The sequence below is a fragment of the Methylobacterium sp. WSM2598 genome, from assembly GCF_000379105.1.
GTDB lineage: Bacteria > Pseudomonadota > Alphaproteobacteria > Rhizobiales > Beijerinckiaceae > Methylobacterium.
In genome coordinates this window covers 4,419,874-4,474,811 of record NZ_KB900609.1, presented here as the reverse complement: position 1 = coordinate 4,474,811, position 54,938 = coordinate 4,419,874, and the positions used below count along the sequence as shown (strand labels likewise).

General features: G+C 67.7%; 55 protein-coding genes and 3 pseudogenes (2 of these 58 only partly in view). 35 read left to right on the top strand and 23 right to left on the bottom strand.

Annotated elements, in window-relative coordinates; all coding sequences use genetic code 11:
• Positions 1-500, top strand: the end of a protein-coding gene (locus MET2598_RS0121230) for an efflux RND transporter permease subunit (RefSeq protein WP_012331283.1). Its footprint begins 2,692 nt before the window's first position; the window shows 500 of its 3,192 coding nt (coding positions 2,693-3,192); the start codon falls outside the window, past its left edge; the stop codon is at positions 498-500.
• Positions 501-2,262: 1,762 nt separating this feature from the next.
• Here the strand turns inward: MET2598_RS0121230 and MET2598_RS0121210 are convergent.
• The 4 genes from MET2598_RS0121210 to MET2598_RS0121195 form a co-directional block, all read right to left on the bottom strand.
• Positions 2,263-4,479 carry a hypothetical protein gene (locus tag MET2598_RS0121210; RefSeq protein WP_018262266.1) on the bottom strand — a complete coding sequence of 739 codons (2,217 nt, stop codon included), beginning with the start codon at positions 4,477-4,479 and terminating at the stop codon, positions 2,263-2,265.
• Positions 4,476-5,264 (bottom strand): RNA polymerase sigma factor, encoded by a 789-nt coding sequence (locus MET2598_RS0121205; protein WP_018262265.1) that lies wholly within the window; start codon positions 5,262-5,264, stop codon positions 4,476-4,478. The genes MET2598_RS0121210 and MET2598_RS0121205 overlap by 4 nt, the downstream gene beginning before the upstream one ends.
• Before the next feature lie 7 nt (positions 5,265-5,271).
• The gene (locus MET2598_RS0121200) at positions 5,272-6,432 is read right to left on the bottom strand and encodes a patatin-like phospholipase family protein (RefSeq protein WP_018262264.1); all 1,161 of its coding nucleotides are present in this window, start codon (positions 6,430-6,432) and stop codon (positions 5,272-5,274) included.
• A gap of 156 nt (positions 6,433-6,588) precedes the next feature.
• Entirely contained in the window at positions 6,589-6,894 is a 306-nt protein-coding gene (locus MET2598_RS0121195; RefSeq protein ID WP_012331288.1) for a hypothetical protein, read from the bottom strand.
• Positions 6,895-7,320: 426 nt separating this feature from the next.
• Here MET2598_RS0121195 and MET2598_RS0121190 point away from each other — a divergent pair, with 426 nt between their 5' ends.
• Complete coding sequence (locus MET2598_RS0121190; protein ID WP_236728773.1) at positions 7,321-8,235, top strand: LysR family transcriptional regulator; 915 nt, start codon at positions 7,321-7,323, stop codon at positions 8,233-8,235.
• A 213-nt stretch (positions 8,236-8,448) separates the two neighbouring features.
• Here the strand turns inward: MET2598_RS0121190 and MET2598_RS0121185 are convergent, their stop codons facing one another.
• Complete coding sequence (locus MET2598_RS0121185; protein ID WP_012331290.1) at positions 8,449-9,108, bottom strand: peroxiredoxin-like family protein; 660 nt, start codon at positions 9,106-9,108, stop codon at positions 8,449-8,451.
• Positions 9,109-9,388: 280 nt separating this feature from the next.
• On the opposite strand from MET2598_RS0121185, the gene MET2598_RS0121180 reads away from it, so the two are divergent.
• Positions 9,389-9,928, top strand: a complete 540-nt coding sequence (locus tag MET2598_RS0121180; RefSeq protein WP_018262262.1) for a cupin domain-containing protein — start codon at positions 9,389-9,391, stop codon at positions 9,926-9,928.
• 60 nt (positions 9,929-9,988) lie between these two features.
• Positions 9,989-11,191, top strand: coding sequence for an MFS transporter (locus MET2598_RS0121175; protein ID WP_018262261.1), 1,203 nt, complete (start codon positions 9,989-9,991; stop codon positions 11,189-11,191).
• A gap of 352 nt (positions 11,192-11,543) precedes the next feature.
• On the opposite strand, the gene MET2598_RS42270 is transcribed toward MET2598_RS0121175, so the two are convergent.
• Complete coding sequence (locus tag MET2598_RS42270) at positions 11,544-11,717, bottom strand: hypothetical protein (RefSeq protein WP_012331293.1); 174 nt, start codon at positions 11,715-11,717, stop codon at positions 11,544-11,546.
• Between the two features lie 626 nt (positions 11,718-12,343).
• On the opposite strand from MET2598_RS42270, the gene MET2598_RS0121165 reads away from it, so the two are divergent.
• From MET2598_RS0121165 to MET2598_RS0121135, 8 genes and pseudogenes are all read left to right on the top strand, one after another.
• Positions 12,344-12,763, top strand: a complete 420-nt coding sequence (locus MET2598_RS0121165) for a hypothetical protein (protein ID WP_018262260.1) — start codon at positions 12,344-12,346, stop codon at positions 12,761-12,763.
• Between the two features lie 232 nt (positions 12,764-12,995).
• Positions 12,996-13,445 (top strand): hypothetical protein, encoded by a 450-nt coding sequence (locus MET2598_RS43845; RefSeq protein WP_063824142.1) that lies wholly within the window; start codon positions 12,996-12,998, stop codon positions 13,443-13,445.
• Positions 13,446-13,491: 46 nt separating this feature from the next.
• Positions 13,492-13,719: pseudogene (locus tag MET2598_RS43840) on the top strand (VOC family protein); the annotation flags it as partial.
• Between the two features lie 93 nt (positions 13,720-13,812).
• Positions 13,813-14,403, top strand: a complete 591-nt coding sequence (locus tag MET2598_RS0121155; protein WP_018262259.1) for an NADPH-dependent FMN reductase — start codon at positions 13,813-13,815, stop codon at positions 14,401-14,403.
• A 65-nt stretch (positions 14,404-14,468) separates the two neighbouring features.
• Positions 14,469-14,729 carry a hypothetical protein gene (locus MET2598_RS0121150; RefSeq protein ID WP_012331297.1) on the top strand — a complete coding sequence of 87 codons (261 nt, stop codon included), beginning with the start codon at positions 14,469-14,471 and terminating at the stop codon, positions 14,727-14,729.
• A 423-nt stretch (positions 14,730-15,152) separates the two neighbouring features.
• A complete protein-coding gene (locus tag MET2598_RS0121145) occupies positions 15,153-16,106 on the top strand; it encodes an AraC family transcriptional regulator (protein WP_051086593.1) in 954 nt (317 codons plus the stop codon).
• A 94-nt stretch (positions 16,107-16,200) separates the two neighbouring features.
• Positions 16,201-17,121: a LysR substrate-binding domain-containing protein gene (locus MET2598_RS0121140; protein WP_012331299.1), complete on the top strand. Its 921-nt coding sequence runs from the start codon at positions 16,201-16,203 to the stop codon at positions 17,119-17,121.
• A 483-nt stretch (positions 17,122-17,604) separates the two neighbouring features.
• Complete coding sequence (locus MET2598_RS0121135) at positions 17,605-18,183, top strand: cytochrome P460 family protein (RefSeq protein WP_018262257.1); 579 nt, start codon at positions 17,605-17,607, stop codon at positions 18,181-18,183.
• Positions 18,184-18,542: 359 nt separating this feature from the next.
• On the opposite strand, the gene MET2598_RS0121130 is transcribed toward MET2598_RS0121135, so the two are convergent.
• The 3 genes from MET2598_RS0121130 to MET2598_RS0121120 are packed head-to-tail and all read right to left on the bottom strand — an operon-like array spanning position 18,543 to position 21,482.
• Positions 18,543-19,871 (bottom strand): Npt1/Npt2 family nucleotide transporter, encoded by a 1,329-nt coding sequence (locus MET2598_RS0121130; protein WP_018262256.1) that lies wholly within the window; start codon positions 19,869-19,871, stop codon positions 18,543-18,545.
• Positions 19,868-20,587, bottom strand: coding sequence for an NADPH-dependent F420 reductase (locus MET2598_RS0121125; protein WP_018262255.1), 720 nt, complete (start codon positions 20,585-20,587; stop codon positions 19,868-19,870). Before MET2598_RS0121125 ends, MET2598_RS0121130 begins: the two co-directional genes overlap by 4 nt.
• Positions 20,577-21,482, bottom strand: coding sequence for an aldo/keto reductase (locus MET2598_RS0121120; protein WP_026190852.1), 906 nt, complete (start codon positions 21,480-21,482; stop codon positions 20,577-20,579). The genes MET2598_RS0121125 and MET2598_RS0121120 overlap by 11 nt, the downstream gene beginning before the upstream one ends.
• Before the next feature lie 651 nt (positions 21,483-22,133).
• Between MET2598_RS0121120 and MET2598_RS0121115 the strand changes: the two genes are divergently transcribed.
• From MET2598_RS0121115 to MET2598_RS41405, 9 genes are all read left to right on the top strand, one after another.
• Positions 22,134-23,309, top strand: coding sequence for a tyrosine-type recombinase/integrase (locus tag MET2598_RS0121115; protein ID WP_036270466.1), 1,176 nt, complete (start codon positions 22,134-22,136; stop codon positions 23,307-23,309).
• 1 nt (position 23,310) lies between these two features.
• The gene (locus tag MET2598_RS41415; RefSeq protein WP_157182231.1) at positions 23,311-23,841 is read left to right on the top strand and encodes a hypothetical protein; all 531 of its coding nucleotides are present in this window, start codon (positions 23,311-23,313) and stop codon (positions 23,839-23,841) included.
• A 90-nt stretch (positions 23,842-23,931) separates the two neighbouring features.
• On the top strand, positions 23,932-24,123 hold the full coding sequence (locus MET2598_RS0121110; protein WP_018262253.1) for a helix-turn-helix domain-containing protein: 192 nt from the start codon (positions 23,932-23,934) through the stop codon (positions 24,121-24,123).
• A 6-nt stretch (positions 24,124-24,129) separates the two neighbouring features.
• On the top strand, positions 24,130-24,330 hold the full coding sequence (locus MET2598_RS41410) for a hypothetical protein (RefSeq protein WP_157182230.1): 201 nt from the start codon (positions 24,130-24,132) through the stop codon (positions 24,328-24,330).
• Positions 24,327-24,635 (top strand): hypothetical protein, encoded by a 309-nt coding sequence (locus MET2598_RS0121105; protein WP_018262252.1) that lies wholly within the window; start codon positions 24,327-24,329, stop codon positions 24,633-24,635. The genes MET2598_RS41410 and MET2598_RS0121105 overlap by 4 nt, the downstream gene beginning before the upstream one ends.
• Positions 24,635-27,136 carry a DUF927 domain-containing protein gene (locus tag MET2598_RS0121100; RefSeq protein ID WP_018262251.1) on the top strand — a complete coding sequence of 834 codons (2,502 nt, stop codon included), beginning with the start codon at positions 24,635-24,637 and terminating at the stop codon, positions 27,134-27,136. Before MET2598_RS0121105 ends, MET2598_RS0121100 begins: the two co-directional genes overlap by 1 nt.
• Positions 27,126-27,941, top strand: coding sequence for a hypothetical protein (locus MET2598_RS38210; protein WP_157182229.1), 816 nt, complete (start codon positions 27,126-27,128; stop codon positions 27,939-27,941). The genes MET2598_RS0121100 and MET2598_RS38210 overlap by 11 nt, the downstream gene beginning before the upstream one ends.
• A 253-nt stretch (positions 27,942-28,194) precedes the next feature.
• Positions 28,195-28,491 carry a hypothetical protein gene (locus MET2598_RS0121090; RefSeq protein WP_018262249.1) on the top strand — a complete coding sequence of 99 codons (297 nt, stop codon included), beginning with the start codon at positions 28,195-28,197 and terminating at the stop codon, positions 28,489-28,491.
• Between the two features lie 239 nt (positions 28,492-28,730).
• A complete protein-coding gene (locus MET2598_RS41405; protein ID WP_157182228.1) occupies positions 28,731-29,216 on the top strand; it encodes a hypothetical protein in 486 nt (161 codons plus the stop codon).
• A 66-nt stretch (positions 29,217-29,282) separates the two neighbouring features.
• Here MET2598_RS41405 and MET2598_RS42260 read toward each other — a convergent pair whose 3' ends face one another.
• From MET2598_RS42260 to MET2598_RS39615, 3 genes are all read right to left on the bottom strand, one after another.
• Positions 29,283-29,456 carry a hypothetical protein gene (locus tag MET2598_RS42260; RefSeq protein WP_018262248.1) on the bottom strand — a complete coding sequence of 58 codons (174 nt, stop codon included), beginning with the start codon at positions 29,454-29,456 and terminating at the stop codon, positions 29,283-29,285.
• Between the two features lie 204 nt (positions 29,457-29,660).
• Positions 29,661-29,972 (bottom strand): PilZ domain-containing protein, encoded by a 312-nt coding sequence (locus MET2598_RS0121080; protein ID WP_018262247.1) that lies wholly within the window; start codon positions 29,970-29,972, stop codon positions 29,661-29,663.
• Between the two features lie 337 nt (positions 29,973-30,309).
• Positions 30,310-30,573 (bottom strand): recombinase family protein, encoded by a 264-nt coding sequence (locus MET2598_RS39615; protein ID WP_084673898.1) that lies wholly within the window; start codon positions 30,571-30,573, stop codon positions 30,310-30,312.
• A 1,076-nt stretch (positions 30,574-31,649) separates the two neighbouring features.
• On the opposite strand from MET2598_RS39615, the gene MET2598_RS41400 reads away from it, so the two are divergent.
• Entirely contained in the window at positions 31,650-32,060 is a 411-nt protein-coding gene (locus tag MET2598_RS41400; protein ID WP_157182227.1) for a DUF6894 family protein, read from the top strand.
• Positions 32,061-32,136: 76 nt separating this feature from the next.
• On the opposite strand, the gene MET2598_RS42955 is transcribed toward MET2598_RS41400, so the two are convergent.
• Positions 32,137-33,072 carry an HGGxSTG domain-containing protein gene (locus MET2598_RS42955; RefSeq protein WP_236728771.1) on the bottom strand — a complete coding sequence of 312 codons (936 nt, stop codon included), beginning with the start codon at positions 33,070-33,072 and terminating at the stop codon, positions 32,137-32,139.
• An 843-nt stretch (positions 33,073-33,915) separates the two neighbouring features.
• Between MET2598_RS42955 and MET2598_RS39605 the strand changes: the two genes are divergently transcribed.
• The 4 genes from MET2598_RS39605 (at position 33,916) to MET2598_RS0121060 (ending at position 37,476) form a co-directional block, all read left to right on the top strand.
• Positions 33,916-34,647, top strand: coding sequence for a sulfite exporter TauE/SafE family protein (locus MET2598_RS39605; protein ID WP_157182226.1), 732 nt, complete (start codon positions 33,916-33,918; stop codon positions 34,645-34,647).
• Between the two features lie 142 nt (positions 34,648-34,789).
• Positions 34,790-35,035 carry a hypothetical protein gene (locus MET2598_RS0121070; protein WP_018262246.1) on the top strand — a complete coding sequence of 82 codons (246 nt, stop codon included), beginning with the start codon at positions 34,790-34,792 and terminating at the stop codon, positions 35,033-35,035.
• 883 nt (positions 35,036-35,918) lie between these two features.
• Entirely contained in the window at positions 35,919-36,131 is a 213-nt protein-coding gene (locus MET2598_RS43835) for a hypothetical protein (RefSeq protein WP_018262245.1), read from the top strand.
• A 1,096-nt stretch (positions 36,132-37,227) separates the two neighbouring features.
• A complete protein-coding gene (locus MET2598_RS0121060; RefSeq protein ID WP_018262244.1) occupies positions 37,228-37,476 on the top strand; it encodes a hypothetical protein in 249 nt (82 codons plus the stop codon).
• 520 nt (positions 37,477-37,996) lie between these two features.
• Here MET2598_RS0121060 and MET2598_RS0121055 read toward each other — a convergent pair.
• The gene (locus MET2598_RS0121055) at positions 37,997-38,293 is read right to left on the bottom strand and encodes a hypothetical protein (protein ID WP_018262243.1); all 297 of its coding nucleotides are present in this window, start codon (positions 38,291-38,293) and stop codon (positions 37,997-37,999) included.
• Positions 38,294-38,641: 348 nt separating this feature from the next.
• Positions 38,642-39,622 carry a LysR family transcriptional regulator gene (locus tag MET2598_RS0121045; protein ID WP_018262241.1) on the bottom strand — a complete coding sequence of 327 codons (981 nt, stop codon included), beginning with the start codon at positions 39,620-39,622 and terminating at the stop codon, positions 38,642-38,644.
• A gap of 106 nt (positions 39,623-39,728) precedes the next feature.
• On the opposite strand from MET2598_RS0121045, the gene MET2598_RS0121040 reads away from it, so the two are divergent.
• The 3 genes from MET2598_RS0121040 (at position 39,729) to MET2598_RS0121030 (ending at position 41,701) form a co-directional block, all read left to right on the top strand.
• A complete protein-coding gene (locus MET2598_RS0121040) occupies positions 39,729-40,451 on the top strand; it encodes an SDR family oxidoreductase (RefSeq protein ID WP_018262240.1) in 723 nt (240 codons plus the stop codon).
• A 54-nt stretch (positions 40,452-40,505) separates the two neighbouring features.
• Complete coding sequence (locus tag MET2598_RS0121035) at positions 40,506-41,240, top strand: SDR family oxidoreductase (RefSeq protein ID WP_018262239.1); 735 nt, start codon at positions 40,506-40,508, stop codon at positions 41,238-41,240.
• 65 nt (positions 41,241-41,305) lie between these two features.
• The gene (locus MET2598_RS0121030) at positions 41,306-41,701 is read left to right on the top strand and encodes a nuclear transport factor 2 family protein (RefSeq protein ID WP_018262238.1); all 396 of its coding nucleotides are present in this window, start codon (positions 41,306-41,308) and stop codon (positions 41,699-41,701) included.
• 226 nt (positions 41,702-41,927) lie between these two features.
• Here the strand turns inward: MET2598_RS0121030 and MET2598_RS0121025 are convergent, their stop codons facing one another.
• Entirely contained in the window at positions 41,928-42,818 is an 891-nt protein-coding gene (locus MET2598_RS0121025) for an AraC family transcriptional regulator (protein ID WP_018262237.1), read from the bottom strand.
• 163 nt (positions 42,819-42,981) lie between these two features.
• Here MET2598_RS0121025 and MET2598_RS0121020 point away from each other — a divergent pair, with 163 nt between their 5' ends.
• A complete protein-coding gene (locus tag MET2598_RS0121020; protein ID WP_018262236.1) occupies positions 42,982-43,560 on the top strand; it encodes a DUF308 domain-containing protein in 579 nt (192 codons plus the stop codon).
• A 51-nt stretch (positions 43,561-43,611) separates the two neighbouring features.
• Here MET2598_RS0121020 and MET2598_RS0121015 read toward each other — a convergent pair whose 3' ends face one another.
• Positions 43,612-44,472, bottom strand: coding sequence for a LysR family transcriptional regulator (locus MET2598_RS0121015; protein WP_018262235.1), 861 nt, complete (start codon positions 44,470-44,472; stop codon positions 43,612-43,614).
• A gap of 167 nt (positions 44,473-44,639) precedes the next feature.
• Here MET2598_RS0121015 and MET2598_RS0121010 point away from each other — a divergent pair, with 167 nt between their 5' ends.
• From MET2598_RS0121010 to MET2598_RS39590, 5 genes and pseudogenes are all read left to right on the top strand, one after another.
• Complete coding sequence (locus MET2598_RS0121010) at positions 44,640-45,509, top strand: NAD(P)-dependent oxidoreductase (protein ID WP_018262234.1); 870 nt, start codon at positions 44,640-44,642, stop codon at positions 45,507-45,509.
• A gap of 26 nt (positions 45,510-45,535) precedes the next feature.
• Positions 45,536-46,359 (top strand): annotated as a pseudogene (locus tag MET2598_RS37045) (SDR family NAD(P)-dependent oxidoreductase).
• Between the two features lie 51 nt (positions 46,360-46,410).
• The gene (locus MET2598_RS0121000) at positions 46,411-47,259 is read left to right on the top strand and encodes an alpha/beta fold hydrolase (RefSeq protein ID WP_018262233.1); all 849 of its coding nucleotides are present in this window, start codon (positions 46,411-46,413) and stop codon (positions 47,257-47,259) included.
• 106 nt (positions 47,260-47,365) lie between these two features.
• The gene (locus tag MET2598_RS0120995; protein WP_018262232.1) at positions 47,366-47,896 is read left to right on the top strand and encodes a VOC family protein; all 531 of its coding nucleotides are present in this window, start codon (positions 47,366-47,368) and stop codon (positions 47,894-47,896) included.
• Between the two features lie 406 nt (positions 47,897-48,302).
• Positions 48,303-48,977, top strand: a pseudogene (locus tag MET2598_RS39590) (L,D-transpeptidase).
• Between the two features lie 50 nt (positions 48,978-49,027).
• On the opposite strand, the gene MET2598_RS0120990 reads toward MET2598_RS39590, so the two are convergent.
• From MET2598_RS0120990 to MET2598_RS0120965, 6 genes are all read right to left on the bottom strand, one after another.
• Positions 49,028-49,498, bottom strand: coding sequence for a (2Fe-2S)-binding protein (locus MET2598_RS0120990; RefSeq protein WP_018262231.1), 471 nt, complete (start codon positions 49,496-49,498; stop codon positions 49,028-49,030).
• The gene (locus MET2598_RS0120985; protein WP_018262230.1) at positions 49,498-50,340 is read right to left on the bottom strand and encodes an FAD binding domain-containing protein; all 843 of its coding nucleotides are present in this window, start codon (positions 50,338-50,340) and stop codon (positions 49,498-49,500) included. The genes MET2598_RS0120990 and MET2598_RS0120985 overlap by 1 nt, the downstream gene beginning before the upstream one ends.
• 1 nt (position 50,341) lies before the next feature.
• A complete protein-coding gene (locus tag MET2598_RS0120980; RefSeq protein WP_018262229.1) occupies positions 50,342-52,738 on the bottom strand; it encodes a xanthine dehydrogenase family protein molybdopterin-binding subunit in 2,397 nt (798 codons plus the stop codon).
• A gap of 76 nt (positions 52,739-52,814) precedes the next feature.
• Positions 52,815-53,597: an enoyl-CoA hydratase/isomerase family protein gene (locus tag MET2598_RS0120975; protein WP_018262228.1), complete on the bottom strand. Its 783-nt coding sequence runs from the start codon at positions 53,595-53,597 to the stop codon at positions 52,815-52,817.
• A 25-nt stretch (positions 53,598-53,622) separates the two neighbouring features.
• Positions 53,623-54,396, bottom strand: coding sequence for a cyclase family protein (locus MET2598_RS0120970; protein ID WP_018262227.1), 774 nt, complete (start codon positions 54,394-54,396; stop codon positions 53,623-53,625).
• 129 nt (positions 54,397-54,525) lie between these two features.
• On the bottom strand, positions 54,526-54,938 hold the 3' end of the coding sequence (locus tag MET2598_RS0120965) for an MFS transporter (RefSeq protein ID WP_018262226.1). Its footprint extends 937 nt past the window's final position; 413 of the gene's 1,350 nt are visible here — the last part of the coding sequence; its start codon lies off the right edge, out of view — the gene reads right to left on this strand; its stop codon occupies positions 54,526-54,528.

Here is a 54,938-nt window from a genome sequence, read left to right as displayed (position 1 = left end):
CGCAGTACGAGAGCCTCGCCCTGCCGCTGGCGATCCTCCTGATCGTGCCGATGGGCCTGCTCGCGGCCATGGTCGGCGTGTGGCTCTCGGCGGGGGACAACAACGTCTTCACGCAGATCGGCCTGATCGTGCTGGTCGGCCTCTCGGCCAAGAACGCCATCCTGATCGTGGAATTCGCCCGCGAGCTGGAACTCGCCGGTCGCTCCCCGCGCCGGGCGGCGATCGAGGCGAGCCGCCTGCGGCTGCGCCCGATCCTGATGACCTCGATGGCCTTCATCATGGGCGTCCTGCCCCTCGTCACCGCGACCGGGGCCGGCTCGGAGATGCGCAGCGCCATGGGCGTCGCGGTCTTCTCCGGGATGATCGGCGTGACGGCGTTCGGGCTCTTCCTGACGCCCGTGTTCTACGTGCTGTTGCGCGGCCTCGGCGGCAACAGGCCGCTCAGGCACCATGGCGGCGCGTCCGTCGCGCCGCGCGACGACCTCGTCGAGGCCGCCTGAGCGGAATTGCCCCATGCGATTCTGCTCAGGCTCTTGGTCCCGGATCATTCGCCGCAGCGGTCACCGCTGCGGCGAATGATGGGCAGCCGACGCCCGGCTCCCCGGGCCGGATCCGGCCACGTCACCGTCGGAATCGCGCGCGTCCGTCCCGATGCGCGGCCCTCCGCTCGCCCGGAGGGTGTCCGGGGAGCCCTGCAACGACGGGCCCCCACGATCGCTTCGCAGCATCACCAGGCCCGAATGCTGCGGATTCCTCCCCGGTGCGCCGACACGCCCCGTCCGGAGCGGTCACGCCGAGGTCGATTTCTCCGATTCCCCCCTCAGGCTGTTGAGCCTGCGAAGCATGTTCCTGATATGCTGGCGGATCTTATCGGCCCTCTCGGCCACGGCCCCGCCCTCACTCTGCGTGGCAGACGCGAACGTGCTTGGCATTTGCTTCGTCCTTGAAGAAGAGGAGCACACCCGCCGCGTGGGCACGAAACCGCCAAGCCTCGATGCAGCGCGCCCGCCCGCCGAGGGATCCGCGGCGGCCCGAGGGATCCGCGGCGGCGCGTCGATCCATTGCCGAGTCCGTCCCACCACCCCTCTCGGCCGACCTCCCGCCACCCGCGGGGACCTGTCCAAGCGGAGATCGCGGGACCGAGCCGGCTCCCGGATCCTCCGCGCCGGTGCGTCCGCCTCGGCGCGGCCACCGGGTTTGCCGCCCTTCCCGCCGGGCAGGGCGTCCTGACACTTGGCATGCCCTGACGCTTGGCATGCAGTATTCCTGGCACGCGGTCTTACGGTGTACCGAGTCATCGATCGGGCACATACGTTGGGGTAGTGAACTGATTCAGTTCGATATTTCTAGATCGTGTGTTGGTCGCACGAGAGGCAGTGCCGACTTGCTGACTGCGGACGTTCCATGGGACCCGATCCCGAACCTCCCAGGCAAGTCACAATCGCTTCAGATTGCCCGAATGTGTCGCACCACGACTATACAGCAAACCATATACACCACGAATCCGGGTTGGACAACACCCCATCATGTCGCCCCGCCCAACACACGGCCGTTGCTTTACTGCTTGGCTGTGCCTTGCAGGCGGCGCGACGGACCCGATCGCGAGCGCATCGCGCCGGCAGCGCACCATTCGGCCGATGGCGTCCTGGGGCACGGTGCCGCGGGTGGTGCCGATGGACCGCGGCGACGGCGCATCGCGCCCAGGCTCGGCTTCGCGCACCCGCACCCTCTCACCGCGATCGCGGTAACAGCCGCCGAACCGGTTCGGCGGGCTCCGAGGCGGGCTCGCGCCCGGGCGTGCGCGGCCGCACACGGGCGGGTCTCGCCACCGGCACTCAGGGTCACGGCGCGCGGGACGCGCCGCGACACCGGAGACGATCGATGACCGAGACCCGCCCCCTCGCCGCCCTGGCGCCCGTGATCGGCACGCTGGCGGCCTTCTTCGGCCTCATGGCCGTCGCGTTCGGCGCCTGACCCCCCGACCCGGAGAAGCCCCATGCGCCGCCTCGCCGCCCTCGCCCTCGCCCTGTCCCTCGGGACGCCCGCCCTGGCCGAGATCGACCCGGGCTCCCGGCCGGCCTCACGCCCGCCCGCGCTCAGCCGGCCGGTGGTCCGGCACGTGACCTCGCTCGACACGACCAAGCCGGACGGTGCGGCCCTCGACGCGCGGCGCCGGCACGCGGCCCGATCTCGACCGCCGCAGCCGGGACCTCGCCCGCCTGATCGCCACCGCGATCTGCCGCGGCTGCTGAGCCGCCCGGGTCAGGGCCTCGCGTCGAGAACCTGCCGGTCCGCGGGGCCCGTCCGGTCGATCATGCGCGGGGAGGATTCCGTGATGTCATCCATCACGAGCTGGCTCATCGCGCAGATGAAGGAGGACAGCCGGTAGCCGTCGTGGCGCGACAGGGCGTTGTCGAAGGCGCGCACGTTCCAGAACGGGTCGTTGGCAAGCGTGATCGGCGCGATGCCGGTCAGGGGCAGGCCGTGCAGGAAGCGCGCCGCCGGACGGCCCGCGGCGCGCTCGGGTGCGTCGGGCGGGCCGGGATCCTCGCTGTCCCAGAATGCCCCGTGCCGGTCCCGCCGCCGGGCGCGCGCCCGCGTCAGCCAGCCGTCGCTGCGCGGGCAGTCGATCGCCGCGTCGGCGAGCGTGGCGTAGGGATGGTGGCGCTCGACGCCCGCCTCCTGCAGGCCGAGCAGCTCGTGGGTGGTGCCGAAGGGCGCGGCCGAGGGCTGCGCGTCCGCGAGCACGCCGGCCGCCGGCCGCGGCGGATCGAGGTTGCCGATCGTGTGGGATTCCTCCCTCAGGCTCACCTGGAACGGGAAGGTCTCGGCCAGGACCGAGAGGGCTCGCAGCGGCAGCGTGAGGAGCCGGTCGAGGATCCCGGCGGGCCTGGGCGGGGCGCAGCTCATCCCCCGCGGCGGGCGGCCCTCGAAGCGGGCGGCGAGGCGGTCGAGGAACCCGGCGCCCGGGCGGAAATCGAGCTTGAAGACCGGGAAGAGGTCGTGCGTCGCCCAGTCGTAGTCGACGCCGGACTGGAACATCGTGTCGGTACTCGCCAGCCTCTGGCGGATGCGCCGCCGCGCGGCCTCGAACCCGTCCTCAAGGTCGAGGCCGATCCAGGCGCAGTCCCCCGGCCGCAAGCCGCCCGCCGGGAAGGCGAGGGCGGCGGTGACGGACACCATCACGGGGCGCTGCTCGGGCGGGAAGAAGCCGGTGTCGCGGGCGACCTCGGCCGCCGGCGTGTGCTCGTCGGGGTGGAGCGCGATGCGCTGCCAGACCGCGCGCTGGATCGCCGTCCACTTGCTCGCTTCCGAGGCCGGGTTGATCAGCAGGACGAGGTTGCCGAGGACCGGCGGCATCACCTCGCCGAAGCGGTGCCGCGCCACCGCCTTCAGCACGTCGTCCCGGAGACCGGTCGCCAGCATGTTGCCGCCGAGGCTGTGCCCCGCGACGACGAGGCGGTTGTCGCGCTCGCGGCCGTCCGGGCGCGGCGCGGCGAGCACCGATTCGATCGCGCGCAGGGCCGAGATCGCCGCCGGGGCAATCGCCTCGCTGACGGGCTTGCGGTCGAACAGGGTGGCGCCGGCCGAGAGGCCGCCGAAGGCGCCGCCGAGTGCGTCCCCGAACAGGCGCCGCAGGCCCCGCTCGTCCACGCGCGCGCCGCGCCAGCCGACGTAGATGCCGGTGACCTTGGTCTCGCACGCCCTCGGATCGCTCGGGCAGCGCTGCTGCAGGAAGCGGGCGGCGTGCGCGGCGTAGAGCCGGAGGTCGGCCACGTTCCGGTCGCCGATGCGCGCGTCGTGCCGCCAGCCGTGCACGAAGACCAGGACGTAGTGCGACCCGGTCGAGAGGTGGCGCACGAGCGCGTCGAGCTGGGTGATCACCGGCCGGATGCCGGCGGCGCGCCCGCCGCGCGCGATCATCTGGGCCTCCACGGCCCGGCTGAGCATGGCGGTCGTGCTCTCGACATCGTCGTCGCCGGCGCCCCCCGACACGAGCGCGTAGGGCTCGCCGTCCTCCTGGAATTCCAGGAAGCCCAGCGTGTAGTCGATCGCCGCGGCGCCCGGCCGCTCGGCCGGGATGACGTGGCGCTGCAGGGCGCAGCGGAAGCGGGTGCCCCAGCGCGGGTCGGCGGCGATCGCGGCGTCCTCGTCGTTGCTGGCGTCGCGCCACCCGCCGTCGTCGATGGCGGCCGGCCCGATCAGCCCCCGCCCGGTCTCCGCCAGGATGGTCCAGCCCTGGCCGAGCCCCTCGCGGCACTCGGGGACGGACGGGTCGAGGTTGCGGTAGGCCGCGGCCTTCGGCGTCGAGAGGACGACGTAGTTCACGAAGAACAGGCCGAGGACCAGGAGGATCGCGGTGGCCAGGGCCGCCAGGGCGGCCCGCAGGAGCCGCAGGTAGCCGCGCCAGAGCGGGGCGAGGCGGGAGCGGACCGCCGCGCCCGGTCCCGGCGGAGGGTTCGGCGATCGGCGCGTCACCGCCTGGATCTCCGGTCCGAGGGAGCGCGGGCGGGCGCGGCGAGCGCCGGACGGAGAGCTGCCGGGACGGGCATGTCGTTCCCCCTTCGTGATGGTGCGCCGACGGCCCAGGATGCGGACGCACCGGGCCGGCGATCAATCGCGACGCTTCGGCGCTGCGCCGGCAGGGTCCCGGAGCCCGCGCCCTCCCCCTCTCCCTCCCGCTCCCCCTCCCCGTCCCCCGACAGCATCGCCCGCAGGGTCCGGAGGGCGCGGTGGAGGTTGACCTTCAGCGAGCCCTTGCTGCGCCCCGTCCCGGCCGCCGCCTCGGCGAGGGAGCGCTCCCGCACCACGAGCTGCTCGACCGCCAGCCTCTGCGCGCCGGGCAGCGCCTCGATCGCCCGGGCGAGGCGGGAGTGCCGCTCGCGCCCCGCGAGCCGGTCGAGGGCGAGCGGCGCGGGGTCGGCGGCGCCCTCGAGGGCCAGGGGCGCGTGCACCTCCGCGACCCGGCGGGCGGAGCGTCGCAGGTGGTCGACGCTCCGGCGCTGGGCGAGGGCGCGCAGCCACGGCAGGAACGGGCGGTCCGGGTCGTAGGTGGCGCGGGCCCGGTGCAGCGTGAGGAGCGTCTCCTGCACGATGTCGTCCACCGCGGAGGCAGGGACGCCCTGGGCCCGCGCCACGGCCGCGATGACCGGCACGCAGTCGCGCAGCAGGGTTCGATAGGCGCGGGCGTCGCCGCCCTGCGCGGCGGCCATCGCGGCCGCGAGCCGGGTTTCCTCCGGCAGGGGGGAGGCCGTGCGCGACATGGGCGCCTCACCGGGTCACGGCGGCGTGGCCCGCATCGGCCTCGTGCAGCACGAAGCCTTCGAGGGCGTCGACCTCGCGGGTCCAGGGCGCCTCGGCGAGCACCTGCCGCGCGTGCAGGTAGCCCGCCTCCTCGCGCAGGCGGATCCCGGTCGGGCTGAAGTCGATGTCGCGCAGGTGGTCCTCCGCCTCCAGCCGCGGGGCGAGGAGGCGCACCACGTGCATGCGGGTGAGGCAGCCATGGGCGGCGAGGGCCGCGATCTCCGGATCGGCCGCCAAGTCCCCGGGCAGGCGCCGGGCGAGTTCCGAGATCACGTGGCGGAGCCGGTGCATCTGCTTCTGGCGCGCGATGTGGCTGTGGGCGCGGCTCGCGTATTGCAGGTCCTTCTGGCGGTTGACGACCTCCCAGAGGGTTCGCGGTTCCGGCCCGGACGGGTTCCACATGTGGACCGCGAACACGACCGCGTCGCGCCGCGGGTTGTCGTCGAACACTGCCTCCACGGGCGTGTTCGAGAGGATGCCGCCGTCCCAGTAGAGGTCGTCGCCGATGCGCACCGGCGGGAAGGCCGGCGGCAGCGCCCCGGAGGCCGCGACGTGGCGCAGGTCGAGGGCCTCCTCGCGGCTGTCGAAGTAGCGCATCTGGCCGGTGCGCACGTTCGCCGCCCCGACCGTCAGCCGGCAGGGGCCGCCGTTGAGCTGCGCGAGGTCCACGAGCCCGGCCAGCGTCTCCCGCAGCGGCGCGGTCGTGTAGTAGCCGGCCGCCTCGGGGCCGAGCGGCCAGTGGGGATTGGCGAGCGCGAAGGGGTTGGGCGCGAAGAAGCCCGCCACGCCCCGCATCAGCGTCGCCCAGTGGGCGCTGGCCGGGCCGAGGCCGGGCCAGGCGGAGAGGTGGGCGCGCACGGCATCGTGCGCGACGCGGCGCCAGAAGGCGGAGAGGCGCTCCAGGCGCCGCTCGGGCGGGTTGCCGGCGATGAGGCCGCCGTTGATCGCGCCGATCGAGGTGCCGATCACCCAGTCGGGCTCGATCCCGGCCTCGTGCAGGGCGCGGTAGACGCCGACCTGGTAGGCGCCGAGGGCGCCGCCGCCCTGGAGCACGAGGACGACCTGGCCGAGGTCCCGCGGGATGCGCCGGTCGGCGGCCGGCGCATGGATCGGATTCATCGCGTTCATGACCGGCTCCCTGGGGTGATGGGTCATCCGACATCCTGTTGATGGCGTCGCCATCTCCGATTTCGGCCATGCGGATGTCGGCTTCGCTCAGGCGCCGCGCTCAGGCGCCGCGCGGGCTCGTGATCCGGGATCCGCTTCGATCAAGCGGATCCCGGATCAGCGGTTGAGCGGGCCGCCCGCGCGCGACCCGGAGCCGTCCCGGCGCGGGCCGGGCTGGCGCGCGGCCACCGGGACCGCGCCGCCCGGCCCGGTCGCGGACAGGCGGTTGTTGAGCGGCCCGCCGGCATGGCTGCCGGAGCCGAGCCGCCTCGGGTCGGGCGCGGTCGCGGGCCTCGGCGGGCCGCCGGTCGCGCTGATGCGGTCCCGGGCGGGCCCGCCCGTCTGCTGGCCGCTGCCGGTGTTCCGGGCGAGGGCGGGACCCGCGAGGCAGAGCGCGAGCCCGGCGATGAGGAGGCGGTTCATGGCAATCTCCGGCGCGCCGCCATCCGGCGGCAGCCCCATCAGAGCACCGAGGGCGCCCGGGCAGAATTCGCGAGTGGCTATGATTTCGATACCCGCCGCGGCCCGCGGCCGCCTCGGCGCGCCCGATATCCCGCGCGAGGTGACCGGCCATGGAGTTCGCCGCAAGCTCTCGAAGGGGTCCCTCGCGGCGCCCGCGGCCTCGCGGAAGTTCAGCCCGTGCGCTCGCCTTCCCCGAAGCGATGCATTACGGTCCGCTGGACCGCGCGCGGGGCGACGATATCCGCCGCTCGACTGGCCCACAGCGTCGAGGCCGGCCCGCGACCCATCCGGAGAGCGGTGGAGATCGCGTTCGGCTCCGGCCGACGGCGCTCCTGCCCCCGGCGCCTCGCCGCGGTCGGCGCGGGTCGCACCGGGTGGGGTGAGCGCATGGAAATGCATCAGGTCCGCTACTTCCTCGCGGTGGCCGAGCACCTGAACTTCACCCGCGCGGCCGAGCGCCTGCACGTGGCGCAGCCCTCGCTCACCCGCGCGATCCAGAAGCTGGAGGACGAGCTCGGCGGCCCGCTCTTCCGCCGCGAGCGCGCCCACACGCACCTGACCGAACTCGGCCGCCTGATGCAGCCCCACCTGCGGGCCGCCCTGGAGGCGGCCGAGACCGCCAAGCGGCAGGCGCAGAGCTTCCGCAAGCGCGAGACCGGGCAGCTCACGATCGGGGCCTGCTCCACCATCGCGGCCGAGACGGGCGCGCCCCTGCTCTCGGCCGTCTCGGCGGAGATCGCGGGCCTGACCCTCCAGGTCGAGATCGGCCCGTCCGCCGCCATCGAGGAGCGGCTGATCGCGGGCGAGGTCGACGCCGCCCTGCTCGCGCCCCTCGGCGAGGCCGGGGGCCGCCACGAGCGCTTCGACCTGCGGCCGATCGCCGAGGACATGTTCTGCGTCGCCTTCGCGCCCGGCCACCGGTTCGAGGCGCAGGGCGAGCTGGTGCTGGAGGATCTCGACGGGGAGCCGCTGATCGTGCGGCTCGGCTGCCGCCACGAGGAGGCGATCGCCGCCGCCATGGAGGCGCGGGGCATCAACCGGGTCGCCCGCCACGCCAGCGCGGACGAGCGCTGGCTCGCCGGGCTCGTCCGCGAGGGCCTCGGCTGCATCCTGTGGCCGGAGAGCATCGCCCGCGCCCGGCAGCTTCCCTTCCGCCCGCTCGCCGACCTTCCCCTGTGCCACCGGGTCGTCCTCCCCACGGTGGCGGGCCGGCGCCACTCGCCGGCGCTCGCCGTCCTGGTGCGGCGGGCGGCCGCGCGCGCCTCGCCCGAAAGGCGCCGGGCGACGGACCGGGTCGCCTGATCCGGGATCCGCTTGATCGAAGCGGATCCCGGATCACGAGCCCGCGCGGCGCCTGAGCGCGGCGCCTGAGCGAAGCCGACACCCGCACGGCCGAAATGGGAGATGGCGACGCCATCGACCGGATGTCGGATGAGCGGTCCGGCGGCGACAATGCTCGGCAGTCGACGGTCTCGGCAGCCTTGCCTCGCGCGGGTCCGCTTGGCCGGGCGCGGCTCAGGCGGACAGGGCGCGCAGGGCCGCCAGGATGTCGTCCGGGTCGAGGCGCCGGGTGAAGTCCGGGTCCGTGTGGGCGAGCGCGATGGTCCCGTCCCGGCGGATCAGGTAGGTGGCCGGGATCGGGAGCAGCCACGCATCCGTGCCGTAGACGTGCGAGAGGTCGACCCCGAGCGCGAGCAGGGCCTCGCGCAGGACGTCCGGCATGCGGAAGATCAGCCCGTATTGCAGCCCGACGCCGTTCATCGGGTCCTTCAGCACGGTCAGGCCCGGGACGCCGCGGCTGCGCGCCAGCAGGGTCTCGGAGGAGCCCTGCGGCGAGACCATGACGAGGCTCGCCCCCGCGGCGGTGAAGTCCGGCAGCGCCGCCAGCAGGGCGTCCATCTCGATGCGGCAGAAGGAGCACCACTCGCCGCGGAAGAAGCTGAGGATGACGGGACCCGCCCGCAGCCGCTCGGCGAGGGACAGGGTCGCGCCGTCCGGATCGGGCAGGGCGAAGTCGGGGGCGCGATCCCCGGCCAGCTTGGCGCGGGCCGCCATCCCGCTGCTGCGCAGATGGGCGACGGCCGCCTCCATGCTCGCCCTGTAGGCGCCGTCGAGCTGGTCCAGGCGGGCGCCCAGGCGCGCCCGCAGCGGCGTGACCGTTCCGGTCTCTCCCATTCCGGCCTCCCGATCACCGATGACGGCCCCGCGCGGCGTCCGCTCGCCAGGGTAGAGGAGATCCCGCGGCGACCCGAGCGGATTCGGGCGCGCGGGCCTCCCGCGCCCTCCCGCGGCGCGGCCCGACCCTCCGCGAGACTATGCCCGCGGCCCGCCCGGTTCCCATAGCGTTTGGCTATGGAGACGAGACCGGATCGGCATTTCACCCCGGTCCCGGGCGCGCCCATCGTCGGTCCAAGGCAGCCGGAGCGAACCGGCTGCGGGTCACGCATGGAGATCGATGATGATGCGCGCGCAAAAGTGCCCCCGTCCGTCGCTGCTGGCGCTGCTCGCGGCCGCTTGGGTCGGTTTCGCCTCAGCCGGCCTCACCTTGGCCGGCCTCACCTTGGCCGGCCTTGCCTGGGCCGGTCCCGCCTGGGCCGGCGCCTGCCCCGCCGGTCAGGGCCGGTCCGGCGCCGGCCCGGGCGGCCCGGGCGCGCCGGTGGGCGTCACCGACACGGTGCTCGGCGCCCTCGACCTCGCCAAGGAGAGCGGCGTCGCGGTGCCGGGCCGCAGCTTCCGCATCCGCAGGCTGGTCGTGCAGCCCGGCGGGATCGTGCCGTTCCACAGCCACGAGAACCGGCCCGCCCTGATCTACGTCGTGCAGGGCACGATCGTGGAGCACGCCTCGACCTGCGCGGTGCCTATCGTCCACCGCGCGGGCGACGTCTCGCGAGAGACCCGGGACGTGGCCCATTGGTGGAAGAACGAGTCGAGCAAGCCCGTCACCCTGATCTCGGCCGACCTGTTCCCCGAGAAGGAGGATCCGCACGTGATGTGAGCCCGTCCCGGGCGGGCGGCGGACGCCCCCGCCCGGGCCCCTCCGCGGGAGCCCCGACCCATGACCGCCTCCCCCGCCCTCGGCCCCGCCGAGCGGCCCGCCGGCCTGTCGCCGCAGCGCGTCCGCTCCCTGCTGATCGGCCTCATCGCCTTCCTGACTCTCGCCGACCTCTTCGCCGCCCAGGCGATCCTGCCGGCCCTCGCCCGGGCCTACGCGGTCGCTCCGGCCGCGATGGGCCTCGCGGTGAACGCCTGCACCTGCGGCATGGCCGCGGCGAGCCTCGGCGTCGCCGTGGCGGGGCGCCGCCTCGACCGGCGCCGCGGCATCGTGGCGAGCCTCGTGCTCCTGACCCTGCCGACCGCTCTCCTGTGCGCCGCGCCCGACCTCACCGCCTTCGCGCTCCTGCGCGTCGCCCAGGGCCTGTGCATGGCGAGCGCCTTCACGCTCACCCTGGCCTATCTCGGCGAGCATTGCGGCCCCTCCCTGGCGGCGAGCGCCTTCGCGGCCTACGTCACCGGCAACGTCGCCTCGAATCTGGGCGGGCGCCTCCTCGCGGCGGGCGCGGCCGAGCATCTCGGGCTCGGCCCCACCTTCCTGGTGCTGGCCGGCCTCAACCTCGCGGGGGCCGGGCTGGTCGCGGTCGGGCTCACCCACGCCACCGCCCTGGTGCCGATGCCGCCCGTGCGGCGCGCGGCCCTGGCCACGCTCGCGCGCCACGCCGGCAATCCGAGGCTGCTCGCCGCCTTCGCGGTCGGGTTCTGCATCCTGTTCGCCTTCATCGGGACCTTCACCTTCGTCGCCTTCGTCCTGGCGAGGGCACCTTTCGGCCTCGACCAGATGGCGCTCGGGCTCGTCTGCCTCGTCTTCCTGCCCGCCCTGGCGACGACGCCGCTCGCCGGCCGGGTCGTGCCGCGGCTCGGGCCGCGCCGGGCGCTCCGGCTCGGCCTCGTCGTGGCGGGGGCCGGGCTGCCGCTCCTGCTCGCCTCCCACCTCGTCCCCCTCCTCGCCGGGCTGACCCTGGTGGCGGCCGGCACCTTCTTCGCGCAGGCCGTGGCGACGGGCTCCGTCGGGCAGGCCGCCGAGGGCGACCGGGGCGCCGCGAGCGGGCTCTACCTCGCGGCCTACTTCGCCGGCGGCCTCGTCGGCAGCATCGTGCTCGGGGCGGTCTTCGACCGCTTCGGCTGGCCCGCCTGCGCGGCGGGCATCGGCGCCGCGCTCCTCGCCGCGGGCTGCGTCGGCGCCCGCTTCGACGGGCGCGACTGATCCGGAATCGGGTTGATCCAAGCGGATCCCGGATCCCGGATCACGCGCCCGCGCGGCGCTCGAGCGAAGCCGACATCCGCATGGCGACGCAATCCGTCGGATTCGGGAGATGCGGTTGCGGGCGATCCGTTCGGGCCGGTCGGCGCGGCGCGGGGCTCCCGCGGCGCCCGGCGGCCATCCCGTTCGAGGACGTGCCGGCGTTCCTCGCGGCCCTGGCGCTGGAGCTCTGCATTCCGAACGCGCCGCGGTCGGGCGAGGTGCTCGGCGGGCTGGAGCGAGATCGACCGGACCGCGAATGTCTGGGCCGTTCCTGCGGAGCGGATGAACCCATTCAGGGTTGGAGCAGCGCCGCTCAGCCGATGTACGGCCACGCCCGCAGCGGGCAGGTCATCTCCGCCGCGAACGGCGCGTCAGTCGCCGGCTCGGTCCGCGGGGCAGCGGCATCGGTCGCGGCGAGTGTGGGAGCCGCGTGGCTCCAGACGACGAGAACGGCCGCCGCCGCGATGATCCGGATGATGTCCAGCATGAGCAGGTCCCCCTTGCGCGGTCATCGACGACCGTCCGTGACGTGGACCTCTAAAGCTCAGCCGTTGCGGGGCGATTGCGTCGATTATTGCTCCGCTTGCGACGCTTCAGGATGCGGATCCGGGGCGCAGGCCGTCCTGCGCGCCGTCGCACGCGCCCGAGCGTGGTGACGCCGTCGACTTGCCCCCGCTCGCAACCATCATTATTGACAGTAATAAGCCACGGCGAGAGCCGCATGGCCGTGGCGGCCCGGCCTCAACCCGTTCGCAGAGTCGTCGGGCCGCCACCCTCGACCTCCCGTCGCACGAGCACCCGCTGGACGTCGGCTGCCGTCCATCCCGCCGAGCCACGGGCCTTCGGGACGCCGCGTCCGCTCAAGGCGCGGGCTCGGCAGTTTCGCGAAGCCTGACAGGGCGGCCCAGCCGCGCGGGCCCGACCTCTCAACCCAGACCCGGCCCGCTCTTCGGATCCATCGGCGGCAGCAAGCCACCTCCTCCGCGCAACTTCCCGCGACCAGCCTGCTGTGCCGTATCGCACAGCAGAATGCCGGACCGTGTTGATCTTCTCTCCCCCGCTTCCCGATGCCGACTGACCTCATTCACGGCACGGGTGCGGAGGACCCCCACCATGACGTTTCGCACGGCCGCCATGACAAGCATCGCCCCGCTCCTGCTGGCCATCTGCGGGGTGACGTCGTCTTCCGCCGAGCCAGCGTCCATCGGCGGCCCGAAGATCCTCGTGCACGGCAACTATTGCGGGCCCGGCAACAACGCTCCCCTGCCGCCGATCGATGCCCTCGACGCGGCCTGCGCGCGCCATGACGCGTGCACGCCCAGCAGGGGACTTCCCGCGAAAGCCTGCAACGTTCGGCTTGAGCGGGAAGCGACGGCCATCGCGCGTGATCCGCGCCAGCCCGACAATCTGCGCGCGATGGCCGGCGCGGTCGCCGCATTCGCGGCCGCCAACCCGTCGCAGTCGGCTCCCAACGGGACGCCTGAGCGCGTGGGAGCCGCCGTGGCCAACATCGTCTTGTCGGGCCTGAGATAAGGGTGAGCTCGACGCACGCTCGGAGCCGGGATGCGGGAGAGGCTTGGCTAGGAGGGGATTGGCCTGGAGGGGATTGGCCAGGAGGGGATTGGCCAGGAGGGGCTTGGCCAGGAGGGGTTTGGCCGTTCATTCCGCTCCCGCACGGCGCGATGCCGCCACGGACCCGACATCCTGACGTGGGAGCAGGACTCCGACGACCAAGACCGATCCCGCGCCGATTCGGGCCGCGGACATGCGGCTCGTAGGCGTCGTCATCCCTGTGTCGGATGTCGACCGTGCCCAGCCGTTCTACCCCGGCCTGGGCTGGCGGCCGGATGCAGACTTCGCCTCCGGCGACGGCTGGTACGCGGTCCCGTTCACGCCGCCCGGCTCCGGCGCCTCGGTCATCCTCGGCGCGAACCTCACGGCCGCCGCACCCGGCTCCGCCAGGGGATCGTACCGCGTCGTCTCCGACGTCGAGGCGGCTCGCCAGGATCTGCGCCGTCGCGGTGTCGAGGTCAGCCAGAGGTTTCACGGTGCGGACAACGCGCGCACGGGCACGGACGAGCCCTGCCTGTTCGGGCGCGGCCGGGTCGGCGGCGGACCCCGGGCAACGCAGCGACCGCGCGCACGCCTCGTTCAGTCACACGCTGTCCGGACGATCACGTCCGGACAGCGTGTGACAGGTCCGCGCGGCGCTTGAGCGAAGCCGACATCCGCATTGCGGAGCAATCCGTCGGATGTCGGATGATCCGGACGGCAACGGCCGGCTGCTCCAGGACGTCACCGAGCGACTCCCGGGCCGGGTGGAGGCCGGCACGACCTTCTCCTCGGGCGCCGATCCCGCGGCGGCGCTCCGCCGCGCGGCTGCGGCGCACGGCGCGCACGAGACGCGGACCGGCGCGCACGATGAGGATTGGCCCGACCGGTACGCCCGGTCCATTGCCGGCGGGCAAGCCGGCAGGCCGTTGCCGCACGAGGCGCCGCATGCTGGAGTTTCATCATCAGCGACGGATCGTCGGCGGCCGACGACCCGCACGCTGCCGGAAGCCGGCCGCCGAGTGACTGGGATGAGCAACCGAATTCTTGTCTTCTACGGCTCCTACCGGTCCGACCGGACGGGGATCCGACTGGCGGAGTTCCTGGTCGAGCGGCTGCGCCGCCGCGGGGACGAGGTCGAGCTGATCGACGCCAAGGCCATCAATCTCCCGATGCTCGACCGGATGTACAAGGAGTACCCGAAGGGCGAAGCTCCCGACGGCCTCGAGCAGCTGGCGCAGAAGATTCGCGGCGCCGACGGGTTCGTGTTCGTGACCGGCGAGTACAACTGGGGCGTCCAGCCCGGATTGAAGAACCTGACCGACCACTTCCTGGAGGAGTGGTTCTGGCGTCCTGCAGCGATCGCGAGCTACTCGGCCGGCCGTCTGTCCGGCGCGCGGGCGGCGACCGCCTGGCACGGCACGCTCTCCGAGATGGGGATGATCGTCATATCGAGCACGATCGCGGTCGGTCCCATCGGATCAACCTTGTCGCCCGAGGGCGAACCGACCGGCGAGGGCGGCCGGGCCCTCGACGCTGCGTTCCCGCGCTTCGCCGACGATCTCACGTGGTGGGTCGAAGCGGCCAAGATGCAGCGGCAACGCAAGCAGCCGCCGTACTGAGCACGAAGACGTCGATCCTGGCGGCGGAGACGATCCGGGCGATCTCGGCGCAGAGGAGTTCCGTCATGCGACCCGACATGGTTCCCGGAGCGAGCTTCCCCGACGATGAACCGGCGGACCATACCGGCAAGCGTCGGAAGCTGTCCGACCTGCAAGGGCAGCACCCGATGATCCCGGTTCTCAGCCGCGGCGGTTTCTGCCCCGAGGACCGCCGGCGGCACGAGGGCTTGGTTCAGCGTCGTCGTGAGCGCGAAGTCGGTTACTGCCGCCTCGTTACGTTCAGGGAACGCGCCGGCCCGATCGGGATATCGGTACGCCCGAGCTGAAAGCTGCATGGAAGGAAGGGAGAAAGGAGGGCTTCAATCCTTACGGAATGAGCTATGCGCACACCATCGGCGAACAGGATCAGGATCTGGGTTGTTTCCGCCGCTCCGGCGTCCTCCTTCCGGTGCCGGATGTGACAAGGTGCGCGCCCCCCGGCGGTGCTGGCTGGTGCTCCCGGCCGGGTCCGACCTGCGCCGCTGACCAGGACCAAGCCGCCGACGGGCTGAGAACCGCTCGCACGGAATAGAGTCACCGCTGCCCATCATTCTGGCCCGCGTGCTCGCAAGCGAAAGATCCGTGGCGCTTGCGCAATTGCCGTGTGCGTGTGCATCGAGGCGGCTCCCTGCGCCCCCGCGCACTCCGTTGCCGGGATAGGTGATTCGGGTTACGTTCAGGTAACCTGGGCGTTCTGGGCAGTGCTTGCGATGGAGCTTCAGGGACACACCGCGTTCAAGTACGTGACGGGCAGACGGTTGGGGACGTCGTCCGGTCGCGGCTGGACGAGCGTCCTGGCCGAGCGCTGGGATCATGAGGCTGGTGCCCTGCCCTCGCTGCTTCCCCGGGAAACCGAGGTCGCGGTTCTGCTCAGCGGCCGTTCCCTCGTGTACCGCGAGGGGGCTGGGTTGCGGCAGAGGACTCCCGGTCATTCCGGGACCGTCTGGCTCTGCCCGGCCGGTATCCGGGAAGAACGCATCGACTTCGAGCAGCCGCTCCACGATTGTCTGCACATCTTCCTGCCGCCCGATCCGTTCGCGGAGTGCGTGCTGCAGGATCTCAATATCGATCCTGCTCGTGCGGGGCTTCGCTATGAAGCAATCGCCTACGATCCGTTCATCGAGCAGATTGCATTCGCGATCAACCGCGAGCTGCAGGCAGAAACCTCCGCCGGACGCCTGCTGGTCGAGTCGCTCGCCCGGTCACTTTCGGCATATCTCGTTAACCGCTATTCGGAACTTTCGACGCGGGCGATAGGATTTTCGTCCGAGGCTAAGCCGATCGACAGCCGGCGAATGTCGCGCGTTTTAGAGTTCATCGGAGCCCGCCTTGATCAGAACTTCACCGTAGCGGAATTGTCATCAGTCGCCTGCATGAGTCAGGCCCATTTCGCGCGCGCATTCAAGGCAACGACCGGGCACGCGCCGCACGCGTTCGTAAGCCGGATGCGGCTCGAATCAGCGAAGCGGATGCTGGCCGATGGCCTCCGGCCGATCGGCGAGATCGCCCTGGCTGCCGGCTTCTCTTCGCAATCCAACTTCTCGAGGGCGTTCCGCAGCGCCGTGGGCCTGCCGCCCGGTGACTATCGCCGCAGCCAAGCCCGATCGCGAGCCGCATCGGGAGAGCTCACGCAGGCAGGGCAGCGATCGTCAGTCGCGGAATAGCGACGCGCAGGCCGTGAATAGCGGAGCCGCTTCACGGCTGGCACTCTCTCACGGATGCCGCGACCACGCCGTAGCGGTGGCAGGCCGAACCGCGATGAGAACACCAAATCACCTGAATGCGCTGCGCACCTTCGAGGCTGCCGCCCGGCATCTCAGCTACGTCGCCGCTGGGGACGAGTTGGGTGTGACGCCCGCTGCCGTCAGTCAGCTCGTCCGCGGCCTGGAGGAGACGCTCGGTGTAAAGCTGTTCCGCCGTTCGCGGTCAGGTCCGGCTAGGCTCGAACTCACCGACCTTGCCCAGTCCGCTATTCCGGATCTGCAGGCCGGCTTCTACCACCTGGCAGTCGTCATCGAGCGGCTGAGGACGGGTAGCGCTTCCGCTGCCATTCGCGTCGCCGTGCCGTCAGCGTTCGCAGACAAGTGGCTGCTGCCCCGGGTACAGCGCTTCCGCCACGATCATCCGGACTACGATCTGCACATCGGTACGAACTGCCGGTTCGGGGAACTGGCTGCCGGCAGGCTCGACATCTGCGTCTGGTTCGGCGCAGAGCCCTCGCCCGGGTTCCAGTCGACTCTTCTGCTGCGGGAGGGGTGCTTTCCCGTCTGCAATCCCAATCAGGTTGCCGGTTACCGGCCGCCACGATGTGCCGATGAGTTAAACCGCTTTCCGCTCATCCACGACGTCTCGGCAGCGGCGAGAGGCACGTCCTTGACGTGGCGCGCCTGGCTCCAGCGCGCAGGCATCGGCGGTATCGATACGGGGCGCGGGCTGCATCTCGATGATCCCGGTGCAGCGATCCAGGCCGCCGTCGCGGGCTGCGGCGTCGCGCTCGCCCGGAGCGCCCTTGTCCGAGCCGAGCTTGAGGAGAGGCGCTTGTTTCGCCCGTTCGGCGCGCGCCTCGGATCGGAACTCGGCTACTACGCCCTCCGTCGGCGCGAGGACGCGGACAGGGAGCCCGTCGCGTTATTCCACGACTGGCTAATCGCAGAAGCCCGGCGAGATCGCGAGGCGTGAGCACGCTCAATATTTTCTTTCTCCCGCATGCAGAACATCTTGTTTGCATCTGAGGGCAGCAATCCTCATGGTGAGATCACCGTGGCATGCAGATGCGGACGACGAGCGCGAGGGGTGACTCTCATGGCTGGCGTTGCGTACGGTATGCGTCATACGACATCCGGTTGATTGCTTCGCCATCTCGCATTTCGGCCATGCGGATGTCGGCTTCGCTCGGGCGCCGCGCGGGCTTGGGATACGGGATCCGCTTGGATCAAGCGGATCCCGGATCAGTCAGCAACCCAGCTATTCCGCCACGACGAAGCACGCCTCGTAACCGTTGGCGTGCTTCGTGATCAGCTTGATCCAGCCCGAAATCAAATCAATGATCGCGTGTTTTGGATCACGATTCGTAGCGTGCGGATCTTTGTAAGTCGGTCTACGGTCATTCTTGCCGCGGGCGAGTGATAATCCTGTTTGCGACACCTCTGCGAGGAGGAAGCGATGCTCAAGTGGAATTTGCTTTCTTGCGTCAGCCTTCGATTGGCTTCAATCGTCGTGTTTGGCTCGGCGATCGCTGCCTTGGGCGGCCTGGCCCTTGCCCAGCAGGACAAGTACGGCGTGAGCGTCCCGGGCGGGCTCTCGTTCTCCGAGTTCAGGGGATACGAGGGCTGGCAGGTCGTCTCAACCAGCCACAGCGACAAACTGGTCGCGGTGATCCTCGCCAATCCCGTGATGATCGACGCCTACCGGACCGGCATCCCAGGAAACGGGAAGCCCTTCCCGGACGGTTCCAAGATGGCGAAGGTTCATTGGAACCCAGCGAGGCAGCAGTACTTTCCGGACACGACGGTGCCGGGCACCCAGCACGATGTGGATTTCATGGTGAAGGACAGCAAGCGGTTCGCGGATAGCGGCGGGTGGGGATACGCCGTGTTCGAATACGACGCTGCGAGCGAGACCTTCTCGCCCGGCACCCTGGAGAACCAGCCGCCGCAGGCGAACGACGCCAAGTGCGGGTTCGCGTGCCACACCATCGTGGAGAAGAGAGACTACGTCTTCACGGAATTCGCGAAGAGGTGATGGTGAGCTCCAGCTTGAGGCGAAAGGAACCGGCGTCCTCGTGCCCGGCCGTGCCGAAGCCCGTGATACGAAATCCGAATGATTGCTTCGCAATGCGGATTTCGTATGGGTTCCTCACCGGCTTCGCCGTCCGTCACGGATGAAGCCTGAGCGTGCATGCGGTCAGAGTTTGGCACGCTGGCATAGCGACTTTCTGTTGAGCGGATCACGTCGAAGGCGCGCCGGTATGAATTAGATCGTGTCAATCTCTCACACTTTGCTCCCTTCATGAGTTGGGCTCGGGGGACCTAAGGGCGGAATATGTCATGGCCGGCATCATATGCCGAGACCGCTTCTGGCGAAGAGACCATCCTCCTCCGTCAGCGAGGCTCCACGGCATCCCGCCTGCGCGCCAGCGTCTCCTGCCGCTGCCCGAGCCAGAGTCCGGCACCGAGCCAGATCAGGGAGAGCGGAACCGCGATGAGCGGCAGCGCTGCGGGGCTGAGGCCGGCGAGACCTGTCAGGTCGTACGACCACGCGCCGACCTGGTCGCCGAGCCGGTAGACCACCGTGTCGATGAAGCTCTTGGCCTTGTAGCGGTCCTCCCGGTCGAGGACGGTGAACAGCACCTCGCGCGTGGGCTTGGCGACCGCGAAGTTCGCGGCGCGCCGCAGCACGTTGAAGACCACCACGGCGGCGATCGTGGGGGCCAGCGCCAGCACCGCGAAGCCGATGAGCGTCACGGTCGGCAGGATGGCGAGCGTCGGACCAACCCCGATCCGGCGCACGATGCGCCCGGTGAGGAAGAACTGGATGCCCAGCGTCAGCGCATTCGCCGCCAAGTCGACGCTGGCGAAGAAGGCGGTCTGCGCCCCGCGGTCGGGAAAGCTGCGCTTGGCGATCCCCGCCTGCTCGAAGTACAGGAAGGTCGAGGTGATGGAGTAGAGCAGCAGGATCAGGCTGATCGCCAGGAGGTAGGGCGAGCGCAGCGCGCGGGTCATGCCCGCCGTCACGCTGCCGCCGATGGCCTGCGTGCCGGCGCCCGACCGCCGGTGCAGCGCGTCCGAGAGCCGCGCGAGCCCGCGCATGCTGAACACCGCGACCTCCAGGAGGAGGGCCGCAGCCAGGAGGAGCACGGCGGTCGGCACGTCCCGCGCCAGCACCGCCGTGAACGCCGAGCCCGCGATGGCCCCGAGCGTCGCGCCCGCCGCGATGAAGCCGAACAGCCGCTTGCCCTGCTCGGTGTCGAACACGTCCACGATCGTCGCCCAGAAGATCGAGACGACGAACAGGTTGAAGACCGACAGCCAGACGAAGAAGGCCCGCCCGATCCACACCACCTGCTCGCCCTCCGCGCGCGCGATGGCGCCCGCGAACAGGAGGATGTTGAGGGCGAAGAAGCGGTAGGTGAGGGGCACGAAGCGCGCGCGCGGCAGGGTGCGCACCAGCCACGCGAAGGGCACGTTGAGCGTCAGCATGCCGAGCAGCGTCGCGGTGAACAGCCAGGGCAGGTTCTCCAGCCCGCCTGCGAGGCCCATCTGGTCGCGGATCGGCCGCATCACGTAGTACGAGGACAGGATCGAGAAGATGTAGAGCCAGGACCAGGCCAGGGCCGACGTCTCCCCGGGGCGCACGTCGATCAGCCGCCGCAGCCAGCCCGGCGCCTGCGCGCCGAGGCCGCTCGTCGCGGGTGTCGCGTCCCTCCTCACGGGACGAGTCCGAAGGCCTTGCGCGCCTCGGCGGCGGTGACGTCGAGGCCGAAGCCCGGGCTCCCCATCGCGAAGCGCTTGGCCGCGTCGAGCGGGCCGACCACCACGGGGTCGAAGCCGGCATCGCGCACGAGACCCTCGGCCACCGCCACGGCCTCGGCGTCGTCGCCGGCGAGCGGCACAGCCATGAGTCCGCCGGAGCGGTGGGCGTTCGTTCGAAAGACCTTGGAGTTCGCCGCGTTGAACGCCCGCACGATCCGCGCCCCGGGGAGGTACTTCGCCGAGGTCGCCCCGATGCCCCGCTCCTCGGCCTCCGCCGCGAGATCGCCGTCGCGCGCCCGCGTGGCATCGCCGGCGTCGAGCACGATCTTGCCCGCGAGGGCCCGCGCGTAGTCCCGCCCGAGGTCCGGATAGGCCTTGTAGGGCACGGCGAGCAGCACCGCCCCGCCGAAGGCGAGCGCCTCCGCGACGGTGCCGGCCTTGGCCTGCGGCCCCTGCTCCTTCACGAGATCCGCCAGTTCCTCCGGGTGGCGCGAGGCGAAGAGCACCGGGTGCCCCGCCTTGATCCACAATCCTCCGATGGTGCTGCCGATGTTGCCCGCCCCGATCACCCCGACCGGCATCTTCTGCGGCTGGCCGCGGGCCGGCAGCGCGCCCGCGAGCGCGCCGACCGCGGCAAGCGTGAGCACGGCGCGACGGTTCGGGTCAGAGGCCATCGATGAACTCCTCCATCGTGCGGCGTTGCGCTGCGTCAGGAAGGCGGCCGCGCGCGGCCCCGAGGTTGTCCTCGACGTAGCGGGCCTGCGCCATGCCCGGCACCGGGCAGGTCACCGCCTCGTGCGAGAGGACGTATTTGAGGAAGAACTGCGCCCAGGACGCGCAGTCGCACTCGGCCGCGAAGGCGGGCAGCTCACGGCCGCGCACCAGGGAGAAGAGCCGCTCGCGGCCGAAGGGCACGTTGACCATCACGGCGACGCCCCGGTCGCGCGCGAGCGGCAGGATGCGCTCGGCGGCCTGGCGCGCGTCGATGGCGTAGTTGACCTGGATCACGTCGAGGCGCTCGCGCCGCATCAGGGCCTCCAGGTCGCCGTACTGGCGCTCGACCCAGGTCGTCGCGCCGAGGTAGCGGATGCGCCCGGCGTCCTTGAGCCGCCGCAGCTCCGCGAGCTGCGTGTCCGCGTCGATGAGGTTGTGCACCGCGATCAGATCCATGGTCTCGGTGCGCATCCGCCGGAACGAGCGCGCGATCTGGGCGCGCCCCGCCTCGGTTCCCTCCGCCGCCACCTTGCTGCAGAGGAACACCTTGTCGCGAAGCGTCTCCTCCGAGAGGATGACGCCCAGCACCTCCTCCGCCCGGCCGTAATCCGGCGCGGTGTCGATCACCCGCCCACCGAGATCGACGAAGCGGCTCACGGCCTCGCGCAAGGGGGCCACGGCGTCGGGCAACGGTGCGACGTCGTAGCGGCGCGACGTGCCGATCCCGATCACCGGCACCGCTTCGCCCGTCGCGGGGATCGGCCGCCGCAGCAGCGGCGCGGCCTCGGCGCGGCCCACCGCCGGCGCGAGGCAGGCGGCCGCTCCGGCGAGCACGGCACGGCGGGTCGGCATCATGCGGAGCATTCCTCTCGGCATGGTTGCATGGCGCCGAGCATCTAGAGCGGGAGCGCGCGGCGCCGACCCGGGCGGCCGAACACGCTTCGGTGAACCGACGGCCGACCGGCCGCGGCGGCTCGGCCGCGCGCTTTGGATCTCGGTGCAGCATGGCGGAGGCCGATGCCGCGATCTGTGCGAGGTGGCTTTCTGCCGGCGGGGCACGGGCGCGCCCTGCGGAGGGCTGGGGCGCGGGGCGTTCAGGTCCGGGCCGCTGCGATCAGCGGCCCGGCCCCGAGGGTGTGGAACATCCGCTTCCTTGAGAGGTGGTCAGCGAGCCGCGTCGCCGCGCAGCGGCTTGGTTCGACGGTGGCTATTCCGACGGCGTGCCAGGAGGCCGCGGTCCAGGGCGCTGGCAGGCGGGAGCGTCGGCACCGTGCCGTTGATTCAGGTGACAATTCGGGTCAGCGCACCGAAAAACACCTTCGTTCAAAGCCTTGCGCTTGAGGCTTGGCGGAGACGGAGTCCGCCATACTATGGTTCATCGACGTCCAGCATCGTTCACGAGAGCCTGAAAAATCAGTGGCTTGTCTCCCAGCTTGTCTTCCAACGTCCGCCCCTGTTCGCTACAATCCGTGTCACGCGTTGGGGTGAATGTTGGGGTGAGTTGGGGTGGCCCGTCCAGTGAAAAGGCTGAGCGCCCGCTCAGTCGCAACCATCACCAAGCCCGGCCGCCACGCAGACGGTGACGGGCTCTACCTCATCGTTGACCCCAGCGGCGCCAAGCGCTGGCTCTTCCTGTTTCGCTGGCAAGGCAAGCTGAAGGAGATGGGCCTGGGTGGCGTCTCAACCGTGTCACTCGCCGAGGCGCGTGAAGCTGCATCTGAGGCGCGCCGGCTCGTCAAGTCAGGACGCAACCCGATAGAGCAGCGGCGGGCTGCTAAATCGGATGAGGCGGCCCTCGTCACCTTCGGCGCCTTCGCCGACAAGGTCGTGGCGGACCTGTCGCCTGGCTTCCGGAATGAGAAGCATCGGGCACAGTGGGCCATGACGCTCACCAACTACGCCGCGCCGCTGCGCTCCATGCCGGTCGAGGCGATTGGCACCGACGATTTGCTCGCGGTGCTGGAGCCGATCTGGCAGGCTAAGAGCGAGACTGCCTCGCGGCTGCGGGGACGGATCGAGCGCGTTCTGGACGCCGCCAAGGCGAAGGGCCTGCGCACGGGCGAGAACCCGGCGCGCTGGCGCGGCCACCTCGACAAACTGTTGCCCGCTCGCCGCAAGCTCATGCGCGGGCACCACGCGGCCATGCCGTTCGAGGACGTGCCGGCGTTCCTCGGGGCCCTGCGAGAGCGCGAGGCTGTCGCAGCACTCGCCCTTGAGTTCTGCATCCTGAACGCGTCGCGGTCAGGAGAGGTGCTGGGGGCCTGCTGGGGCGAGATCGATCGCAAAGCGAAGGTCTGGATCGTTCCGGCAGAGCGGATGAAGGCAGGTCGGGAGCACCGGGTTCCCCTCACCTCTCGCGCGCTGGAGATCCTGGACCACGTGGAGGCGGTGCGGACAGGCGAGTACGTCTTCCCCGGCCAGAAGCGGGACCGTCCTCTCTCGGTGATGGCGATGGAGATGCTGCTGCGGCGAATGCAGGTGCCGTACACCGTCCATGGCTTCCGCTCTTCGTTCCGGGACTGGGCGGGTGAGCGCACGTCGTACCCGCGCGAGATCGCCGAAACGGCGCTGGCACACGTGGTTGGGGATGCGACCGAACGAGCCTACAGGCGCGGTGATGCGCTGGAAAAGCGCCGCAAGCTGATGGAGGAGTGGGAGCTCTACTGTGGTGGAGGGGTGTGACATGGGCCATGGCGGCAGAAGAGAGGGCGCGGGTCGCAAAGAGATTTTGGATATTGATCAAAGATTTACGCTTTTTACCCGCTACGAGCGCCGCGTATTTGATCTGAAAAACCAAAAGACAAACGACAAACTGTACGGTGAGGGCGGAGTACTTGAAAAGGTCCACGAATGTTCAGAGACAATCGATAGCTATGTCATGGCAAAAAAGGGCTCCGCTAAATATCAAACTTATCTCAAGAGGAGAATCGAGGGGGTGGGTATTGGCGACGGTGATCATACCATAGATGAGGCTTATCTGGATTTGCAGGACCAAATTCACAATGTGTTTGGAGGCGCAAGAAGGGTTGGGCTCATCCCTAAACGCCCTTATCGCTTTCGGAACGATGTACTTAAGGCCCTTGCTGAGGAGGCATCCAAGGAGTTCGGAGTTCGTGTCACCCCACGGCGGGTTCGCGCGTGTGTGGAAGAGTTTCGTGCTGTTCTGAGAGCCGACGAGCCCGACCACACCAACGAGCTCGACGAGGAAACTTGATTTCTGGGCGCGTCCTCACAGGTGTGCTGAGGCAGTCCACTACCGTGCTCCTGAACGCCGGATTGCCCGGCCACGTTCAGGAGCACTCACATGTCCGAGAAGCGCGCGCACACCATCGCGGAGGTCGTCCAGATCTCTGGGGCCGGCCGCACCACCATCTACGCCGAGATCGCTGCCCAGCGCCTCAAGGCCAAGAAGCTCGGTCGGCGCACCCTCATCACCGCGGATGACCTGCATAACTGGCTCGACCGCCTCCCCGCCCTCGAGCGGCGGGGAGCGTAACTGGCCGTGCCCCAAAACATCGAAACCCCCGCCGAGGCAACGGCGGGGGCTCTGGAAAGTGTCTGTAGATCAGCTGACCTCTCCAACATAAAGCAAGTACCGGCCGAAATCCAGATCCAGGGCAGCGTGCAGCGCCAGAACATCAGCCGGGAGCTCGCCCAAGCTCTTCAGGATCTGGAGTTCCTCATGAACGCGAGACGCGCATGAGTGCGCGTCTCAACTTCAAGTCCATCGCCGCCGCGGCGCTCACCAATGCCGAAGCCATCTGCCGCCGAATCCTGCCCGGCGGCAAGGTGGTCGGCACGGAGTACGTCGTCTTGAACCCGAGGCGGGCCGACACCCGGCCCGGCTCGTTCAAGGTGAACCTGCGCACCGGCCGCTGGGCCGACTTCGCCACCGGGGACCGTGGTGGCGACCTGATCTCGCTCGTCGCGTGGCGCTACGGCGTCCGGCAGATCGATGCCGCCCGGCACCTCGCGACCTTCCTCTCCCTGAACTTGGAGCCACTCTAATGGCCTCCCTCGACGACCTCGCGCGCGATCTCGCGCTCCCGCCGGACCTGGAGCAGAGCGACAGCGACGACAGCAACCGGCAGCACGAAGCCGGTCAGATCGTCATGCCCGTGCCGGGCGGCACCCCAACACCATCGCTCCGGCACCCCAGCTTCGGCGCGCCGTCGAGCACCTGGGCCTACCATGATGCCGGGGGCCGGCTAATCGGCCACGTGCTGCGCTTCGACCGCGAGGGCGGCCGTAAGGAGTTCTGCCCGCTGACACTCTGGCGCGAGAATGGCGGCCCGCGCTGGCGCTGGAAGTCCTGGCCCAAGCCGCGACCGCTCTACGGCTTGGATCTGCTCGCGGCCAAGCCGCACGCCAGCGTGGTCGTGGTCGAGGGCGAGAAGGCCGCCGACGCTGCCCGCAAGGTGTTCGAGCACTCGGTCGTGATCACCTCCAGCGGCGGCGCCATGGCGGCGCGCACGGCCGACTGGCGCCCGCTCGCGGGCCGGCCGGTGCTAGTCTGGCCGGATTGCGACAAGCCGGGTGACGGATACGCCCGCGAGGTCATGGCGGAGCTGGACGCGATTGGCGCCGGCACCATTACGCTCGTGGATGCACGAGCGCTTGCGGCTCGTGTTCCTGCCGGCGGCGCGCGCGAAGTTCCCGAAGGGTGGGATGTGGCAGATGCTCTGGCCGAGGGCTGGGAGCCGCAGCGCTTGCACGAGACAGTCCTCTCCCACGTCGGGCAGATCGAACCGGCGCCGGCCTACATCTCGTTCGACAACTTCCACATGAACTCGGACGGGCTGACCGTCGAAGTCCCAAAAGGCCGGGGTGAGAAACGCACCATCGAGGAGATCTGGTGCGCAGGGTCCTTCGAGGTGATCGGGCGTGCCCGGGACCCGCAGGGACACGGCTGGGCGCGCTGGTTGCGCTGGCGGGATCCGGACGGGCGCCGCCACGAGTACCCCGTCTCCGACGCGGCGCTCCACGCCGAGCCGGGCGCGCTCGCAGCCGAGCTCGCTATCCGCGGTCTGACCGTGGCCCGCAACGGGCGACAGCACCTCGCCGACTATCTCAACCGGGTGAGGGTGGACGCCAGGGTCACCACCGTGACCCGCACGGGTTGGCACACAGTCGCGGACCAGAACGTCTTCGTGCTGCCCGAGCAGGTCATCGGGCAGCCAGCGCGCGAGACGGTGGTGCTGGCCGGCGGCGCCGCCGCGCCGTACTCCTCGCGTGGCACGCTCGATGACTGGCGGGGTGGTGTCGGTCAGCTCTCGGCCGGGCACAGCCGGCTGATGCTGGCGATCTCCACGGCCCTGGCCGGTCCGCTCGTGCACCTCGTTGGCGGCGAAGGCGGCGGCATCAACCTCTATGGCCAGTCGAGCAAGGGTAAGACGACAGCGCTGCGAGCGGCCGCGAGCGTCTGGGGGCGTGGCTCGACCGACCCGGGCTTCGTTCGATCCTGGCGCGCCACGGCGAACGCGCAGGAAGCCACCGCCGCGATCGTGACAGACACCTTGCTGTGCTTGGACGAGATCGGTGTGGCCGAGGGGCGCGACGCGGCAGCCGCCGTGTACCAGCTCGCCTCCGGCGTGGGGAAAGGCCGCTCCGCACGGGACGGCTCGATCCGCAGCCCGATGACGTGGCGGGTGTTGACGCTCTCGACGGGCGAGATCCCGATGCCCGCCAAGATCAGCGAGGACCGCCATCGCCGGGCCTATGCGGGTCAGGCGGTACGCCTCCTCGACATCCCGGCCGATGCGGGACAGGGCTTCGGCACCTTCGATCACGCGGGTGAGGAAGGAGATCCAGCCCGCCTCGCCGACGCAATCAAGGACGCGGCTGTCGGTGCTTATGGCACCGCGGGTCCCGCCTTCGTGCGGGCACTCTTCGCGGAAGGCCACGAGAAGATGGCGCGCGACGTCAGAAAGATCGTCGACCAGTTCGTGGCTGAGCAACTCCCGCCCGATGCCGACGGTCAGGTCAGGCGCGCCGCGTCCCGCCTCGGCCTCATCGCTGCAGCCGGCGAGTTGGCATCAATGTTCGGCATCGTGCCCTGGGAGAAGGGCGAGGCCGCCGCAGCCGCCGCGAAGGCGCTCGCCAACTGGATCGCTGCTCGTGGTGGGTCCGAGCCCGCGGAGGTGCGCGAGGCGATCGCGCAAGTGCGGCGCTGCATGGAGGCGCACGGCGAGAGCCGGTTCGAACCGATGGACGACCACGATGATGACGATGACGATGACGATGACGATAGGCCGGTCTCCAACCGCATGGGCTGGCGGCGCGGAAAGGGCAGCGAACGGGAGTGGCTCGTCCTGCCCGAGTCTTGGAAGGCCGAGGTGTGCGCCGGCCTCGATCCGGTAGCGACTGCTCGGTTTCTGGCGGATCGCGGCATGCTCAAGCGCGATCCGCAGGGCAAGATGCAGCGCTCCGAACGCACGCCCTACAAGGCGGGCCAGCGGGTCTACGTCATCACCGCGGACCTGTTCGAGGGAGGCGATGATGGGCGCTGACCTCCTCGACCTGCTGGGCGAAATCGGCGCTTCCCTCTCAAGCGCTAAATCAGGTGTGGCAGGTGTGGCGGGCGCCGCCACCCTGGCCGGCAACACCGCGCCACACCTTACGCCACACGGTCGGCCAGGGCGAAAAACCCTTACATATCAACGTGCCACACCAGCCACACCTTGCCACACCCAGACTTCTGAAAGTGGAGACTGGCGCCACACCTCGTCGGGTGTGGCGACGCGTGTGGCGGGGGTGCTGCAGGCAGGGAGAGGCGAGCCGACCGCCCCTGCTGACTGGCTTGCGACGTCCAAGGCGGCCGCCGTTATCGCGGATTACAATGGCGATCTCTCCCAAAGGGAGGCGCTGGCCTGGGCCGAGGTCAGGCCGGGAGGTTTTCTGCCAGCTGGTGACGGGCTCGCGCTCTGGCGGGCGGGCTTCGCCCTCCTCAGCCCCGACCACGCGCCCTGTCCGGGCTATGAGCGCGGCGACAGCCAGATTGGATTTGCTCATCGCAAGCCTGACCCCTGCCAAGACTACGGGCTCGGTGACTGGCCACGGGCCTATGACCGTGCTGCCGACTTCCTCGACAGGTTCGGCGAGCAGGCCGAAGAACTGGGCTGGACCACGCCCGAATTGTTCGGCGTGCACCCCCGTGTCGGCATCATCCGCGCCGACCACTGTGGCGGCCTCGTGCTCACGACGGGAGGTCGGGCTGTCGAGCTCACGGCGACGGAGGTCCGCTTCGGGCATTTGATCTATCGCCGCAACCCGCATCGGCCGCGCGGCGTGCCGATCTGGAGCTTCGGACAGTGATCGTGCCCGCCCACGCCCGACAGGCGGCAGGGCGCCCCTCCCGCGCGCCTGAGGCGGCCGAATGACCGTCGCACCTCTCACGGAGCCCCTGCCATGACGCCGCTCGACCTGCGCGCCCGCATTCTCGCAACGCCCGTCTTGCCCCTACATCCCGACGCGCCCTGGCGCGACCCGAACAGGGCCCCATTGATGTCGTCGACGTCGTCAGGCGGGGCGCTGGCCGCAGGAGAAGCTGGCGCGCGAGCGGGAGGCGATGACAGTGTCCTGCCACGTCGACGCGTTCGTCCGCTCGGCCCACTTCTTGAGCTACCTGTGCAGCTATTGCCTCGCCCGGCCCTCGCGCCATCGCAGCAGCTACGAGTGGAAGCACGAGGTCGAGCGCGTATTGGGCGGCTACGTCGGGAACGGCATGTTCATCGCGGCCGCCCTGGCGCTCGGCTTCCCCGTCGCCCGCATCCGCGGCACCCCGAACGCGTGGATCGGGCTCAGTCACCGAGCCTGGGGCGTCGACCGGCAGCGGCTCGGCTCTCGAGGAGACGGACATGGCTGAATCATGAAGCTACGAAGATCAAGCCGACGCCGCCGCGCGACTGTCCTCGCCGCCGTGGCGGCCTCCTTCCGGGGGAGCTTCCCGGGGCAGACAGCGCTTCACTGTGCGACTCGACGGCCGAAGAGACGGTATTTTATGCGAGCCTGAGCCACCACTTGCCCCGCACTCACCGATCAACGATTTTGCATATTCAACAACATGTTTAACCTTGGGCAGAATGTTGGAATTGGAGGGGTGCCATGAAAGAAGAAAGAAAAAAACTTGCTGAGCAGATATTAGATGTATTGCTGGATCTGTTTCCAATTTCCAGCATATCCAAGAAGCTCATAAAATTACCAGCAGGAACTCTAATTGGAAAATTAGTTCACGAGGAGGCTATAAGCATTGTTGATATAGCAAATAAAGTATGTGATCAGATTTACTTTATAAAAGACGAACATACTGATAATTATGGATCTGCCAGAGCAGCCGCGTGGTCGATTGAAAAAATTATAAGAAATTCTGAGCTAGACGCGAAGCGCTTAGTAGAACTTAAACTAGACAAGGAGCTTATACTTGAGTTTCTTCTTAGATACGCGAGTTCTGAGTTGCAGAATGCGTCCGCAGAGCGACAAGCATTTGTAAATCGTGGCTTAGAAACTTTATCATCTGAATTAGCTAGTAATGCTGACAAACCTCCAGGCGTGAATTTAGCGTTCATGCGTGAGGTGTTGCGCCGAATATGAATAGGAGCGACGCCGGCCAGAACGGTGAGAGCGAGCATAGCCGTCGCCCTTCGAGAGCAGGGCCGCTCAGCCGATGTACGGCCACGCCCGTAGGGGGCAGGTCATCTCCGCCGCGAACGGCACGTCAGTTGCTGGCTCGGTCCGCGGGGCAGCGGTATGGGTCGTGGCGAGAGCGGGGGCAACGTGGCTCCAGACGACGAGAACGGCAGCCGCCGCGATGATCCTGATGACGTCCAGCATGAGCAGATCCCCCTTTCGCGGTCGTCGACGACCGTTCATGACGCGGACCTCTAAAGCTGAGCCGTTACAGCGCGATTGCGTCGATTATTGCTCCGCTCGTGACGCTTCAGCATGCGAACCCGCAGCGCCGGCCGTCCTGCGGGCCATCGAACTCGCCGAGCTTGAGGCCGCGGCTCGCGGTGGAAACGCTGCATGACGGACCTGTCAGTCGATGGCTGCAGACGGAACGATGTAGCCGTTTGCGTCGACGGCGATGATGCGCGGTTCGCGCGCGGGCGCCGTGAAAGCCACCCCGGCCTCGTCGCGCCGTCGCCATGTCAGGCGGACGCGCCGCGTCCGCTTCTCTCGCTTGAACGTCAGATCGAACTCGCGCGGGAGAAAGACCGTCTCATTCACGATCAGCTTTGCACCATCGCGAGACCTGTTCGGGATCAGGCAGTCGAAGGTAAGATCGTTGAAGGCGATACTCCCCCACAGGAAGGTCCGATCGCGCGGAGCATTTCGGCGCTCTTGCATGTGTTTCTACCTCGTTTCGAGACAGGGGCGTCGGCCTCCTCACCGTTGCGCAATCGCGGTGCCACCGGAGCAACTCAGCCGCTACCTGAGAAGGCTGCTGTTCCTCGGCTACCAAGCCGAGGGTCTCACCGAGTCCGGTTCGTCGAAACCGCCGGGTCGTTCTCCATGCAGGCGGCCACCGTTCCCGGCTGGCGAGAGGAGCCCCTATGAGCAGTACCGGCACCATCCCAGATGCTGGATCTCTCTCGACGGCGCGGTCGAGTTGCTCCTGCTCGTAGTCGTCACTATTGATAGTACCAGGCCACGGCGAGAGCCGAATGGCTGCGGCGGCCCGGCCTCAACCCGTTCGCAGAGTTGCCGGGTCGCCCACCTCAACATCTAGTCGCGCGAGGATCCGCTGGACATCGGATGTCCTCCATACTGTTGAGCCACGGGCCTTCGGGATGCCGCGTTCGGTTAAAGCGCGGGCGATGCCGCCGGCCGATGTGATGCCGGACGCACGGATCTCAGCGATGACGGCGCTTACCTGAGCGGCGCGGGCATTGGCCTTGGCGGTCCGGGTCGCCCTGCCAGCAGCACGGTCGTCGTCGGTGAGCGGCATGGTCCGATTTCACACGGCAGGGGTCGATGGGCAGCGGGTACGGCAACGCCGGGGCTGGCCCGCCTGCAGGCTCTGCGAGCACTCGTCTCCGAGTGGCCCCGTCGGCAGCACTTCGTCAACCATCCTGCGGCAGGCTGACCGTAGCCGAGCCGATGCCCCCATCCTGCTCGGCCATAGCGGCGGCCCGACAATAACCCGTTCGCAGAGTCTGTCGGGTCGCCGCCTCCGAAATCTGAGACCGCTCACCCGCGTTGCGTATCGGTGTGGGCGAAGGCGCGGCCGGGCTGATCCTGACCTGTCAGCCCGGCCGTCGCACGCCCCCCTCAGGTCGCGCGGGACGGACGCTCGATCCGCCGTTTATGCCGTCACGACAGCCCTTCTGCGTCCGAGGTTCGATGAGCACGTTCACGGTCACGATCCAGACCCCGACCGGCCGGCTCTCGGTTCGACGCGAAACCGCGGAAGCGGCGGTTGAGAGCGGGCGCGTCCTGGAGCGTGAGGGTGTGGCGAGGTTTTTATCACCCCGCCGGGCGGCGAGCCGATGCGGCTGGCGGACTTCTCGACTTCCCTGTCCGCTGATCAGCCGAACTGGGATCCGGCCTGACGGCCCGGCCGCAGCGTCCAGACGCACGAACGCCCGGCGGAAGGTTAGGCCCTTGCCGGGCTTACCGTCCCACGATCCCGTCCCGGCCTTTAGGGGGGCGCCAGCGCCCTTCGGGATGCTGCCGAGTCCTTCCCTACCTCTGGACCCGCTAACGCCGCCTACGAGGCTGCTATTCGCCGCCAGGGCCAACCCCTCGCCCAAGCGGGCGGTCCTGAAGCCTGCAACTGCGATCCTCGACGGGATCTGCACTCTCGACCCCAGCAAGGCCGACACGGCGCGGCCGTCCTCGCAGAAGCATGGGCCGGCCTCGCCGGCCTGCCGGGGGGAGCGACGATGAACGCCACCGCCATCCCGGCCGCTACATCCCGTGCGGCCTTCTTTGCCCCAAAAGGCCAAAGCTTTGCAGATGTCGAGCATGCATCCAGATCGGACGCGCGTCGTTCCTCACGATCGCGTGAAGTGGGGACGCCACGTGCCAACCTTCTTTTTCAACATAATTTCTCAGGATGGTCGTGACATCGATCAGATCGGGCTTGATTTTCCAGATCTCGGCACGGCTTGCCGGGAGGCGCGCAGATCGGTTGTTAGTATATTCTGTGATCTTATGAGAAGCGGCAAAAATCCGCTGCTGTATTTTTTCGAGATATGCGGCATAAGCGGACACATTCTAACAACAGTATATTTTGCAGATGTTATTAGTAAGGGGAGCGGTCGTGCGTGCTCTGCACTTCAAAGTGATCTCAGTCGGATTGAGGGAACCCGCGTTCTCTTCACGAAACTGCTCGGCGACAAGAACGCACTTTTCGCGAATATCCAGGCGCTGAAGGATATGGCGACCCTGGCCCGCCAGGCGTACCCGGACGCTGGAAGGTGGATCCCGTAGTGCGACCAGCACCGGCCGGTGCAGTCACGGTTGATGCCATGTCACGCTGCAACGGCGCCAAGCCCGCTCCGACTCCTCAATCGAACATCGCCAGGACGGCTCGCGCATCCCGCAGCCGTGCCCTGAGCTCCTTCATCTCGGCCGTGCGAAGGCCATGGACGTAGCGGCCGTTCCGCTCACCTCGCGGGGCGCCGCTTCTGGCCGCGCCGCCGTGGATCCGGCACCGCCGCTTCCCCCTCACAGCGGGCGACTGGCACTCCGTCCCACGGCGGGTCCTCGCGCAGCATCGGGGCGCCATCCGAAAGGGCGAGGGCTGCCGGTCCAGCGAGTGCATGAGCTTGACGTCCATTTTCGAGAGACCCCCCACCCCCGGGGCGGCGACGGCGCCGACGATGGCTTGGCCGCCGGGATAGACGTGCACGTGCTCGACCCGCACCATCTGCTCCCCGCCGCGCCGCAGCTTGGACAGCGTCTCCATCTGGGCGGTGTAGGTCCGCAGGAGCTTCACGGCGAGGTTGCCGCACGCCTCCATCACCCGGGGGTTCGTGCTCTGCGCCGCCCGTGCGAGCATCGACATGGCGGCATCGTGGGTGCCGGCCATCTGCACGGCCAACATCGCCTCCGTCTCGTTCTCGGGGTCGACCCCGGACACGACCGCGAGGCCGGCGTTGAGGGCCTGCTCGGCCGTGCCATCTTCCCGCTTCAGGACGCCGACGAGCTGGTTCATGCAGCGGGTCGCGAAGGTGGGCGAGGTGGTGCCGAAGGCGTCGGCGGTCTGGGCCGCGAACAGGATCCCGATGTCGGTCTGCGGCTCCACGACGCCGTCGCGCACCCGGGCTTGGACCCGCCTGCGCCGTCCGAAGTAGCCCTGCATCGAGGCGGCGAGTTCGTCCCGCTCCGGGGTAGTCCGGATGACGGGCTGAGACTTGTCGGACGTCTCAGCGGGCTCGTTGCCAGAAACAGGCTCTTCGGACTGAGGAGGTGCACTGCCGGCGTTGTGCGGCTGATCCATGAAGGTGTTTCCTCCGGCTTGCGGGTAGTCAAGATAACTTCTGAGACGGGATCAAGTCTCCCCTAGGTGCTCATTCCGGTCGAAGATCTGTGGGTATCTCAGCCCCACGGTGGGACGGAGCGCGTAATGTCCGGGCCAGGTTGGCTTCCTGGAGCGGGAGGAGCTCTTCCCGGCCAACCGCTCCCAGCACACGAGCAGAACCTACACCGCCGGCCGGGGGCTTTCCGGTTCAGGCCCGAGTACGGCACGCGTTCGCGAAGCCCAACAGGGTGCCTCAGGCGGCCCGTGGCGCCCATTCTGCCCCTCGCCGGCCGTGTATCCCCTCCGTCTGCACTGCCGCGCCCGTCTATAGCCCTCCAAATCGGCCGCACCCGCTGTCGCCCCTCGATCCGACTCTGGGGCCCCTTCAAGCTGCCGGGACGGCGGTCGGCAGCACCGTCTGCGGCTTCTCCGGCGCCGTCGCGCCCTGTACCGGGCCCGGACGCGGCTCTCGAACGGCTTCGGCGGGACGTGGAGCTGGACGCGTAGCAGCGGGCAGCGGGAGATCAACCAAGACCACGCGACCGCTCAGCGGGTCGAGGATGCGGATTTGCGCCATGCGGCTCCCCTCATGGGAGAAACAGACAGCCTGCCTCGAGTCAGGTAAGACTTCGTTAATGGCTGTCCCGTGCGGCCGATCACACCCGTGCGTCGACGGATAAGAACATCTAGCATCTATGTGCACCTTGTGTGACCACAAAGCTACACAGGAAAACCGGTCTAATCGGTACATCATTTGGATGATGCCAAGCTCATCTATCGAAGGTACGCACGACTGATCGGTATATACACGGGTCTAATAGAGTGATTCTGAGTGGAATCGACCTTCCTATCCTTTGCGCGCTGTTCTGCGGCGGGGTAGTATCGGGCCTGACCGGATTTGCCTTTTCAGCGATAGCGGGTGTCATTCTGCTTCATTTATATCCATCTAGTGTCGCAGTTCCTTTGATGATGTTTTGCCCGTTGTTTTCGCAGGCGGTAAGCTACTTTAAGCTGAGATTAGATTTCGACATGAGAGCGAGTGTGGGTTTGATATCCGGTGGGTGTTTTGGTTTGCCGATAGGGTATGTTGCCTACTCTGCCCTTGATCAGCATCTGTTCCGTATTATATTCGGCGTTTTCGTATCCGCGTATAGCGCTTATATGCTGTGTAAACCATCGTCGCTTAGCTATCGGTGGCTAAGCCACAGATCTATGGCGACATACGTCGGATTACTGGGCGGATTTGTTGGTGCTATAACTGCGATGCCGGGAGCACTGCCGACCATTTGGTGCGATATGCAGGGCTTTTCTAAAGAAAAAAGAAGAGCTTTGACGCAACCGTTTATTATATTCATGCAGATCGCCGCTTTGATAATGTATTTTGTGGGGGGTAAATTTTCTCACGAGTTGATGAAATTTGCGGTCGAGGGAGCTCCAGCGGCGGCGGCCGGTGCAGTTGTGGGTATATCTCTATTCAAAAGAATTAGTGAAAATAAGGCAAGAAAAACTTCTTTGTCGCTTCTTCTGATTTCCGGCGCGATGCTTGTGGGCTAATTAGCGAGAGAAGGCCGCCCTGCCCCGGACCTGCTGGCAGATCCAAGCGCCCTGGGCCTTTCACCGCGTCGAACGAATTCCCCGCGTTGCGCCCTGGGGCGGTCGAGCCAGAATAGCTGTCCCGTTCGGAGCGTCGTCGGTCATGCAGATCCGGGTCGATGATCACTGGCACTACGAGGGCGACCCGGTCGCGCGCGACAAGCGGGTCTACCGCGAGGGGGTGCTGATCGGACGCGTGCGGCGCTGGCAGTTCACCGTGCCGGGGGAACTCACCCGCGAGTGCTTCACGGTCGAGTGCTGGACCGGCAAGGCTTTCGAGGTGACTGGCGAGGCAGAAGCTACCTTCGAAGCAGCTCTTGAGGTGCTCGTGTCCGCGGTGTCGGGGTGAGCCGTCCGGCCGCTTCGGGTGCCTTGTACCTTCCTCGACCGCGACACCGACCGGAACACGGGCCCTGAGGCGATGCCGGCCGCTCCCAGCCGGCCGCCGGCGAGGGCAACCGGCCGAGCGAGTATGGGGTGCTCTTTGCCAAAGCCAACGCCCGCGCTCGGGCGGTCCGTGGAGCTCATCCGCCCGCCCGTCGGTCCCGTACGCCGTCCGCCCCGCCGCGCCCGTCTACGGCCCTGCAACGCGCCCGAACCTCTAGAGCGGCTGCGCCGAGGGGTCGGTGCATGAAGCGGAGTGGCGAGCGGAACCGTCGTAAAGGCTGCCGAGAACGGCAGGGCAACAGCAGTCGGTGCGGCCCACGAGCTTCGAGCAGGTTGTTGCTATCAGGCGTGCAAGGTCCGTGGCAGTAGGACCAGAAAGTCTTGGCATTCCGTGAGGACAGATAATCTGGGTAAGCGACGGGTTATGGGCACAGCGGCACATTAAAGCCGTGGCGCACCCCTCTGATCGACGCCAGAGGTCGTTACCGCCACCAGCGGGCCGGGTGTGAGACGAAGGCCGCCTAGCCCGCTGCTCTGGTCGGCACGATTGTGCGAGGTCCCATGATTGCCACTTGTGAGCGACTGACCATCGGTGATCTGTGCAGGCTTGAAATCGTGACGCGGGAGGAGCTTCACGCGCTGGCTGACAGCTACCTCACGGGCCCGACATCTGGCCTCTGGGAGATTTCAGACGGGATCTATATCGACGTCACTGCAGCGGTCGAGGCAGATTTTCATACTAAGCAAGTCTTAGCTAGGAGCGATGTCTCTCCGCTAGTTCGTGAAATACTTCTTTGTACCGCGATCCTGATGGCAAGGCCGAAATAGCATCCCAGGAGAACATCATGCCGAACCGCAATTACACGACTCGCAAGGATCGTGGCGGCTGGGGCGTCTACTGCCCTCAGACGGGCGCGCCGGTCCGGGTGAACGGACGCGCGCAGACGGGGCTGCCGCTTGAGACCGCCACCGAGCTGGCCGAGTCCCTGAGGCAGTTGGCGGCGGTTGGGACCGAGCCAATCCAGCGGCCAACAGTGGATCGGCGGTCAGCCCACTGAGGGCCAGACGCACGAACACCCGCCGGGACCTCTCGGCCAAAGGTCAATCGCGTGGCTACCGCCGAGCTGCGAGGATCGATGGGCTTGCTCCGGGTGCGCACCGCTCGGAGCGGGCGGGCGGGTCGGGCGTCCTGCAGGCGTTGTGAAAGTCCGACCCGCTACCCCTTGGTGGGCTGAGCAGGCTCGACGTCGGCTGGGTCAGGAACGTAGGCGCACCAAGCGCACCGACCGTTCTGCTCAGCTGCCGGCGCGTTGCGCTGCGAGCAGATGGGACAGACGTGCAGGATGATCCGGCCCCGCAAGAGCGAGGCTTGGCCACGGCCCCTGAACGTCACTTCTTGACTGGCAGAGATTTCCAGTGGCGCTGCCATTGAAGATAGACCGTATTCTTTCTCGCATAAGCTAAAAAAGGGCCGCCCTCAGCAGCGGCCCCAAGTTTAGGGAGGAAACGCCCATGAGGGCTGCGAAACCGCGACTGCGTCGCAATCTCGCAATTACTCTCTATATTGCACTGCAACAAAGTGAAAGGTCAAATTGTGGTCAGCTTGCATGCGGTTTTGGCATAGCTTGCGGGCTTGGCCCCAACACACCTGCGGTGCTCGCATGGGTCGCGAAGGCGCCGAAGCGCCAGGTTGATGCTGCCAAGGTGTAGGTTGTGCTCGCCCTCGCGCGTGACGGCGGCCCGTTCGTATAAATTGGTACTCTGGAACGAATTATGGTGCCTCCGGGCAGTGTTCCGAAGTCCTCGCGCGGGCCTTGAGCCGGCCGCCAGTTGGAGCCCAGTTGATCGGCCTCTGGCGGGGCTTTGAGGGTGGGCGTCTCGACTGTGCTAATCTGCGGGCACCTGCTCCGGGTCCTGATCACCCGGCGGCGGGCGGCGGGCCGGCTCCGATGGTCGCCCTGACAGCCCGGCCCGCACTCGCCTCCGCCTTGGTGGCGTCACCCGCGGGCCGCGGCATCTTCCTACCCTACTTGAAGCGCGGCCCCTACCTGAAGCGCGGCCCGCGGCTCTCTTCGCGCGCAAAGGAACGTCGGCTCCGGAGGGAAAACCTGGCCGGCTCGCACTAAACTGGGTCCGAAGCGATTGGGGGCCCATATGCCGGACACGAACGAGATCGATCCATCCTTGGCCCTGATCGCCGGCCTGGCGGAGGAACTGGCATTTGCCCTCTCGGCCGAGCTCCTCGCCGAGGACTACAAGCAGCCGAGTGCCGCCCTCACGTATCTGGCGCAGGCCAAGGCCCTTCTTGATCAGCGCGGGCATCCAGTTGGACCGATGTTGGCCGAAACGCTCGAGATCGCCATGGCACAGGGCGGCTTGCTGCCGCGCGGGGCAACACCGTGAGCCATGGACTGCCCCTGCACGGCTGACCTGACCCGTATTTTGGACAGGGTTGGGTGAGAGCCGAGGGATGTCTGCTGGACCGCGTTATCACGCCGCAGTCGGGCCGTTCTGTTGCGCCCTAACTAGTCGCTCGCGCTTCACCTAGGATGCAACTGCCCGGTTCGGAACTGGTGCGGCGCGGCCAGGTTCGGCCCGATCACCACGATCCGGCCGCGTGGCGCTCATCCCGAATAAGGAGAACAGAATGCAGGCTATAGATGCCTACAATGTGTTTTCTCGTAAGGAGAAGCCAGCACTCCGTTGCGCTGTTCGGCAAGACCGTCCTGTTCCATATTTTATTCATGCTGCAAATTGGGAGTACACGGAGACGATCTGTGCTGCTGGTTCCCCTCCGAATGGTTTCCAGCCTAAAGCCGCAAGAGAGGCGACGACGACGATCGGCTACTATCTCTTCCATGCTCTCGGAGCCTGATCTGGACGATAATCATCAGGCTCCCCTGTCTTTGGGGGCGCGGTACCCTTATGGATCCATGAGGCGCCTCAGCCCTTCGGCTTTCTCGTTCGCGAACCGAGCCCGCGCGGCGCCATCGGCTCGCAATCCGCGTTCGTTGCACCAGGCGGCGAACTCATCGGGCTCAACGACGACGCGGACCACGGCCACGCCGCTGCGCGTCACCTCGCCCTCCACCTGCTCCGCCGAGACGCGCCAAGCTTCGTGGCTGGTGGGTAGCCGGTCCGCGTCCTGCATGAGGGCTCGCAGTCGCGCGTAATCCTCGGCCCGGTACCAAGGCATGCCGATGCGGCGTGGACGCTCCATCACAGAAACTCCGCCCCCGAGTGCCCCTTGAAGGCATTCGCACGCCGGATGTCCTCGACCATCGTCCGCAAGTCGCGATGGCCCAACCGGTCCATGATCCGGGCCATGTCGGCACCCCGCTCCGCGGCCGTGGTGATGTAGCCAGCCCTCCTTCCTGATCCTGTCCGAGCAGACCGAGATCTGAGATGGGCGCCGCGGTCGCAGCCACCACGGCACCTCCGAAGCGTGGCGGCTACACGGCTCCGATTGACCCCTTGCGGACCTTCTGCCCTGCCTGTTCGAATGTCCGGTCGGAGGGCAGAAGCGGACCTGAAAGCGGCGGCCATGACATGAGCATGTCGTGTCCCATTAGGCAGGTTCCGCGTTCGATGGAGCACCCTCCTCGCCCCCCACGGGCGCGGCAGCCAACATGTCCCACGGAGCTGGCGTCGGGAACACCTCCCCGAGGAAGGCCAGGAACGCCTTCACGTTTGGGTTTCCGCGCCGGCTCTCGGGCCACAGCGCAGTGATGACGGACCGCTCGACCGCGAAGTCCTGCAGGACCGGTACGAGCGCGCCGCGCTCGACATAGGAGGCGGCGATGTAGGTCGGCGAGATGCCGATGCCGCCCCCCGCCGCCAGGATCTTCGCCACCGCGTCGCTGAAGTCCGTGACGATGCCGGCGTCCGGCGTGATCTCCACCACGCGCCCCCCGATCCTGAAGGGCCAGCGCAGGGCCTGACCCGTGCTCTGGAATCGGAAGTTCACGCAGTCGTGGCGGACGAGCTCGTCCGGGTGGGCCGGGGTGCCACGGCGCGCGAGATAACCCGGAGAAGCGAAGGCGCAGAGTCGGTGGGGCGCAAGGCGGCGGGAGATCAGGCGCGAATCGGCGAGCTCGCCCACCCGGATGGCGACGTCGATGCCCTCCTCGATCAGGTCCGAGAAGCGGTCGCCAAGGCGCAGGTCAACTGCAAGCCTCGGATAGCGTTCGCGGAACCGCGGCAAGGCCGGGGCGAGCAGGTGCGCGCCGACCGGGAACGGCGCCGTCACCTTCAGGGTGCCGGCCGGCTCGGATCGCGCCGCCACGGCGGCCTGCTCGATCTCCTCCGCCTCGCGCAGGAGCCGCAGTGCCCGCTCATGCAGATCGCGGCCCTCCGGCGTCAGCGTCAGCGAGCGGGTAGTCCGCGTGAACAGGCTCAGGCCCAGCCGCTCCTCCAGCCGCTGCACGCTCTTGCTGACCGCCGACGGCGAGATGCCGAGAGAGCGGGCCGCCGCGGTATAGCTACCGAGCGAAGCGGAGCGGGCGAAGGCGATAATGCCCGTGAGGCGGTCGAGGCCGATCTGTTCCATGACGGCATCACTGAAGCGAAGATTGGCTCGATTATCAAGCGAGCGGCGACGGACCATTCTCCTTCCCACAGGCGCCGGAACGGCGCCACCGAGAAGGACCATCGTCATGAGCAGCAACCTCCAGGACCGCACCGTCGTCATCTTCGGCGGCACCTCGGGCATCGGCCTCGCAGCAGCCCGACAGGCCAAGGTTGCGGGGGCTCAGGTCATCGTGGTCGGCTTCAACGCCGAGGGCGCCGAGCGCGTCGCGGCGGAGAACGGCTTCGCCGGCTGGCGGGCCGCCGACGTGACCAGATCCGAGACCATCGCGGCGGCACTCGTCGACATCCCCCAGGTCGACCACCTCGTGCTGCTGGCGGGCAGTTTCGTGGCCGGCAAGGTCATGGAGGCCGAGGTCGATTATTTGAAGCGTGCCTTCGACGAGCGGATCTGGGCGGCGGTGCACACTCTGCGCGCCCTGGGCGACCGGATGGCCCGGGACGGCTCCGTCACCTTCATCTCCGGCGCGCTGGCCGACCGCCCGAGCGCTCAGGGCACCGCGGTGCTGGCCGCCGCCTCAGCCGCGATGGAGGCTCTCGCCCGCGGCCTCGCGCTGGAGTTGGCGCCGGTGCGGGTCAACACCCTGTCGCCGGGGACGATCGACACGCCGCTGCTCGCCCGTACGCTCGGCGCTCACCGCGACGCTTACGTCGCCGCGCTGACAGAGAAGCTGCCGCAGCGTCGCCTCGGCACGGCCAAGGAGGCGGGCGCGGCAATCGTCTTCCTGATGAGCAACGGCTTCATGAACGGCGAGACCCTGCACGTCGACGGCGGCGCTCGCCTCGTCTGACCGCGCCGGTCTACCCCGTCTCGCTCGTTCGGCGAGCTTTCAAGGAGATCTCCCATGACACAGTCCCTCGCCGGCAAGGCCGCCCTCGTCACGGGCGGGTCCCGAGGCATCGGCGCGGCCATCGTGCGACGCCTAAGCCAGGACGGCGCCGCCGTCGCTTTCACCTACGCGAACTCGCCAGATCGCGCGGAAGCGCTCGCGGCGGAGCTCACCGCGTCCGGCGCCTCCGTGGCCGCCCTCAGCGCCGACAGCGCCGACCCGGACGCGGTCCGCGAGGCGGTGCAGGCCACCGTCGAGCGCTTCGGCCGCCTCGACATCCTCGTCAACAACGCCGGCATCCTCGTTCCCAGCACGGTCGAGGACGTCTCGCTCGCCGATTTCGACCGGCAGGTCGCGGTCAACGTCCGAGCGCCGTTTGTCGCCGCGCAGGAAGCCGCTCGCCATATGCGAGAGGGAGGGCGGATCATCTCGGTCGGCAGCGTTGGGGCGGACCGCAGCGGGTTTCCGGGCACCACGGTCTACAGCATGACCAAGGCGGCCGTGGCCTCGCTGACCCGTGGCCTCGCGCGCGACCTCGGGCCCCGGGGCATTACGGTCAACACGATCCAGCCGGGGCCGGTGGTGAGCGAGATGTCGGCCGGCATGGAGGCGATGCTCACGCCGCTGATCGCGCTCGGGCGCATGGGGCAGGACACCGAGATCGCGGCCCTGGCGGCCTTCTTGAGTGGGCCGGAGGCCGGCTTCATCACGGGCGCAGCCCTGACCGCGGACGGCGGCTACCTTGCCTGAACGGGCCAAAGCCCCGGCCGACACCATCCAGCCGATGCGGCCTCACCATGCGAAGGAGGACACCGATGCCTAACACTGAAACCCCGATTGGGGCGGAGCCGGACTACGACCGGCTTCTGCGCGCCAACCTGGAGCGCGTGTTCAACGAGCGGGACGCCGGCAAACGCGCCACGGCCTTGGCGGACCTCTTCGTGGACGAGCCGGTCATGTACGAGCCGAGCGATGTCGTGCGCGGACGCGAAGCCATCTCGACGGTCGCCGGCAACCTACTGGACCGGTTCGGTCCGATGTTTCGATTCACGCCCGTCGGCGGTGCTGTCGGCCATCACGGGCTGGGCTCCCTACGGTGGCAGGCGGGTCCCGAAGGTGGCCCGGTCACTGTCACAGGCTCGGACGTGGCGGAGGTCGTCGGCGGCAGGATCGCGCGCCTATGGGTGCTGATAACCCCGCCGGAAGGCTGAAACCGAGTGACGAACAGCCATTCCGGCGTTGCGGAGCGGAGGTGTGGAAGCGGCGCATAGCTGAACAAGGCGGACGCGAAGTCCTGACCCCTTGCAGACCTTCAAGCCTGCCGGCTGAGATGTCCGCTTGGTAAGAAGAAGCGGACCTTTGTGCGGCGGTTACGACATCAGCATATCGTGACCCATTACGCGCCTGCCGTTCCAAACAGACGGCTCACTTTTGCAATCACTTCTCGCTCGGCGGTGCAGGCTCGTCCCTCGGTGGATGGCCAAACATCGCCTTGTAAGCACGGCTGAACGCTGCTTCGGACTCATAGCCGACGCGTAGCGCGACCTCGCCGACACGTGCCTCGCTGGCGACCAGCATGTCCCGAGCAAGCGTGAGCCGCCACTCGTTCTGGTAGCGCAGGGGCGAGCGTCCGACGAGAGCGGTGAACCGCTCGCAGAAGCTCGACCGGGACATGCCGGCTGCGTCGGCCAGGGCCTCGACGCCCCAGCGCGGCAGCGGTCGTTCGTGCATGACCTTCAGCGCTCGGGCGATGCGGGCGTCGGACAGCCCTCCCAGCCATCCGGTGGTGTGCCCAAGCTGCACCCAGGTCCGCAGGGTGCGAATGACGATGACATCGATGATCCGTGAGATCATCAGGGCCGAGCCGGGCTCGTCGTCGGTCACCTCGACCATCAGGAAGGGTACGATGCCGTCCAGCCACCCAGCTCCTTCGGCGCGCCGGATGCGGATGCGCCCGGGCAGGGCCGAGATCATGCCGCGAAGACTATGGGGATCGAACCAGAACCGGCAAACGATCACCGATGCATGCGAGGCGGACGCCACCAGCCTGGATCCTCCGAGCCCGTGGGGCAGAAGCACGAGATCGCCCGTGTCCATTAAGTTACGCTTCCCGGCATCATCCTCGACGTCGAGCGAGCCGTCGGCGACCACCAGGACGTAGGCGGCCCCGGCTTCCAGGTCCAAGCCCTCCGACCACGCGACTTCGTGTAATCGGACATGGTCCCCGGTGAGCCGGATCTGCGCCAGCACGTGCGAGAGCAGGTCGCCGGGGACCAACCCCGGTCCGCCGTCCGGAAGAACGGTCAAGTTTTCCAGTGATCCGGTCATGGGTGCCATCGGCGTCCGATTGTAAACGTACCTTCCGAAGCGACGCGTATGTCTCTGAAAAGACGCCGCTTTCACGAAGCACGGCGTTCGAGTTGCCGAGTCCGCCGCGTGATTGCCCGTCGCCCCGATCCTCCGCCGCGCCGCGCACCCGAAGGGAACGTCGATGACGACCATCCAACAACCTGGCCGTGACACTTCGCGCTGGCTGAGCTCCTACTACTTCCTCAGTGCCGGGGTGTCAGTCGGCTGGGTCGCGGCGGCCTTTACCAGCGGAAAGGCCATGTCGCCGGCCGCGGCGGCGCTTCTCGTCGCCTATCCCGCCTGGGACGCCGTCGCTAACGTCATTGACGCGCGGCGCAGCGGCGGCTTGGCCGCCAATCCCAGCCAGGCCCTCAACGTGGCTGCCAGCTCCGTCGTCGCCATCGCGGTGGCGGTCGCGCTCGGATGGGGCCTGCACGCGGTGCTAACGGTGTTCGGGGTCTGGGCCATCCTCTCCGGCCTGCTGCAGCTTGCGACCGGCCTGCGGCGCTGGCAGGCGCGCGCCCAATGGGCGATGGTGCTGAGCGGAGCTCAGTCGGCCCTCGCGGGCGCCCATTTCATCCTCAGGGCGAACGGGGCCGCGACACCCGGGATCACCGACATCGCACCCTACGCGGCGTTCGGCGCCTTCTACTTCCTGGTCTCGGCCGTGTGGTTGACCGTTGTGCAGGCGCGAAAGGCAGCGACGGAACGGACCGCATGATCCTGCGCGGCGCCGGCGGAACGCTCGAACCCGCGTCGTCCCATATCGGCATTACGCGGTCGCGTTCTCGAGATGGTCCGATACGGTCGAGATGAACGCGCGAAGACGCTGAAGCCGCCGTAGGTCCCGGTGATATCCCATCCAGATGTCTCGCGCCGGCGGCGGCGTCGGCAGTTCCAGGCTGCGGATGCCGGGGATCTGATTGCCGACCACGCGGGGCAGGACGGCGATGCCGACGCCTTGCCTGCACATGCGCCCCTGGACATTGCGGTTGTTCGATCGCAGGACCGGTCTCGCGTTGGGGAAACTCTCGATGAGCCAAGTGATGTCAGGGAAATGGCCCGTCGATGTGTCATGGGTGATCAACCGGAAACCGGTCCCATCGCCATATTTGGGATCAGTCGCCTCTTCTGCGATGTAAACGCCGTATTCGAGCCTGAAGAGCCGCCGTTGAACGACATCGGCAGTGTTGAACGGAACGATGCGAAAAGCGACATCCGCCTCCCGTTGGGCAAGGTTGAACAGGCGCGTGCCGGTTAGGATTTCGAGGTCGACATTGGGGTAGGATTTCGAGAAATCTGCGAGAATAGGAGGAAGGACATAGGCTCCAAACCAGTCCGCTGACGAAATACGCAGGCTGCCTTTGAGATTCTGCTCCTGCCCCGCGAGCCGGCGCTCCATGGCCAGCGCGCCTTCTTCCATTTGCTCGGCCAGCGCGATGATGCCGTGGCCCTCGTCGGTCAGAACAAGACCATCCGCTGTGCGCTGGAAGAGCGTGTGGCCGATCGCCTGCTCGAGTGCGCGCAGGCGCCTGCCGACGGTCGGATGGCTCGTCTTAAGAGCGCGCGCGGCGCCGCCGAGCGTGCCGGATCGCGCGATAGCGAGGAAGATTCTGATGTCGCTCCATTCCATCGCGCCACCCGCACAAAACTGAACGCCGAGAGTACAGCGATGTCAGTTTCGGTACAAATATAAATACCTAGATTGCTGCCAACGTCTGGAGAAGCGTCCTTCCGTCGGCTCCCGCAACGCATGAGGGCGGCCGCTTGGGTCTCCATCTGAACAACAGGAGATAGGCCGTGCAGATCGGCTTTATCGGGCTTGGCAGCATGGGCTCAGCAATGGCCCTTCACCTAGTGAAGGCCGGCCATGACGTGCGGGCCTGGAACCGGAGCAAGGCTGCCCAGGACAGCGTTCCCCGGGTAACTCTCGTCGAACGCGCGGCGGATGCATTCGAGGCTGACGCGGTCTTCACGATGCTGTCCGACGATCAGGCCATTCGGGAGGTGATCCTTGATGCCGGCTTGCTCGCGAGCGCGCAACCAGGGCTGACCCATGTCGTCACATCGACGATCTCAGTCGCATTCGCGCGGGAACTGGAACTCCTGCACGAAGAGGCGGGCCTTGGCTATGTGTCCGCACCGGTCCTCGGTCGACCGAACGTAGCGGCGAGTGGCCAGCTCAACATCCTGGCGGCCGGGAAGGCTGATGCAGTCGCCGCGGTCGCGCCGCTGTTCGCCCCTCTCAGCAAAAAGGTCTGGAAGTTAGGGGAGAACCCCACTCGGGCGAACGCGGCAAAGCTCGCCTGCAACATGATGATCGCCATGGCTATTGAGGCGATGGCTGAGGGTGCCGTGCTGACCGAAAGCGTCGGCCTCGACCGTGCGGACTTCTTTGAACTCATCCTGGGCACTCTGTTCTCGGGCCGCGCCTATGAGAGCTACAGCGCGCAGATCACGGACCGATCATTCGAGCCGGGTTTTAAAGCCAAGCTCGCCCTCAAGGACATGCGCCTGGCTACTGAGGCCAGCAACGAGATCGGACGCACGCTCCCAATGCTTGAAGCTGTCCGCGAGAGACTCAGCAACGCTGTCTCGGCGGGCTTCGGGGAGAAGGACTGGTCGATCATGGCCGATATGACGGTTCGCGGCGGCGACGGCTTGGCGTAATCTGACAACAATTCGGAGAAGAAATAATGAAAACCTGGTTTATTACTGGCTGCTCGCGCGGCTTCGGGCAGCGCCTTGCCCTGGCCGCGGCACAGCGCGGCGATCATGTCATCGCGACCGCTCGCAATGTTAAATCAACCGAAAAGATGGCGACCCCCTTCGCCAGCCGCATGATCACGTTGCCGCTCGACGTGACGGATGCGGCGGCCGCCAAATCAGCGGTCAGCAAGGCAGTCGAGACATTCGGCGGGTTTGATGTGCTCGTGAACAATGCCGGCTACGGACTGTACGGCGCGATAGAGGAAGGCACGCCCGAGGAATATCGGCCGATGTTCGAGGTGAGCGCCTTCGGCCTCATCGAGACGATCAGAGCCGCTCTGCCCGTCCTGCGGCGCAAGGGCGGAACGATCGTCAACATGTCCTCCGGTGCCGGCATCGCGGGCAGTGGCGGAGGGGGCTACTACAATGCCGCCAAGTTCGCGGTGGAAGGCGTTTCCGAGGCGCTCGCGGGGGAGTTGGAACCCTTCGATATCCGCGTGCTGATCGTCGAGCCTGAGCCGTTTCGCACCGCCTTCCTCGGCCGCTCGATCACCATGGTTGCAAAGGAGATGCCGGAATATGCGGCGAGTTCGCGAAAGCACTATCGCGAGACGAACGATGGCAACCAGGCCGGCGATCCCGATAAGGCCATTGCCGTGATCTGCAGGCAGTCGACGCCGATGACGCTCCGCTTCATTTGCCACTTGGCCCGATCGCGCACTCGATCGCCGAGCGGAAGCTGGCGGCGTTTCGCAGCGACATCGATGCCTGGCGCGATATCTCGATCGCCACGGATTTCGATCAGCCCTGAGCGACGGCCGCCAGCGGTGTTCTCACGCCAACATCTGACTGGAGTTCGATCATGATCGCAGCTTTGAAGGGATTTACCCAGCGACTCGTGCCAGTGAACGGCATCAAGCTCAACGCCGTCACCGGGGGCGCTGGCCCGTCGATTCTTCTGCTTCACGGCTGGCCTGAAACCTGGTGGGAATGGCACCATGTGATGCCGCTGCTGGCCGAGCATTTCAGCGTGGTGGCCATCGATCTGCGCGGCGCGGGCTTCTCCGATTGTCCGCTCGACGGCTATGACAAGGCAACGATGGCGCGCGATGCGCATGAGGTCATGGTCGCCCTCGGGCATGAGCGCTACGCGGTGTGTGGGCACGACATCGGCGGCATGGTGGCGCTGCCGCAGGCAGCGATCTATCGGGAGGCTGTCACGCATCTCGCCGTCCTCGACGTTCCGCTTCCCGGCTGGACCGGGTGGGAGGCGACGACCGCGAGACTCTGGCACTTTGGTTTTCATATGAACCGGGATCTGCCCGAGCGTCTGATCCACGGCCGCGAATATGACTATGTTTCGACCTTCATGGCTGAGCGGTTCTACGATCACACCACCTTCAATCCCGCGGACATAGAGATCTACGCGAAGGCGATGGCGCTTCCTGGCCGCACGCGCGGCGGCATGGAATGGTATCGCACCCTCGCCGCCGATCATGCGGCTGCCCTAGAGTACAAGAAGCAACCGCTCGAGATACCTGTGCTTGGCTTAGGGGGAGACCAGCGATTCGGAGCGCAGATGGTGCCGATGCTGCAAGAGTTCGCCAGCAATGCGACGGGCGGGTCGATTGCACGGTGCAGCCACTATGTCGCCGATGAGCGGCCGCACGAAGTCGCGGCCGCCCTGATCGATTTCCTCAAGGCCAACTGAAAACCGGTGCCCGCGAGACATTGCGGGCGAAGCCGGTCGCGACCCTGCTGGCAAAGCCCGTTCGAGGGGTCGCGATTGATCGACCCAGTCAAGAAAGGAGACTGTCATGTCCGCACCCGTTATTCGCGGCGTCAATCATATCGGCATTACGGTGCCCGACATCGAAGCGGCAAAATTGTTCCTCGTGGAAGCCTTCGGCGGCCAGGTGATCTACCAGTCCTTCGGACCGCAGGATCCGCCGCGGCATGGACCCGAATTCGAGCGGGCGGTCGGCGCATTCCCCGGAACGGTCGTTCGTGCTCAGGCGATAGTCAAGATTGGAACCGGACCCGACATCGAGCTGTTCGAGATGCACGGGCCTGAACAGTCCCAGCCGATCCGGGCCAGCGACTTCGGCATCACGCATTTCGGGCTTTACACCGATGACATCGATGCGTCGGTCGCGCGCTTCGAGAGGGCTGGCGGCACGCCCCTAACCGCGCCGCGCGCCATCCCTTACGAGACTGAAAAAGGTCCGGGAAACAGGGTCTGCTACTGCCGGATGCCCTGGGGCACGACAATGGAGTTCATCACCACACCCGACCGCATGGCCTATCATGACCAGACTCATCTGCGGAGGTGGCAGGACGAGGACTGAGCAGGGTGCGAAAAGGGATCCGCATCAGTTAAGTCGCGGCGATGCTGACGTTGTCGGACGGTCCGCCGAGCGCGCACCCGGGACGGCTGTTGTGCTGTATCAACCACCCCGACCGTCGTCCAGCTGGCAAGTAAGTATCGAATAGGAATAACACTTAAACGCAGAAAACGCGCTCTTTGATGGCAAGACCAAGGCATGGCAGCACTGCAATCTTAGCAAGGCAGCTAGCTAGAAAACAGTCTATCTGCCCCAATTATTCAGCGCGTAACACTCATGATGCCCCGATGCGGCCTGAGTTTGATCCTCAGCAGGATGTTCTATGTCCATACCCTATTTCATCAGACCCGAGACTCGGGAGCGAAGCGGATTGTCACGCTGCATCCGGGTCATCGCCACAGCCACTCTCATGCCGTTGCTGGCAGCAGCCTGCGTGGCCACCGGACCAAAGGTCCAGGTGGCCGCGCCAGCCCCTGCTCCTCATCCTAGCTACGTCGCTATGTACGGTGCACGGCCAAGCGAACGGTTTTCGCTTCCTGCGACCGACATCGCCGGCGTTGATCCCCGGTACTTCCGTTAGGAAGTCGCCTATGGGCGCAACGAACCACCGGGAACGCTGGTGGTCGATCCGGGCAACAAGTTTCTCTATCTCGTGCGGGAGAACGGCAGAGCGCTGCGCTACGGTGTGGGTGTTGGCAAGGCGGGTCTGGCATGGAGCGGCAAGGCTCATGTCGGCCGCAAGGCGGAGTGGCCGCGCTGGACCCCTACGGCTGACATGATCCGGCGTGAGCCGGAGCGGAATGGTCCATGGCGCAACGGGATGGAGCCTGGCCTAACCAATCCGCTTGGACCGCGCGCGCTCTACCTTTTCGAGGGCGACCGCGATACGCTCTATCGTATTCATGGTACGACCGAGCCGAGTACAATCGGCACGAATGTATCTTCTGGCTGCATTCGGATGTTTAATCAGGATATCATAGACCTGTACGGGCGTGTTCCGACAGATACGAGGGTTGTTGTCCTGCCTGCCAACGAGCACGTCGAACCTGAGATTTTGCCCTCTGTGGCTAGCGCAGAAATCTAATACCAGTAGCCTTGAGTGCGATGTCGAAGTTGCGCAAGGCTGCCTCGGCATCAGGCTCCTGCGAGTGTTTCCGCCGCACGCCGGACGGCTGCCACGATGCTGTCGTAGCCCGTGCACCGACACAAGTTGCCGCTGATCGCGCGGCGGATTTCGGCCTCGCTCGGTCGAGGGTTGTCGCGCAGCAATTCGGCGGCCGTCAGAACCATCCCGGTCGTGCAGAACCCGCATTGGAAGCCGTTCTCGGCCACGAAGGCGTGCTGGATCTCCGCGAGATCTTCCGCGCCTTCGATCGTCGTGATCGTGCGGTCCTCCGCCGACAGGGCGAGGACGAGACAGGACTTCACGATGGCTCCGTCGGCCCGGACTGTGCAGGCGCCGCAGTCGCCGGTGAGACAGCCGATCCGCGTGCCCTTCAGTCCCGCAACGTCCCGGACGACCTCGACGAGCAGGAGGCGTGGATCAACCTCCTGGTCGAACTCGGTACCATTGATCGTGCAGCGCAGGCGGGCCGGGCGGCTCATCAGGGCATCTCCAGGACAGAACGCAGGGCACGAGCCGCCATCGTGACCGCGACGGATCGTCGGTAGCCGGGGCCGGCAAGTTCGTCCGTCCACTCGGTCCCGATCAGCTCGCATGCCTCGGCCGCTAGGCGTCCAACGTCGTCCGTCCCAAAGTTGCAGAGCGGCCACTCGGCGAGGACGGGGACGGGTGCGGCACCGCCGAGGCAGAGGCGCAGCCGCGGCCCGTCCGGTGCATCGGCGACGAGGCACGAGGCGGTGACGATCGGCCAGGAACTCGCTGCGTGTTTGAGCTTGAGGTAGCAGCATCGGTCTGGATGCCCCGACGCGGGGAGTGCGATCGCCGTCAGGATCTCGTTAGGTCGGCGGGCCGTCACGAAGGGGCCGCGGAAGAAGTCGGCTGCGGGCACGAGCCGGGACCCGTTCGCACATACGAGGTGAAACTGCGCCTCGAGCGCCGTCAGGCAGCCAGGGGCGTCGGAGGCGGGATTGGCGTAACAGGCCGCCCCACCGAGCGTGGCGAGGTTCCACAGACCCGGCCCGCCCGTCACCTGCGCCACCATGGCGGCGAGGAGCGGCACGCGGGTCCGGATCGCCTCGCTCGCGCCGAGCGCGGCGTAGGTCGCACCAGCGCCGATCGTGACGGACAGGTCCGTGGCCTCAACACGGCTCAGGCCGAGCCGGCCGGGGTCCAGCACGAGGCGCGGATCCTCAAGGCCGGCCGAGAGCGCCGGGACGAGGACTGACCCACCGCCGAGCACGTGCCCGCCGCCTTCGGCGGCGAGAAGCGCCGTCGCCTCGTCGAGCGTCGCCGGGCGTACGAACCGGTAGCGACTGCGGATCATCTCACACTCTCCCCGCCAGGAGCGCCATCAGGCGCGGCGGCGTCGCCGGGATCGTCGCGAGACGCCCCGACGCAGGGCCGAGGGCATCACAGACCGCATTGGTCATCGCCGCGAGTGCCCCACCGAGGCCGGACTCGCCGCCGCCCTTCATGCCGAGTGGATGAAAGGGGCTCGGCGTGGACATGTGGCCGACCCGGATGGGCGGGAGATCGGTCGATCGGGGCAGGAGGTAGCTCTTGAAGCGGTCGCTCGTCAGGCGCCCGTCATCGGCGTAGGTCACCTCCTCCCAAAGCGCGGCCCCGATCCCCATCGCGATCGCACCTCTGAGCTGCCCCGTGACGAGCGCCGGATTGACCATCACGCCGCAGTCATGGACCGCCGCCACGTCGAGCACGGCGACCCGGCCCGTCCCGCAATCAAGCTCGATCGCGGCCGCGTGCACCGAGTACGGAAAGGACGAGTAGGTCGCGATGCGGCCATTCTCGTCCGGCTTGACGCGCACGTTGCGGGCTCGGTAACTGCGCGTCGCCTCAAGTGGCAACTCGATCCCGTCACCCACGGTGAACGGATGGGTGTGGGCGCCGAGCGCGAGTTCAGCGAGGCTGACGCTCCCGCCACTCGGAGCATGCGCACGACCATTCGAGAAGCGGATGTCCTCTGCGCGCGCCTGAAGGACGTTGCCGGCACAAACCGCGAGCTTCGCGCGCAGGTCGCTCGCGGCAAGGTGCGCTGCCGCCCCGCCGTACAGGAGGGCGCGGCTGCTCGCATTCCCGGTCCCGACCGGAACCGTGTCGGTGTCGCCCTGAATGACGCGGATTGCCTCGGGCCGCAGCCCGAGGACGCCGGCGACGATCTGCGCGATGCCGGTCTCATTGCCGCTGCCGGGCGAGGTCACGCCGATCGCGACCTGCACGTCGCCCGTCGGCGACATGCGGATGCTGGCCGTCTCGAACCCGCTCGGGAAGGCACCAGGCCGCGCGCCGCCCTCCGGGGTCAACTCGAAGCCGATACCGATGCCGATGCGGCACTCGTGCGACTGCGTCTGTGCTTGGCGCGCGCGCCAGCGATCGTAGCCGAACAGGTCCTTCAGGCGGGAGAGCGCCTCTGGGTAGTCGCCGCTGTCGACGTTCAGGCCCGACGGCAGCCGTCGCGGCAGCGCCCGCGACGGGATGAGGTTGCGGGCACGCACCGCTGCGGGATCAAGACCAAGTTCGCCCGCCAGAAGGTCGACCGCGCGCTCCATGACGAGGTTGGCGATCTCCTTGCCGTAGCCGCGAATGGGCTGCCAGGGCGCCTTGTTCGTTGCCACCAGGGTTCCGTCGACCTCGACGTTGGGCACCTCGTAGACGGTGGGGAACACCGTCGCGGTGATGAGCGGCATGGTCCAGCCGTTACCCGGACCGATCGTGCCGACGTCGGCCACGAAAGAGTTGCAGAAGGCGGTAATCCGGCCGTCGGCATCGCCGGCGATCGCGAAGCGGTGCGTCTGCTCGCGGCAGTGCCCGCGCATCGTGTCGCGCCGGTTCTCCAGGTAGGCGACCGGCCGGCCGAAAAGCCGACTGAGGAGCCCGACCAAGACCTCCTCGGTGTGACCTGCCATCTTGAAGCCAAAGGCCCCGCCGGCCGGGGGAGCCACGACCCTGACATCGGTCTCACGCAGTTCGAGCGAGGCCGCGACTTGCCAGCGGGTGGTGTGAGGGTTCTGCAGCGTACCCGTGAGCGTCAAGCGGCCCAGTCGTTCGTCCCAGGCGCCGACGTAACACAAGGGCTCCGTCGGCGCGGCCGTCGAGGGGCGCACCGCGATCTCGCCGCGCACTACACAAGCGGCGCCACGGAAGGCCGCCTCCGGATCGCCGGCCTTGACGCGGTCCGAGGCGACGACGTTCGAGTCCCAGCCGGGATGGACGATCGGCGCGCCCTCGCCGAGGGCCTCCTCCGTGGTACGGACGGCGTGCAGCACCTCATAGTGCACCGTAAGTCGGTCGGCAGCCGCCTCGGCTTCGTGTTGGCTCTCGGCGACGACGGCAGCCACCGGCTGGCCCGCGAAGCGCGCGGTACCATCCGCGAGGCAGCGGCCGAGGATCGCGCGGTCGGCATGCGGCGCCCGGAACGGCAGGGCCATCGGCATCGGTGCGCAGAGGCGCCCCGCCTCGGCTCCATCGACGACCGCGACGACACCCGGCATTCCGCGCACTGCGTCGGCGTCGATCGAGACGATGCGGGCGCAGGGGTGCGGCGAACGGGCGAGTGCCACGTAGAGGGCGTCGGCCGGGATCAGGTCGGCGGTGTAACGCACCCGTCCCGCCGCGTAGTCGAGCCCGTCGAGGCGCGCGACCGAGCGTCCGATCCATGTTTCGGTCGCATCGTCCGCCCGCTCAGCGAATGTCTCTGCGCTCATCTCAGGTCCGTTCCCGTCCGATGCACCGACGCCGATCGGCTTCCTGCGCCAGCGATGGCTCCCACCCGGTTATCGCTCAGCTCTTCATCCTGGCCATGCCCTCGAGAGCAAGGCCATAGGCGAGGAGACCTTGCATGCGCGACCGCAGCTCCTCGGTGAGTGCGATCCGCGTGTAGCGCCGCACGAGCTTCGGCTGCTGCAGCAGCAGGCGGGCGAGTTCCCGCGCCCGGCCGAGCAGCCTATCCGATGGCAGCACCTCGGCCACGAGCCCCATGGCTCGCGCCTCTTCGGCCGACACCTTCTGGCCGGTGAGCAGGAAATAGCGCCCGCGGTTGAGGCCCATCAGGAGCGGCATGACGATGTGCATGCCGTCGCCCGGGACCATGCCGCCAGGAAAATGCGCCGTATCCTGGAAGTAGGTCGTCTCGGAGGCCAGTACTATGTCGGCGACGAGCGGGATCTCGGCGTGCCGCACCGCAGGGCCGTTGATCGCCGAGATTACGGGCGCCTCGATCGACAGCAGGTGCGGCAGGATCTGCTTGCTCTCCCAGAAGATCGGATCGTAGGTCTCCGGCGTCATGATCTTGCGGTTGGGATGCTGGCCGGGCGCGATGGCCGGACCGCAGAACTCGTCGCCGGTCCCGGTCATGATCACGACCTCGTTGCCGCGGTCGCGCCCGACTTCGAGGAAGGCGGCCTCGAACTCGTTGTGGGCGAGCAGGCTCCAGCGGAGCGGGCCGCCGTCGGAGTGGAAATGCATCTCCAGGATGCCGTCCTGCCGCTCCATCCGTATCGTCTGGAAGCGATCCTTGTAGGTGTCGAAGGTGGTCTCGACACGATCCAGCGTCGTCATGCTCATGGGTTGGCCCGACCTCTAAGCTCGATTATTCTTCGAAGATGGCTACGGCGCGTGTCCATCCTGCCGACGCGGCGTGGATCTTCACGGGAAAGCAGGCGATGCGGAAGCCGTGAGACGGCAGCTGATCGAGGTGGCGCAGCTTCTCGATCTGGCAGTACTCGACCTCGAGCCCCGCCTTGTGCCCCTCCCAGATGATGGAGGCGTCCCGGTCGCGCGCGTAGCGCTCGGCGACGTACTTGAACGGCGCGTCCCAGCTCCAGGCATCGGTGCCGACGACCCGCACCCCCATCGCGGTGAGGTGCAGAGTTGCGTCGCGGCCCATGCCGCACCCGCTCTGCGGGAAGGCAGGGGTGCCGAAGCGCGCGCCCGCCGAGGTGTTCACGACGACGATGTCGTAGGGCTGCACGGCGTAGCCGATCCGGCTCAGCTCTCGGTCGATGTCGTCGGGGGTGACGATGTAGCCGTCGGGAAAGGACCGAAGGTCGAGCTTCACGCCGGGGCGGAAGAACCAGTCAAGCGGCATCTGATCGATGGTCCGGCTCGGCGTTCCGTCCGCCATGCGCGATCCGTAGTGCCAGGGCGCATCGACGTGCGTGCCGTTGTGGGTGGAAAGCCGAACACTCTCGAGTGCGAAGGCCTCGCCTCCGATGAGATCCTCGGACCTCAGCCCATCGTAGCGCTTCTGCAACATCGGGACCGTATCGGCATGGCCGATGTAGTCGACCTGGAACTCGTAGCCCGGTGGATCGGACGGCACCCCGTTCTCGATCGACATGGAGATGTCGACGAAGCGTTGCATTATTGCCTCCTTGTTCTCTATTGCGCAGCCTGCGGCCGGAACCAATCGGCCGATCCAACTCGTTGATGATGAGCCCGCCGGGCTGCCCGTGCAGGGCGACTCCCGCGTCCTAGACTTGAGTAACCGGAATCAGAGTCGGGTTTCCCGGAGCAGGCCGGGCCGTACGGTGACGAGGATGACGGCGCCGCCGAGCGCGAGGATGCCGGCCATCAGCCAGTTTCCGAGAATGAGGCTGCCCGTCGTGGTCTTGATCCAGCCGAGCACGAAGGGGCTCACGAAGCCTCCGGTCAGGCCGAGGCTGTTGATGAAGGCGATGCCGCCCGCTGTCGCCGAGCCCTTCAGGTAACTGGTCGGGATGGCCCAGAACTGCGGCATCGTGGTGATGATGCCCAAGGCGCCGATCGACAGCAGGACGAAGGACATGACCATGTTGCCCTGCACGTAGACGAGCCCGATCAGCGACAAGGATCCCACGAAGGCAGGCACAGCACAGTGCCAGCGACGCTCGAGCCGGCGATCCGAGTGGATACCGATGAGGATCA

What these genes read in the sequence shown, in the direction of transcription:
- MET2598_RS0121205 (WP_018262265.1), bottom strand. Translation starts at nt 5,264, where the DNA reads ATGTCGCGCACGGCCTCCCCCCTGCCGGAGGAAACCCGGCTCGCGGCC.
- MET2598_RS0121000 (WP_018262233.1), top strand. Translation starts at nt 46,411, where the DNA reads ATGATCGCAGCTTTGAAGGGATTTACCCAGCGACTCGTGCCAGTGAAC.
- MET2598_RS0121190 (WP_236728773.1), top strand. Translation starts at nt 7,321, where the DNA reads ATGGAAATGCATCAGGTCCGCTACTTCCTCGCGGTGGCCGAGCACCTG.
- MET2598_RS0121165 (WP_018262260.1), top strand. Translation starts at nt 12,344, where the DNA reads ATGACGTTTCGCACGGCCGCCATGACAAGCATCGCCCCGCTCCTGCTG.
- MET2598_RS0121060 (WP_018262244.1), top strand. Translation starts at nt 37,228, where the DNA reads ATGCCGGACACGAACGAGATCGATCCATCCTTGGCCCTGATCGCCGGC.
- MET2598_RS0120985 (WP_018262230.1), bottom strand. Translation starts at nt 50,340, where the DNA reads ATGATCCGCAGTCGCTACCGGTTCGTACGCCCGGCGACGCTCGACGAG.
- MET2598_RS0121100 (WP_018262251.1), top strand. Translation starts at nt 24,635, where the DNA reads ATGGCCTCCCTCGACGACCTCGCGCGCGATCTCGCGCTCCCGCCGGAC.
- MET2598_RS43845 (WP_063824142.1), top strand. Translation starts at nt 12,996, where the DNA reads ATGCGGCTCGTAGGCGTCGTCATCCCTGTGTCGGATGTCGACCGTGCC.
- MET2598_RS0121195 (WP_012331288.1), bottom strand. Translation starts at nt 6,894, where the DNA reads ATGAACCGCCTCCTCATCGCCGGGCTCGCGCTCTGCCTCGCGGGTCCC.
- MET2598_RS0120990 (WP_018262231.1), bottom strand. Translation starts at nt 49,498, where the DNA reads ATGAGCCGCCCGGCCCGCCTGCGCTGCACGATCAATGGTACCGAGTTC.
- MET2598_RS0121020 (WP_018262236.1), top strand. Translation starts at nt 42,982, where the DNA reads ATGACGACCATCCAACAACCTGGCCGTGACACTTCGCGCTGGCTGAGC.
- MET2598_RS0121120 (WP_026190852.1), bottom strand. Translation starts at nt 21,482, where the DNA reads ATGATGCCGACCCGCCGTGCCGTGCTCGCCGGAGCGGCCGCCTGCCTC.
- MET2598_RS0121030 (WP_018262238.1), top strand. Translation starts at nt 41,306, where the DNA reads ATGCCTAACACTGAAACCCCGATTGGGGCGGAGCCGGACTACGACCGG.
- MET2598_RS0121135 (WP_018262257.1), top strand. Translation starts at nt 17,605, where the DNA reads ATGCTCAAGTGGAATTTGCTTTCTTGCGTCAGCCTTCGATTGGCTTCA.
- MET2598_RS0120980 (WP_018262229.1), bottom strand. Translation starts at nt 52,738, where the DNA reads ATGAGCGCAGAGACATTCGCTGAGCGGGCGGACGATGCGACCGAAACA.
- MET2598_RS42270 (WP_012331293.1), bottom strand. Translation starts at nt 11,717, where the DNA reads ATGCTGGACATCATCCGGATCATCGCGGCGGCGGCCGTTCTCGTCGTC.
- MET2598_RS0121110 (WP_018262253.1), top strand. Translation starts at nt 23,932, where the DNA reads ATGTCCGAGAAGCGCGCGCACACCATCGCGGAGGTCGTCCAGATCTCT.
- MET2598_RS41415 (WP_157182231.1), top strand. Translation starts at nt 23,311, where the DNA reads ATGGGCCATGGCGGCAGAAGAGAGGGCGCGGGTCGCAAAGAGATTTTG.
- MET2598_RS0121180 (WP_018262262.1), top strand. Translation starts at nt 9,389, where the DNA reads ATGATGATGCGCGCGCAAAAGTGCCCCCGTCCGTCGCTGCTGGCGCTG.
- MET2598_RS0121185 (WP_012331290.1), bottom strand. Translation starts at nt 9,108, where the DNA reads ATGGGAGAGACCGGAACGGTCACGCCGCTGCGGGCGCGCCTGGGCGCC.
- MET2598_RS0121080 (WP_018262247.1), bottom strand. Translation starts at nt 29,972, where the DNA reads ATGCAAGAGCGCCGAAATGCTCCGCGCGATCGGACCTTCCTGTGGGGG.
- MET2598_RS0121045 (WP_018262241.1), bottom strand. Translation starts at nt 39,622, where the DNA reads ATGGAACAGATCGGCCTCGACCGCCTCACGGGCATTATCGCCTTCGCC.
- MET2598_RS0121175 (WP_018262261.1), top strand. Translation starts at nt 9,989, where the DNA reads ATGACCGCCTCCCCCGCCCTCGGCCCCGCCGAGCGGCCCGCCGGCCTG.
- MET2598_RS41405 (WP_157182228.1), top strand. Translation starts at nt 28,731, where the DNA reads ATGAAAGAAGAAAGAAAAAAACTTGCTGAGCAGATATTAGATGTATTG.
- MET2598_RS42955 (WP_236728771.1), bottom strand. Translation starts at nt 33,072, where the DNA reads ATGGATCAGCCGCACAACGCCGGCAGTGCACCTCCTCAGTCCGAAGAG.
- MET2598_RS0121150 (WP_012331297.1), top strand. Translation starts at nt 14,469, where the DNA reads ATGCGACCCGACATGGTTCCCGGAGCGAGCTTCCCCGACGATGAACCG.
- MET2598_RS43835 (WP_018262245.1), top strand. Translation starts at nt 35,919, where the DNA reads ATGCCGAACCGCAATTACACGACTCGCAAGGATCGTGGCGGCTGGGGC.
- MET2598_RS0121155 (WP_018262259.1), top strand. Translation starts at nt 13,813, where the DNA reads ATGAGCAACCGAATTCTTGTCTTCTACGGCTCCTACCGGTCCGACCGG.
- MET2598_RS0121145 (WP_051086593.1), top strand. Translation starts at nt 15,153, where the DNA reads ATGGAGCTTCAGGGACACACCGCGTTCAAGTACGTGACGGGCAGACGG.
- MET2598_RS0121125 (WP_018262255.1), bottom strand. Translation starts at nt 20,587, where the DNA reads ATGGCCTCTGACCCGAACCGTCGCGCCGTGCTCACGCTTGCCGCGGTC.
- MET2598_RS0121105 (WP_018262252.1), top strand. Translation starts at nt 24,327, where the DNA reads ATGAGTGCGCGTCTCAACTTCAAGTCCATCGCCGCCGCGGCGCTCACC.
- MET2598_RS0121090 (WP_018262249.1), top strand. Translation starts at nt 28,195, where the DNA reads ATGACAGTGTCCTGCCACGTCGACGCGTTCGTCCGCTCGGCCCACTTC.
- MET2598_RS39615 (WP_084673898.1), bottom strand. Translation starts at nt 30,573, where the DNA reads ATGCCGCTCACCGACGACGACCGTGCTGCTGGCAGGGCGACCCGGACC.
- MET2598_RS0120995 (WP_018262232.1), top strand. Translation starts at nt 47,366, where the DNA reads ATGTCCGCACCCGTTATTCGCGGCGTCAATCATATCGGCATTACGGTG.
- MET2598_RS0121040 (WP_018262240.1), top strand. Translation starts at nt 39,729, where the DNA reads ATGAGCAGCAACCTCCAGGACCGCACCGTCGTCATCTTCGGCGGCACC.
- MET2598_RS0121200 (WP_018262264.1), bottom strand. Translation starts at nt 6,432, where the DNA reads ATGAACGCGATGAATCCGATCCATGCGCCGGCCGCCGACCGGCGCATC.
- MET2598_RS0121140 (WP_012331299.1), top strand. Translation starts at nt 16,201, where the DNA reads ATGAGAACACCAAATCACCTGAATGCGCTGCGCACCTTCGAGGCTGCC.
- MET2598_RS0121055 (WP_018262243.1), bottom strand. Translation starts at nt 38,293, where the DNA reads ATGGAGCGTCCACGCCGCATCGGCATGCCTTGGTACCGGGCCGAGGAT.
- MET2598_RS42260 (WP_018262248.1), bottom strand. Translation starts at nt 29,456, where the DNA reads ATGCTGGACGTCATCAGGATCATCGCGGCGGCTGCCGTTCTCGTCGTC.
- MET2598_RS0121070 (WP_018262246.1), top strand. Translation starts at nt 34,790, where the DNA reads ATGCAGATCCGGGTCGATGATCACTGGCACTACGAGGGCGACCCGGTC.
- MET2598_RS0121035 (WP_018262239.1), top strand. Translation starts at nt 40,506, where the DNA reads ATGACACAGTCCCTCGCCGGCAAGGCCGCCCTCGTCACGGGCGGGTCC.
- MET2598_RS0121025 (WP_018262237.1), bottom strand. Translation starts at nt 42,818, where the DNA reads ATGACCGGATCACTGGAAAACTTGACCGTTCTTCCGGACGGCGGACCG.
- MET2598_RS0121015 (WP_018262235.1), bottom strand. Translation starts at nt 44,472, where the DNA reads ATGGAATGGAGCGACATCAGAATCTTCCTCGCTATCGCGCGATCCGGC.
- MET2598_RS0120975 (WP_018262228.1), bottom strand. Translation starts at nt 53,597, where the DNA reads ATGAGCATGACGACGCTGGATCGTGTCGAGACCACCTTCGACACCTAC.
- MET2598_RS0120970 (WP_018262227.1), bottom strand. Translation starts at nt 54,396, where the DNA reads ATGCAACGCTTCGTCGACATCTCCATGTCGATCGAGAACGGGGTGCCG.
- MET2598_RS38210 (WP_157182229.1), top strand. Translation starts at nt 27,126, where the DNA reads ATGGGCGCTGACCTCCTCGACCTGCTGGGCGAAATCGGCGCTTCCCTC.